Consider the following 55,498-nt stretch of genomic DNA (forward strand, 5'->3'; position numbering starts at 1 on the left):
ACCTACAGCCTGTTCGCCCAGGACCAGATCCGCTGGAACGACTGGACCTTCCTCCCCGGTGCCCGCTACGACTACACACGCATGGAGCCGAAATTCACCGACGCATTCCTGCGCGGTATTCAGGGCTCCAGCAGCACCGGTGCCGATTCGCTCGACGATTCGGCGAAGAAGTGGCACCGGGTGTCGCCGAAGTTCGGCATCACCTACGCTTTCAACGACAACTACACCTGGTACGGTCAGTACGCCGAAGGTTTCCGTACGCCAACCGCCAAGTCCATGTATGGCCGCTTCACCAACCAGACGTTGGGATATGTAGTCAAAGGCAACCCCGGGCTCGAACCGGAGAAGAGCAAAGGCTTCGAGACCGGTCTGCGCGGTAACTTCGATGCCGGCAACTTCGATTTGGCGGTGTTCTACAACAAGTACCGCGATTTCATCGATGAAGACGCAGTCCAGAGCGCCGACCTGGAAACCACCTTCCAGGCCAACAACATCAAGCACGCCACCATCAAGGGCGCCGAGGTCAAGGGCCGCTTGAACCTGGACAGCTTCGGCGCACCGCACGGCCTCTACACCCAGGGCTCGATCGCCTACAGCTACGGACGCAACGATGACACCGGCCAGCCACTGAACACCGTGAATCCGCTCAAGGGCGTGTTCGGCCTGGGCTACGACCAGGATAACTACGGAGGTCTGCTGAGCTGGACGCTGGTCAAGCGCAAGACACGAGTGGACGACACCACCTTCTACGCGCCTGATGGCACCAGCAGCAAATTCCGCACCCCCGGCTACGGCGTGCTGGACCTGACCGGCTTCTACAAGGTGACCGACGATATGACCGTCAATGCCGGCCTGTACAACCTCACCGACAAGAAGTACTGGCAGTGGGATTCGGTCCGCAGCTATGACGGGCAAGGCGAGGCAGGCGTGACCCAGCCGGCCAACCTCGATCGCCTGACCATGCCGGGGCGCAATTTCGCGGTCAATGTGGTGTGGGATATCTGATTTGGATTGCCTGGGGTTTAGCGGTGCGGCGCAGATCGAGCGCCGCACCGCAACACCCGCCACGAGAAGCCCACATTTTTTACTGTCCCCGCGCCCCTGATTCGTCTTGTCACCAGACGCCCGATTCTTTCAAGGACACCCCATGACCGATCGCCCCGCCCTCCGCTCGCAACGCCTGAACCAAGTCACCCACGCCCCGCACACTGAGCTCGACGCCTTGGTCAAATCCCATGCGCCGTTCGCCAGTCGCGAAAACTTCGCCCACTTCGTGGCCGCTCAATACCTGTTCCAGGCAGAGCTGAAAGCGCTGTACAACGACCCGCAACTGATCGCCATCGTCCCCGACCTGGCCCAGCGCTGCCGTGCCGGGCAGGCCCGTCTGGACCTTGCCGATCTCGGCCGCGACGTGCCCGCCGCTGTGCCCGGTGCTTTGAGCAATCCGAGCCTGGGTGAAGCGATGGGCTGGATCTTCGTCTCCGAAGGCTCCAAACTGGGCGCTGCGTTTCTGATCAAGCGTGCGCAGGCCTTGCAGTTGTCCGAAGATTTTGGCGCCAGGCACCTGGGCGAGCCGGCCGGTGGCCGGGCCGAGGGCTGGAAGCAGTTCACCCGGATCCTCGATGGCCTGGCGCTGTCGCCCGAAGAAGATGCCGCCGCCGAGCGTGGCGCGGTCGCCGCTTTCGAGCGTTTCACCGCATTGCTCAAGCATGCCTATGCCATGGATGCGACGCCGGCCTGATGCAACTCCCGGTCACCTCGCAGGTGGCCGGACCGTTTTTCGCAGTGAGACCATGACCCGACCTGCCCGCTCCAAAATGTCGCGCCTGCTTTATGGCATCCTGGCTTACGTGAGCCTGGGCATCGGCCTGGTGGCCATCGTCATCCCCGGCCTGCCAACCACCGAGTTCATCCTGCTCGCCGCCTGGGCCGCGACACGCAGCTCGCCGCGGCTTTCTGCCTGGCTGGAAAGCCACCGGCTGTTTGGCCCGATCTTGCACAACTGGCGCAACGGCAAGGTGATCCAACGCCGGGCGAAGGTCAGCGCTACGGTGAGCATGCTGGTGTGCGCAGGACTGATGCTGGTGTTTCTCGAACATCGCTGGCCGGTGTTTCTGGCCATTGGCGGCATGACCGTGGGCAACCTGTGGATCTGGTCGCGCCCGGAGCACGCCGCCGTACCGCGGTCACAGACTCAGCAGCCCTGAAAACAACGCGTACGCGGCGACCGCCGCACCGATCAGCACAGCGGCGAAGATGAGTTTCTCCCAGGTGGTGAACAGCGTCTGGCCCTGCTCACGTTTGGCTCGGGCGAACAGGATCACGCCAGGCGCATACAGCAGCGCCGATAGCAGCAGGTACTTCAAACCGCCGGCATACAACAGCCAGACCGCATAGAGCAAAGCCACCAGCCCCACCAGCAGGTCCTTGTTCCGCCGTCTTGCCTGGCCCGCGTAGGTCTCGCCGCGCACTGCAAGCAGCACCGCATAGGCCGCCGACCACAAGTACGGCACCAGGATCATCGACGAGGCCAGGTAGATCAGGCTGGTGTAGGTCCCCGCCGAAAACAGCGTGATCAACAGAAAACCCTGGATCATGCAGTTGGTCAGCCACAGCGCATTGGCCGGTACATGATTGGCGTTCTCCTTGGCCAGAAAACGCGGCATGGTCTTGTCCCGGGCGGTGGCGAAAAGGATTTCCGCACACAGCAGCGCCCACGACAGCAAGGCCCCCAGCAGCGAAACCGCCAACCCGACACTGATCAACAGCCCGCCCCAAGGCCCGACGATGTACTCCAGCACCGCTGCCAGGGACGGATTCTGCAGCCTGGCCAGCTCTGGCTGGGTCATCACGCCCAACGACAGCACGTTGACCAGCACCAGCAGGGCCAGTACGCCGAGAAAGCCGATCACCGTGGCCTTGCCCACGTCCGAGCGCCTCAGCGCCCGCCCCGAATAGACACTGGCGCCCTCGATGCCGATGAACACGAACACCGTCACCAGCATCATGTTGCGGACCTGCTCGAGCACATTGCCGAACTGAGGATTGCGCAGGCCCCAGATATCGCGGGTGAAGACATCGGCCTTGAAGGCGAATGCGGCGATCACCACGAAGATCAGCAGCGGCACGACCTTGGCCACGGTGGTGACCTGGTTGATGAACGCCGCTTCCTTGATGCCGCGCAGCACCACGAAATGTACCGTCCACAGCAGCAGCGAGGCGCAGGCGATGGCGATCGGCGTGTTGCCCTCGCCGAACACCGGGAAATAGAACCCCAGGGTGCTGAACAGCAGCACGAAGTAACCGACGTTGCCCAACCAGGCGCTGATCCAGTAGCCCCACGCCGAGGAGAAGCCCATGTACTCGCCAAAGCCCGCCTTGGCATAGGCGTAGACGCCGGAGTCCAACTCTGGCTTGCGATTGGCCAGGGTCTGGAACACGAAGGCCAACGCCAGCATGCCAATTGCGGTAATGGCCCAGCCGATCAGTACCGCACCGACGTCGGCACGGGCCGCCATGTTCTGCGGCAGCGAGAAGATCCCCCCGCCAATCATCGAACCGACCACCAGTGCGATCAGTGCGCCTAGGCGTAGCTTCTGTCCCGGTTCACTCATGGCATCCCTTTTTTCTGCACGCTGTCATTCGTTTGAAACAGCCCCACGGATCATATAAGCACCGACATTATCTATAGCACTAATAACTGCTTTGTCTATTGACTTGTTCCGTTACAACCGACGTAAAGAAACAAATTGTAAGCGAAACGTGTTTAAACGGCGTCCTTGTGAAAAATTTGCGAAAACCCCAAAAGCGGCTAGCTTGAGATTTCGCAGGCCACACAGAGCGTTTGCTCTGCAAGGACATGGAGGTGCCAGCATCCAAGGCCTGCAATTGAGCTGTCGGCACGCTCCAGGAGCCACGTGAAGGAAATTTCCTACTTCACGTGATCATGAGCTGACTTGTGTCAGTTCATGACTCAGGCGTCGGATTTAATCTGTCGTCAACTTTCTCCTGGCAGGAGTTGTTAAATGTCTGATTCTTCCGGAAAACTAAAACTCGGCGCTTTAGTTGCACTTGTTGTAGGTTCGATGATTGGCGGGGGGATCTTCTCACTGCCGCAAAACATGGCAGCCAGTGCGGAGGTGGGGGCCGTCTTGATCGGCTGGGCCATCACCGCAGTCGGCATGCTCACGCTGGCGTTCGTGTTCCAGACCCTGGCCAATCGCAAGCCTGACCTCGACGGCGGGGTGTACGCCTATGCCAAGGCCGGTTTCGGCGACTACATGGGTTTCTCTTCGGCCTGGGGCTATTGGATCAGTGCCTGGCTGGGCAACGTCGGTTACTTCGTGCTGCTGTTCAGCACCCTCGGCTACTTCTTCCCGATCTTCGGCGAAGGCAACACCCCAGCGGCCATCATCGGCGCATCGGTCCTGCTCTGGGCGGTGCACTTTCTGGTGCTGCGCGGCATCAAGGAAGCGGCATTCATCAACCTGGTCACCACCGTGGCCAAGGTCGTGCCGCTGGCGCTGTTCGTGCTGATCTGCCTGTTCGCCTTCAAACTCGACATCTTCACCGCCGACATCTGGGGCGTGAACGCGCCCGAGTTGGGTAGCGTGATGAACCAGGTCCGCAACATGATGCTGGTCACCGTGTGGGTGTTCATCGGTATCGAGGGTGCGAGCATCTTCTCGTCCCGGGCCGAAAAGCGCTCGGACGTGGGTAAGGCCACGGTCATCGGTTTCATCACCGTGCTGTTGTTCCTGGTACTGGTCAACGTGCTGTCGTTGGGGGTGATGACCCAGCCGGAGCTGGCAAAACTGCAGAACCCGTCGATGGCTGCCGTGCTCGAGCATGTGGTCGGTCATTGGGGCGCGGTGCTGATCAGCGTCGGCCTGGTCATCTCGCTGCTCGGTGCCTTGCTGTCGTGGGTGCTGCTGTGTGCCGAGATCATGTTCGCCGCCGCCAAGGACCACACCATGCCGGAGTTCCTGCGCCGCGAAAACAGCAAGCAGGTGCCGGCCAACGCGCTGTGGCTGACCAATGCCATGGTACAGATCTTCCTCGTCATCACCCTGTTCTCCAGCAGCACCTACCTGTCGCTGATCTACCTCGCCACCTCGATGATCCTGGTGCCTTACCTGTGGTCGGCGGCCTACGGCTTCCTGCTGGCCCTGCGCGGCGAGACCTATGAACAAGCCGCCTCCGAGCGCAGCAAGGACCTGCTGATCGGTGGCATCGCCCTGGTGTACGCCATCTGGCTGCTGTACGCCGGTGGCGTGAAGTACCTGCTGCTTTCCGCGTTGCTGTACGCCCCAGGCGCGATCCTGTTCGCCAAGGCCAAGCGCGAGGTAGGTCAACCCATCTTCACCAACATCGAAAAACTGGTCTTCGCCGCCGTGATCGTCGGTGCGATCGTGGCCGCCTATGGCCTCTACGACGGTTTCCTGACCCTTTGATCCTGGTCTTCGCACTAATTGGAGGATTCGAACCATGTCCACTGAAAAACAGAAGTACGGTGTCCACTCGGAGGCCGGCAAGCTGCACAAGGTGATGGTCTGCGCTCCGGGGCTGGCGCACAAACGCCTGACCCCCAGCAACTGCGATGAATTGCTGTTCGATGACGTGATCTGGGTCGACCAGGCCAAGCGTGACCACTTCGACTTCGTCACCAAGATGCGCGAACGCGGCGTCGAGGTGCTGGAAATGCACAACCTGCTGACCGACATCGTGCAGAACAAAGAGGCCCTCAAGTGGATCCTCGATCGCAAGATCACCCCGGACACCGTCGGCGTGGGGCTGACCAATGAGGTCCGCAGCTGGCTCGAAGGCCTGGAGGCTCGCCATCTGGCCGAGTTCCTGATTGGCGGCGTTGCCGGCCAGGACCTGCCACAGAGCGAAGGGGCCGACGTGGTCAAGATGTACAACGACTACCTGGGCCACTCCAGCTTCATCCTGCCGCCGCTGCCCAACACCCAGTTCACCCGCGACACCACCTGCTGGATCTACGGCGGCGTGACGCTCAACCCGATGTACTGGCCGGCTCGACGCCAGGAAACCCTGTTGACCACCGCCATCTACAAGTTCCATCCGGAGTTCACCAAGGCCGACTTCCAGGTCTGGTACGGCGACCCGGACAAGGACCACGGCAGCGCCACCCTCGAAGGCGGCGACGTAATGCCGATCGGCAAGGGCATCGTGCTGATCGGCATGGGCGAACGCACCTCGCGTCAGGCCATCGGCCAATTGGCACAGAACCTGTTCGCCAAGGGTGCGGCCAGCGAAGTCATCGTCGCCGGCCTGCCGAAATCTCGCGCCGCCATGCACCTGGATACCGTGTTCAGCTTCTGCGACCGCGACCTGGTGACGGTCTTCCCGGAAGTGGTGAGCGAGATCGTGCCGTTCATCATCCGGCCCGACGAGGGCAAGCCATACGGCATGGATGTGCGCCGGATCAACAAATCCTTCATCGAAGTGGTCGGCGAGCAGCTGGGCGTCAAGCTGCGGGTGGTGGAAACCGGTGGCAACAGCTTCGCCGCCGAGCGTGAGCAGTGGGACGACGGTAACAACGTGGTGGCCATCGAGCCAGGCGTGGTGGTCGGTTATGACCGCAACACCTACACCAACACCCTGCTGCGCAAGGCCGGTATCGAAGTCATCACCATCAGCGCCGGCGAACTGGGCCGCGGCCGTGGCGGCGGTCACTGCATGACCTGCCCGATCGTGCGCGATCCAGTCGATTACTAGCACGCCCGACCCCGGCAGCGCCCAGCGGGCGCACGCCGGGCCACCAACGTCCCGAATTCATTGAAAGCCTAAGGAGACTCCGTCATGGCGTTCAACATCCACAATCGCAACCTGCTCAGCCTCGAACATCACACCACTCGCGAGCTGAAGTACCTGCTGGACCTGTCCCGCGACCTCAAGCGCGCCAAGTACACCGGCACCGAGCAGCAGCACCTGAAGGGCAACAACATTGCCCTGATCTTCGAGAAGACCTCCACTCGCACCCGCTGCGCTTTCGAGGTCGCCGCCTATGACCAGGGCGCCAACGTCACCTACATCGATCCCAACTCCTCGCAGATCGGCCACAAGGAAAGCATGAAGGACACTGCCCGGGTGCTCGGGCGTATGTACGATGCCATCGAGTACCGCGGCTTCAAGCAGGAGATCGTCGAAGAACTGGCCAAGTTCGCCGGCGTGCCGGTATTCAACGGTCTCACCGACGAATACCACCCAACCCAGATGATCGCCGACGTGCTGACCATGCGCGAGCACAGCGACAAGCCGCTGCATGACATCAGCTACGTGTACCTGGGCGATGCCCGTAACAACATGGGCAACTCGCTGTTGCTGATTGGTGCCAAGCTCGGCATGGACGTGCGCATCGCCGCGCCCAAGGCGCTGTGGCCCCATGACGACCTGGTCGAGCGCTGCAAGCAATACGCCGAGGAAAGCGGCGCGCGCATCACCCTGACCGAAGATGCCAAGGCGGCGGTCAAGGGGGTCGACTTCATCCACACCGACGTCTGGGTGTCGATGGGCGAGCCGATCGAAGCCTGGGGCGAACGAATCAAGCTGCTCAAGCCTTATCAGGTGAACAAGGAGCTCATGAAGGCTTCCGGCAATCCACGAACCAAATTCATGCATTGCCTGCCGGCCTTCCACAACTCCGAGACCAAGGTCGGCAAACAGATCGCCGAACAGTATCCGGACCTGGCCAACGGCATCGAAGTGACCGATGACGTGTTCGAGTCGCCGGCTTGCATCGCCTTCGAGCAGGCGGAAAACCGCATGCATACGATCAAGGCGATCCTGGTCTCGACCCTGGCCGATCTGTAAGTAGCGACCGCGATAGCCGAGATCTGCACGGTCACTGTGGGAGCGGGCAAGCCCGCTCCCACAGGGGCCAGGCAGCCTTAGATACCGGCGGCTCCTTTCCATTCGTTAAAGGACATTCCCCATGCGTATCGTTGTAGCTTTGGGCGGTAACGCCCTGCTGCGTCGCGGCGAGCCGATGACCGCTGAAAACCAGCGCGCCAACATCCGCACCGCCACCGAACAGATCGCCAAGATTCACCCCGGCAACGAACTGGTCATCGCCCACGGCAACGGCCCACAGGTCGGCTTGCTGTCGCTTCAGGGCATGGCCTACAAGCCTGACGAGGCCTATCCGCTGGATGTGCTGGGCGCCGAGACGGAGGGCATGATCGGTTACATGATCGAGCAGGAGCTGGGCAACCTGCTGGCCTTCGAAGTGCCGTTCGCCACTCTGCTCACCCAGGTCGAGGTGGACGCCAACGACCCCGCCTTCAAGGACCCGACCAAATTCATCGGCCCGGTCTACAGCAAGGAAGAAGCCGAAAAACTGGCCAAGGAAAAAGGCTGGGTGGTCAAGCCCGACGGCGACAAGTACCGCCGCGTGGTGGCCAGCCCGAAACCCAAGCGCATCTTCGAGATCCGCCCGATCAAGTGGCTGCTGGAAAAGAGCAGCATCGTGATCTGCGCCGGCGGTGGCGGTATTCCCACCATGTACGATGAAAACCGCAAGCTGAAGGGCATCGAGGCGGTGATCGACAAGGACCTGGCCTCGGCACTGCTGGCCGAACAGCTCGAGGCCGACCTCCTGGTGATCGCCACCGACGTCGACGCTGCCTATGTCGACTGGGGCAAACCGACCCAGAAGGCCATCGCCGAGGCCCATCCCGATGAGCTCGAGCGTCTGGGCTTCGCCGCCGGTTCCATGGGGCCGAAGGTGCAGGCTGCCAGCAACTTCGCCCGCAACACCGGCAAGGTGGCCGTGATCAGCTCACTGGAGAACATCGAGGACATCGTCAAAGGCACTGCCGGTACTCGGGTTTCCACCGCCAAGCCCGGAATCAGCTACCGTTGATGCACCAGGCGGGCGCCGTTCGCCCGCCAACTTCAAGCTTCCGGAGGATTCGCCATGGCCACCTACGAGCCCGGTCATGTACACATCGAGCGCACCGCGCTGAACAAGAACGACCACAGTTACGATCTCAAGGTCGATTACCAGGCTGAGACCGACCCCAATGAAGGCAGAGGCATCCGTTTCCGCATGCACGGTTCCATCGAAGGCAAGCCGGTCGACGAGCACTTCTTCCTGTCCAAGGACCAGGTACTGCCCAGCTTTCTCATGGTCCTGTCGCGCAAGGCACAGTCCTATCTGACACCGCCGAAGAAATTCGAAAGCCTGGGTTCGCCGCACAAGATCTACGACCACATGTTCAATGACATCCGCGAAAAGCTCGATGTGAAGTCGGGCGACCCGGTCAAACCGGAACATCTGGGAAACCCCTGATTACCGCCAGGCCGGCTCCCTGGAGCCGGCTTGTCACGGACACCCGCAGCGCCAGCCTTGGGCATGCACCCCGACTAGGGGCATACTAGCGCCCTCCCCGGCCATCATCCCCGCCTTCCCATGCGTATCCACGTCAGCTTCATCGATCGCGTCGGCATCACCCAGGAAGTCCTGGCCCTGCTCGGCGCCCGCAACCTCAACCTGGATGCCGTGGAAATGGTGCCGCCGAACGTCTATATCGACGCCCCGACCCTAAGCCCCGCCGTGCTCGAAGAACTGCACGATGCCTTGTTCGAAGTGCAGGGCGTGCAATCGGTCGAGGTGGTGGACATCCTTCCCGGCCAACGCCGCCACCTGCAGCTCGACGCCTTGCTCGCCGCGATGAGCGACCCGGTTCTGGCGGTAGACAGCGCAGGCAAGGTGCTGCTGGCCAACCCGGCCCTGATCGCCCTGTGCGGGCGCGAATCGGCAGGACGCTCGATCGGCGAACTGTTCGCCGACCCTGGCCTGCTCCAGGCCCTGCTGGACAACAACTTCCACCTGCCGATGCGCGAAATGCAGCTCAACGGCCAGAGCCTGCTGCTCGATGCCACGCCCATCACCAACGCCGGTGGCCTGCTGACCCTGTACCCACCCACGCGCATGGGGGAGCGTCTGTCGGCCCTGCACCACGACCATGCCGAAGGCTTCGATGCCTTGCTCGGCGAATCGCCGGCAATCCGTACCCTCAAGGCTCGCGCGCTGCGGGTAGCGGCCCTCGACGCGCCGTTGCTGGTGCACGGCGAAACCGGCACCGGCAAGGAATTGGTCGCCCGCGCCTGCCATGCCGTGAGCAGCCGCCACACGGCACCTTTCCTCGCCCTGAACTGCGCGGCCCTGCCGGAAAGCCTGGCCGAAAGCGAGTTGTTCGGCTACGCCCCAGGCGCCTTCACCGGCGCCCAGCGCGGCGGCAAGCCAGGGCTGATGGAACTGGCCAACCAGGGCACGGTGTTTCTCGACGAGATCGGCGAAATGTCGCCCTACCTGCAGGCCAAGCTCCTGCGCTTTCTCAACGATGGCAGTTTCCGCCGAGTCGGCGGCGACCGCGAAGTGAAGGTCGATGTGCGCATCATCAGCGCCACCCACCGCGACCTGGAGCGCATGGTCGCCGACGGCAGCTTCCGCGAAGACCTGTTCTACCGCCTGAACGTCCTCAACCTGCAGGTGCCGCCGCTGCGCGACCGTGGCCAGGACATCCTGATGCTGGCGCACTTCTTCATGCAGCAAGCCTGCACGCAGATCCAGCGCCCAGCCTGCCGACTGGCCCCGGCTACCCACGCGGCGCTGCTGGCCAATCCCTGGCCGGGCAACGTACGCCAGTTGCAGAACGTGATTTTCCGCGCAGCGGCCATCTGCGAGGGCTCCGTGGTGGACATCGGCGATCTGGACATCGCCGGCACATCCGTGGCCCGCGGCCAGGATGGCGAAGTGGCGAGCCTGGAACAGGCGGTGGGCGATTTCGAGCGCGAACTGCTGCAACGGTTGTACGCGAGCTATCCCTCGACCCGGCAACTGGCCGGGCGTCTGCAGACCTCGCACACCGCCATTGCCCAGCGGTTGCGCAAGTACGGCATCCCAAAGGCGAACGGTTGAATTCGTGCAGAGCTTCGCGTGCCCAGGGCCTCAGCCCCGCAATTTGCAGCCTGATAGATAACGGTGCCCGTCTGATGTGTATCGATATCAGTACATCGTATCGATATCAATACAAAAGGCGACGGACCTTTATAGCCAAGTGTTTGATGGATTAAATCTTTTCAACAGCAATTGCACTGTATCGATTTCATTCCAAATAAAACCCGAGTCACGTTACGGGTTATCGTTAAGCTACTGATAAATATACATTTTTTATCAATGGCAGCATTCTTGCTTAGGAACCGCTACTAAAAGCGCGTGGCCCACCGCGCCTCCTAGCCCTGCTTCCTGAGGAATTCCCATGAGCGAGTTGCGTTTTACCGAAGATCACGAATGGCTGCGTGCCGAAGCCGACGGCAGTGTCACCGTGGGCATCACCGCCTACGCCCAGAACGCCCTGGGTGATGTGGTCTACGTGCAACTGCCGGAGCTGCAGCACTACGACAAAGGCGCCGAAGCCTCGACCGTCGAATCGGTCAAGGCCGCTAGCGGCGTGTACATGCCACTGGCCGGTGAAGTGATCGCAGTCAACGATGGCCTCAACGACAGCCCCGAACTGGTCAACGAAGACCCATTGGGCGAAGGCTGGTTCTTCCGCTTCAAGCCAACCGATGCCCAGGCCGTGTCCGCCCTGCTCGACCAGGACGCCTACGATCGCCTGATCAAAGCCAACGACGACGCCTGAGGAGCCGCCACCATGACCATCAACCTCGGCACCGCCAACGAATTCATCGCCCGCCACATCGGCCCCCGTAGCGCCGACGAGCAAGCCATGCTCGCCAGCCTCGGTTTCGATTCGCTGGAGGCCATGACCGCCGCAGTCATTCCCGACAGCATCAAGGGCACCAGCGTGCTCGGCAGCGAGGACGGCCAAAGCGAAGCCGATGCCCTCGCCGCGCTCAAGGCCATCGCCGGCAAGAACCAGCTGTTCAAGAACTACATCGGCCAGGGCTACTACAACACCCACACCCCTGCACCGATCCTGCGCAACCTGCTGGAGAACCCAGCCTGGTACACCGCCTACACCCCCTATCAGCCAGAAATCTCCCAAGGCCGCCTGGAAGCGCTGCTGAACTTCCAGACCCTGGTCAGCGACCTGACCGGTCTGCCGATCGCCAACGCCTCCCTGCTCGACGAAGCCACTGCCGCTGCCGAGGCCATGACCTTCTGCAAGCGTTTGTCGAAGAACAAGGCCAGCCACGCCTTCTTCGTTTCGCAGCACTGTCACCCGCAGACCCTCGATGTGCTGCGCACCCGCGCCGAGCCGCTGGGCATCGACATCGTGGTCGGCGACGAAACCGAGCTGAGCGATGTATCCGCGTTCTTCGGCGCACTGCTGCAATACCCAGCCAGCAACGGTGAGGTGTACGACTACCGCGAACTGGTGCAGCGCTTCCACGCCGCCAACGCCCTGGTTGCGGTCGCCGCCGACCTGCTGGCCCTGACCCTGCTCACCGCACCGGGTGAGTTCGGCGCCGACGTGGCTATCGGCAGCGCCCAGCGCTTTGGTGTACCGCTGGGCTTCGGTGGCCCGCACGCGGCCTACTTCGCCACCCGCGACGCGTTCAAGCGCGACATGCCGGGTCGCCTGGTCGGCGTGTCGATCGACCGCTTCGGCAAGACCGCCCTGCGCTTGGCCATGCAGACCCGCGAGCAACACATCCGCCGCGAGAAAGCCACCAGCAACATCTGCACCGCCCAGGTCCTGCTGGCCAACATCGCCAGCATGTTCGCCGTGTACCACGGCCCCGAGGGCCTCAAGCGCATCGCCCTGCGCACCCACAACCTGACCTCGATCCTGGCCGCCGGCCTCGAGCGACTGGGCCTGAAGGTACTCGGCGAGACCGCGTTCGACACCCTGACCCTGGCCACCGGCACGGCTACCGCCGAGCTGCACGACAAGGCGCGCGCCCAGCGCATCAACCTGCGCCAGATCGATGCCGAGCACTTGGGCCTGTCGCTCGACGAAACCAGCACTCAGGCCGACGTCGAAGGTCTGTGGCAGCTGTTCGGCGCCGGCCAGGTGCAGCCTGACTTCGCCGCCCTCGCCGCCAGCACCGCCTCACGCCTGCCAGCGGCCCTGCTGCGCCAGTCGGCCATCCTCGAACATCCGGTGTTCAACCGCTATCACAGCGAAACCGAATTGATGCGCTACCTGCGCCGCCTGGCCGACAAGGACCTGGCGCTGGACCGCAGCATGATTCCGCTGGGCTCGTGCACCATGAAGCTCAATGCCGCCAGTGAGATGATCCCGGTGACCTGGGCCGAGTTCGGCAACCTGCACCCCTTCGCCCCAGCCGAGCAAAGCCAGGGCTACCTGCAGATGACCACCGAGCTGGAAGCCATGCTCTGTGCCGCCACCGGCTACGATGCCGTGTCGCTGCAACCCAACGCCGGTTCCCAGGGCGAATATGCCGGCCTGCTGGCTATCCGCGCCTACCACCGCAGCCGCGGCGAAGCCCATCGCGACATCTGCCTGATCCCGTCCTCGGCCCACGGTACCAACCCGGCGACCGCGCACATGGCCGGCATGCGTGTTGTGGTCACAGCCTGCGACGCCCGCGGCAACGTCGACGTCGAAGACCTGCGGGCCAAGGCGATCGAGCACCGCGAGCGCCTTGCGGCGATCATGATCACCTACCCGTCGACCCACGGCGTGTTCGAGGAGGCGATCGGCGAAATCTGCGCGATCATCCACGACAATGGCGGCCAGGTGTACATCGACGGCGCCAACATGAACGCCATGGTCGGCCTGTGCGCCCCCGGCAAGTTCGGCGGCGACGTGTCCCACCTGAACTTGCACAAGACCTTCTGCATTCCGCACGGCGGTGGCGGCCCTGGCGTCGGCCCGATCGGCGTTAAATCGCACCTGGCGCCGTTCCTGCCCGGCCACGCTCAGCTCGAAAACACGGGCGGCGCGGTCTGCGCAGCGCCGTTCGGCAGCGCCAGCATCCTGCCGATCACCTGGATGTACATCCGCATGATGGGTGGCGCCGGGCTCAAGCGTGCCTCGCAGATGGCCATCCTCAACGCCAACTACATCGCCCGTCGCCTGGAAGAGCACTATCCTGTTCTGTATAGCGGCGGTAACGGCCTGGTAGCGCATGAATGCATCCTCGACCTGCGCCCGCTCAAGGACACCAGTGGCATCAGTGTCGATGACGTGGCCAAACGCCTGATCGACTTCGGCTTCCACGCCCCGACCATGTCGTTCCCGGTAGCGGGTACGCTGATGATCGAACCGACCGAAAGCGAATCCAAGGAAGAGCTGGACCGCTTCTGCGACGCGATGATCCGCATCCGCGAAGAAATCCGCGCGGTCGAGACCGGCAGTCTGGACAAGGACGACAACCCGCTGAAGAACGCCCCACACACGGCGGCCGAACTGGTTGGCGAGTGGTCCCATGGCTACAGCCGCGAGCAGGCGGTGTACCCATTGCCGAGCCTGGTGGAGGGCAAGTACTGGCCACCGGTCGGCCGCGTCGACAACGTGTTCGGCGACCGTAACCTGGTCTGCGCCTGCCCGTCGATCGAGAGCTATCAGGACGCCTGATGGCCCTTGGGCTCGCTACTGCCCTGTAGAAGCGGGTTCACCCGCGAATGCGATGCAGGCTTCACCGTCGCTTTCGCGGGTAAACCCGCTGCTACAAGTCACCGTCTACCTCAAGAGCCGGTTAGGAGGTCATCATGTCTTTGAGTGTCTTCGACCTGTTCAAGATCGGTATCGGCCCTTCCAGCTCCCACACGGTCGGCCCGATGCGGGCTGCCGCGCGCTTCGCCGAAGGCCTGCGCCGGGACGGCCTATTGGCCAGCACCGCCAGCGTCAAAGCCGAGTTGTATGGCTCGCTCGGCGCCACCGGCAAGGGTCACGGCAGTGACAAGGCGGTGCTGCTCGGCCTGGAGGGCGAGCACCCCGATAGCGTCGATACCGAAACCATCCCCACCCGCCTCCAGACCATCCGCGACAGCGGCAGCCTGCGCCTGCTGGGCGAACACCCCATCGCCTTTGTCGAGAAGCAGCACCTGGCGATGATTCGCAAGCCGCTGGCCTACCACCCCAATGGCATGATCTTCCGTGCCTTCGACGCAGCCGGCCTGCAGATTCGCAGCCGCGAGTACTACTCGGTAGGTGGTGGATTCGTGGTCGACGAAGATGCCGCCGGCCACGACCGCATCGTCGAAGACCGTACCGTGCTGACCTACCCGTTCACCACCGCCAAGCAACTGCTCGGCCATTGCGTCGCCCAGCAGCTGTCGATCAGCCAGGTCATGCTCGCCAACGAGTCGGCCTGGCGCCCAGAAGCCGAAACCCGCGCCGGCTTGCTGCGCATCTGGCAAGTGATGCAGGACTGCGTCGCCGCCGGCTGTCGCCATGAAGGCATCCTGCCTGGCGGGCTCAAGGTCAAGCGCCGCGCGCCGGCCCTGTACCGCCAGCTCAGCCAGCACCCGGAAGCCGGTCTGCGCGATGCTTTGTCGGTGCTCGACTGGGTCAACCTCTATGCCCTGGCGGTCAACGAGGAGAATGCCTACGGCGGCCGCGTGGTCACCGCACCGACCAACGGCGCGGCAGGCATCGTCCCTGCTGTGCTGCATTACTACATGCGCTTCGCGCCCGCAGCCAACGAGGATGGCGTGGTGCGCTTCCTGCTCACCGCTGCCGCCATTGGCATTCTTTACAAGGAAAACGCCTCGATCTCTGGCGCCGAGGTCGGTTGCCAGGGCGAAGTGGGCGTGGCCTGCTCGATGGCGGCCGGTGCACTGTGCGAAGTGATGGGCGGAACGCCACAGCAGGTGGAGAACGCCGCCGAGATCGGCATGGAACACAACCTGGGCCTGACGTGCGACCCCATCGGCGGGCTGGTCCAGGTGCCCTGCATCGAGCGCAACGCCATGGGCTCGGTCAAGGCGATCAACGCGGTGCGCATGGCCTTGCGGGGCGACGGGCAGCATTTCGTCTCGCTCGACAAGGTCATCCGCACCATGCGCCAGACCGGCGCGGACATGAAAAGCAAATACAAGGAGACCGCCCGCGGCGGTCTGGCCGTCAACATCATCGAATGTTGATCCGAACAGCAAACCAAGGAGTCATCGATGTCCGAAACACTGCTCAAGACCCCACTGCATACCCTGCACCTGGAACTGGGCGCACGCATGGTGCCGTTCGCCGGCTACGACATGCCGGTGCAGTACCCGCTGGGCGTGCTCAAGGAGCACCTGCACACCCGCGACCAGGCTGGGTTGTTCGACGTTTCGCACATGGGCCAGATTCGCCTGCGCGGCAGCGATGCCGCACAGGCGCTGGAAACCCTGGTGCCGGTGGATATCGTCGACCTGCCGGTGGGCATGCAGCGCTACGCCATGTTCACCAACGAGCAAGGTGGCATCCTCGATGACCTGATGGTCGCCAACCTGGGCGATGGCGAGCTGTTCCTGGTAGTCAACGCCGCGTGCAAGGACCAGGACCTGGCCCACCTGCAACGGCATATCGGCGACCGTTGCGAGATTCAGCCACTGTTCGAGGAACGGGCCCTGCTCGCACTGCAAGGTCCGGCCGCCGTCAAGGTGCTCGAGCGACTGGCACCGGAAGTGGCAGGCATGACCTTCATGCAGTTCCGCCCCGTCACGCTGCTGGGCGAAGACTGCTATGTGAGCCGTTCGGGTTACACCGGTGAAGACGGCTACGAGATCTCCGTGCCGGCACCCGCCGCCGAAGCCCTGGCCCGTCGGCTGCTGGCCGAACCCGAGGTACAGCCGATCGGCCTCGGTGCTCGTGATTCGCTGCGTCTGGAAGCCGGATTGTGCCTGTATGGCCACGACATGGACACCAGCACCACGCCGATCGAAGCCAGCCTGCTATGGGCCATTTCCAAGGTGCGCCGCGCCGATGGCGCACGCGCCGGCGGCTTCCCAGGTGCCGAAACGGTATTCGCCCAACAGCAACAGGGCGTTGCACGCAAGCGCGTAGGGCTCTTGCCGCAGGAACGTACGCCGGTCCGTGAGGGTGCTGACATCGTCGATGCCGATGGCAAGACCGTTGGCCGGGTATGCAGCGGCGGCTTTGGTCCGACGCTCGGTGCCCCACTGGCCATGGGTTATGTCGAAGTCGAACATGCGGCGCTCGATACCGCTTTGTTTGCCGTAGTAAGGGGCAAGCAAGTTGCCCTTAAAGTCAGCAAAATGCCTTTCGTTGCGCAGCGTTACTATCGAGGCTGAATGCGTAATCTGAGGTTCGTCGATATTCGATTACGAACCTTTTCCATAACCTCGGAACATGGCGCCAGGCCAGGCGCCATGCCGTTTCCGACAAATTTGTCGGTTATCGGCAAAAGCGCGATTTCCTGCAGCTCGAAGGGCTTGTTTTTTTCTCAGGAGTTGGCGTAGAGTCACTGCACTGTGTTTGCATGGGTCGCAACAGTTCGTGACCTGGGCCAGTAGCCGCAATCTGCTACAACCCGTTCGACGTCTCTTACTTTCCTGCAACCCAGCCCAGTACTCTTTCACTTCAAAAAATGTGAAAGAAACTGTCATCAAAATTTAAGCTTCATAGGAAATAAGACAATGGCTGAGCGTCAGAACGGTACCGTCAAGTGGTTCAATGACGAAAAAGGTTACGGCTTCATCACTCCAGAAAGCGGTCCGGATCTGTTCGTGCACTTCCGTGCCATCGAAGGTAACGGCTTCAAGAGCCTGAAAGAAGGCCAGAAGGTGTCCTTCGAAGCAGTCCAAGGCCAGAAAGGCATGCAGGCTGACAAGGTTCAAGTCACCGGCTAAGCCGCACCGACTTCGAAGAAAAGCCCCTGCCATGTGCAGGGGCTTTTTTTTGCCCGTAGAATACTGGCTTCGCCATTCGGAGCCGTCCTGCATGTCCAAGCCTCTGCTCTCCCCCCAGGGTGATTTCCCCCCAGCCGGTCTGGGCCGACGCCTGGCGGCGATGTTCTATGACTTCCTGCTCTGTACGGCCCTGCTGATCGTCACCGCGGGTGCCTACAAGATGATCCAGATGGCGATCATTGGCGAAACCCGCATGCGTGAACTCACCGAAGCCGGCGCCCTGGATGGCGATCCTCTGCTGTCGACGATCCTGCTGTTCGCGCTGTTCGGTTTCTTCGCCAAGTTCTGGACCCATGGCGGCCAGACCCTGGGCATGCAGGTATGGGGGGTGCGGGTGCAGAACGCCGATGGCAGTGCCATCAGCCTGTGGCAGGCGCTGTTGCGCTTCGTGGTTTCGATCGCTTCGTGGCTGTGCCTGGGGCTGGGGTTTTTCTGGGCCTTGGTCGACAAGCGCAAGCGCGGCTGGCATGACATCTATTCGGACACCCAACTGGTCCGGCTGCCGAAGCGGAAAAAATGATCAGTTGAGGTCTCTTCAAGCTTTAATGGGGCTGCTTTGCAGCCCCAAAACGCTTGACTGTCAGGGATTTCCCCAACGTTGGCTTTTGCTCGCTACCCTGCCCGACGCAACAACCAAAGCCCTGCGATCGCACAGATCCCGGCGGGTATCACCACCGCCAGCAACGGCGGGAAGCCGAACACCTGGCTCGAAGGCCCCAACAGGTCGCCGGCAATGCGGAACACGAAGCCCACCAGCACACCGGTGAATACGCGCTGGCCAAGGGTCACCGAACGCAGCGGGCCAAAGATGAACGAGATCGCCATCAGTACCAGCGCCGCCGTGACCGCAGGCTGCAGGACCTTGGTCCAGAATGCCAGCCAATAACGCGCATTGTTCAGGCCTTGGTCGGCCAGATAGTGGATGTACTGCCACAGGCCGGTGATCGACAACGACTCCGGCGCGACCACCACGGTATTGAGCAGCTCCGGAGTCACCGTGACGTCCCACTGCTCCTGCGGGCTCTTGATGACCTCGGTATGGTCGCCACGGAAATGCGTGGTGCTGACGTCGCTGAGCACCCAGTGGTCGTCCTGGTACTGGGCACGGCGGGCGAAGCTGGAGGTGACGATCTTGCGCTCGTCATCGAAACGGTAGCGGGTCACGCCCAGCAACAGGCCGTTGGGTTGCACCGAGTTGATGTGCACGAACTCTTCGCCCTGGCGATGCCACATGCCCCGTTTGGAGCTCTGCGCCTCACCGCCGCCCTGGGCCAGGGAACGGTCGGCCTGGGCCTTGTTCTCGGTGATCGGGGCGACGTACTCGCCGATCAACACACCTGCCAGCATCAGCACCAGCATGGGCTTCATCACCGCCCAGACGATACGGCCGATGGACACGCCGGCAGCGCGCATGATGGTCAGTTCGCTGCTGCTGGCCAAGCTGCCGAGGCCGATCAGGCAACCGATCAGGGCCGCCATCGGCAGCATGTCATACAGCCGGCGGGGCGCGGTCAGCAGCGTGTAGACGCCTGCATCGACCACGGTATAGGTATCGGAGAGGTCGCTCATTTCGTCGATGAAGGCGAACAGCGAGGCGAGGCCGAGGATGATCCCCAGTACCGCCAGAATGGCCAGCAGCACGCTCTGGCCGATGTAGCGGTCGAGCTTAGCCATGGGCCACCTCCGCACGGCGCGCGGCACGCTTGAGTTGCAGCGGCTCCCAATACATCAGGCCAAGGCCGATGAGCAGGAACAGGCCGTGGACCCACCACATGCCCAGGCCAATGGGCAACTTGCCCTTCTCCAGGGCCCCACGTACGGAAATCAGCATCGTCAGGTAGGCCATGTACAGAAGAATCGCCGGCAGCAGTTTGAGGAAACGGCCCTGGCGCGGGTTGACCCGCGACAACGGTACGGCCAGCAGAGTCACGATGAAGACCAGGATCGGCAACGACAACCGCCATTGCAGCTCGGCACGCTCGCGCAGGCCCTTCTGGCCGAACAGCTCGGAGGTCGGGATGGCTTCGCGCTCGGTGACCTCTTCACTGACCTCTGGCTTGGGCAGCAGTACACCGTAGGTGTCGTACTTGATGGCGCGGTAGTCGGCCTGACCTGGGTTGCCGTCGTAGCGGTAGCCGTTTTCCAGGACCAGGTAGCGGTTGCCATCGGCCTGGATTTCCTGGTGACCCTTTTCGGCGACCAGTACCGAAGGCGCACGGTCCTTGGTCTTGTCGGAGTTGAAGCGTTTTTCCGAGATGAACACGCCGCCCAGGTTGATGCGGTCGTCCGACAGTTGCTCGGTATAGGTCACCCGGGAACCATCGCGCAGAGTCTGGAATCGACCCGGCGACAGGGTGTCGAACTCGGTCAGGGCGTCCTGCTGGTTGATGATCTTCTGCACCTGGGCAACGCCCTGGGGTGCCAGGCTCAGGCTCAGCCAGGCGACCAGCAGGGCGACCAGCGCGGCCGGCGCCAGGGTCAGCGCCAGCAGCCGTTGTTGGCTCATGCCGGTGGCGGAGAGCACGGTCATCTCGCTCTCCAGGTACAGCCGGCCATAGGCCAGCAGGATACCGAGGAACAGCCCCAGCGGCAGGATCAGTTGCAGGAAGCCCGGCAGACGGAAGCCCATGATCAGGAACAACACGCCTGGGTCGAGCACGCCCTGGGCGGCCTGGGCCAGATACTTGATGAAGCGCCCGCTCATGATGATCACCAGCAGCACGGCGCTGACGGCGCTCAAGGTCACCAGGACCTCGCGGGACAGATAACGAAAGACGATCAAACCAGACACTCCTGGGTTGTCAGGGTGGACTGCCAGACACTGGCGCCAGACGATGACTTAGTACAACCGAAACCAATGCCGGTTCGCCAAAGGCGAACCTCCATGTAAAGTGCGCGCATTATCCTGTGATTGACCTCGCCTGTCACTTGGCCAGGCATGTCGACCGTACATCGGGGTTGTCAGCACGCTTGCCACGGGCTCAAACTGGCAGTTTTCCACCCGGCACGCGAGCAAGTGGCCGGGTCCGCCCAGAGCGCCACGACACCCATCAGAGCACGTGGCGCCCACTGTAGAGATCATTCGGGGACCCTGACATGGAACTGGTTGTAAAAAGCGTAGCTGCTGCATCGGTAAAAACCGCCACATTGGTCGTGCCGGTCGGCGAAGGGCGCAAACTCGGCAGCATCGCCAAGGCCATCGACGAAGCGGCCGGCGGCGCCATCAGCGCCGTGCTCAAGCGGGGCGACCTGGCCGGCAAGCCGGGCCAGACCCTGCTGCTACAGAGCCTGCCGGGCCTCAAGGCCGAGCGCGTGCTGCTGGTCGGCAGCGGCAAGGACGAGGCACTGGGCGACCGCGCCTGGCGCAAGCTGGTGACCAGCGTAGCCGGCGTGCTCAAGGGCCTGGGCGGCAGCGATGCAGTGCTGGCCCTGGACGATATCGCCGTGACCAACCGCGATGCCTACTACGGTAAGTACCGCCTGCTGGCCGAGACGCTGCTCGACGGCACCTACGTGTTCGACCGGTTCAAGAGCCAGAAAGCCGAACCGCGCACCCTCAAGAAGATCACCCTGCTGGCCGCCAAGACCGGCCAGGGCGAGGCCGAGCGTGCGGTCAAGCATGCCAGCGCCATCGCCACCGGCATGGCGTTCACCCGCGACCTGGGCAACCTGCCGCCTAACCTTTGCCACCCAAGCTTCATGGCCGAGCAGGCCAAGGAAATGGGCAAGGCGCACAAGGGCCTGAAGGTCGAGGTGCTCGACGAGAAGAAGATCAAGGACCTGGGCATGGGGGCGTTCTATGCCGTGGGCCAGGGCAGTGATCAACCGCCACGCCTGATCGTCCTCAACTACCAAGGCGGCAAGAAAGCCGAAAAGCCTTTCGTGCTGGTAGGCAAGGGCATCACCTTCGACACCGGTGGCATCAGCCTCAAGCCGGGCGCCGGCATGGATGAAATGAAGTACGACATGTGCGGTGCTGCCAGCGTGTTCGGCACCTTGCGTGCCGTGCTGGAGCTGCAGCTGCCGATCAACCTGGTATGCCTGCTGGCCTGCGCCGAGAACATGCCCAGCGGCGGCGCCACCCGCCCCGGCGACATCGTCACCACCATGAGCGGGCAAACCGTCGAGATCCTCAACACCGACGCCGAAGGCCGCCTGGTACTGTGCGATACCCTGACCTACGCCGAGCGTTTCAAACCGCAGGCGGTGATCGACATCGCCACCCTCACCGGCGCCTGCATCGTCGCCCTGGGCAGCCACACCTCGGGCCTGATGGGCAATGACGAGACCCTGGTCGGGCAACTGCTCGATGCCGGCAAGCGTGCCGACGACCGCGCCTGGCAACTGCCGCTGTTCGACGAATACCAGGAGCAACTCGACAGCCCGTTCGCCGACATGGGCAACATCGGTGGGCCGAAGGCCGGCACCATCACCGCAGGTTGCTTCCTGTCGCGCTTCGCCAAGGCGTACCAGTGGGCCCACCTGGACATCGCCGGTACCGCCTGGATCAGCGGTGGCAAGGACAAAGGCGCCACCGGTCGCCCGGTACCCCTGCTGACCCAGTACCTGCTGGATCGCGCTGGCGCCTGATGCCGTGAGACCGGTGGCGCCCCGTGCGCCATCGGTCGGCAGACCGAACCATGAGCAAAGTCGATTTCTATATCCTGCCCACCGACTCGCTGTCGGCGCGGCTCGATTTCGCCTGCAAGCTGTGCGAAAAGGCCTGGCGCCTCGGCCACCGGGTGTACCTGCATTGCCAGGACGCGGCACAGCGCGAGGAACTGGATACGCGCCTATGGCGCTTCAAGGGCGAGGCATTCGTGCCCCACGACCTGGCCGAGTCCCATGCCGACGCCGCGGTAGCCCTGGGGCTGGGCGATGATCCCGGCGATCACAAGGATTTGCTGATCAACCTCGGGGCCAGCGTGCCCGGGTTCGTCGGCCAGTTCGAACGGGTGGCCGAAATCGTCGTCGAGGAACCCGAGGTTCGCCAATCGGCCCGCGAGCGATTCCGTTTCTACCGCGAACAGGGCTATGCTCTGCAAGACCACCGCTTACAGCGACTCTGACGATGATGGACAAGCCTTCCACCCTGCCTGACTCCACCCACCTGCTCGACGATCTGGAGTCGATTCGCCAGTTGTTGGGCGATGCCGACCTGCAGCCCCCCCTGTTGACCGATACGGTCGAACAGATCCCGCTGTTGCTCGACGAGCCTGCCGGCAACCCGGCACCGGCTGTCGAACCTGCCCCCCCTGCCGCCGAGGACGATGCTCAGACTCGCCGCCAGGACACCCTGCTGCACCTGGAAGCCGAGCTGCGTGCCGCCGCGCAGGCGATCATGCAGGATGTGATCAACGACTTCACCCCGCATATCGAAACCGAGATCAAGCGCCGCCTGGATGCGCGCATGGAGCGTTTGATCAAACGTTCCGAGTAGCGGCAAACGTCGGCGGCGTCTCCTGCGCGGGCAAGCCCGCTCCCACAGCGCCCGCGAAGAGGCCATTGCTGCCGTGCCAGATAGCAGCAGCTTGTCGCTTGCCGGCCCTAGCTTGGTTATACTTCTCGGCTTTCCCGAATAAATGCACAGGGTCCCGCCGCGCATGGATAAGACCTACCAGCCGCACGCTATCGAAACTTCCTGGTACAACACCTGGGAGTCAGAGAACTATTTCGCTCCGCAAGGTGCAGGCGAGTCCTACACCATCATGATTCCACCGCCGAACGTGACCGGCAGCCTGCACATGGGCCACGGCTTCAACAACGCGATCATGGACGCCCTGATCCGTTTCCGCCGCATGCAAGGCCGCAACACCCTGTGGCAGCCAGGTACCGACCACGCCGGTATCGCCACCCAGATGCTGGTCGAACGCCAGCTCGAGGCCAAGGGCCAGAACCGTCACGACCTGGGGCGTGAACAGTTCCTCGACAAGGTCTGGGAATGGAAAGAACAATCCGGTGGCAACATCAGCCGTCAGATCCGTCGCCTGGGTTCGTCCGTCGATTGGAGTCGCGAGCGCTTCACCATGGATGACGGCCTGTCCGAAGCGGTCAAGGAAGCCTTCGTCCGCCTGCACGAAGACGGCCTGATCTACCGCGGCAAGCGCCTGGTCAACTGGGACACCAAGCTGCACACCGCCATTTCCGATCTCGAAGTGGAAAACCATGACGAGAAGGGCCACCTGTGGAACCTGCGCTATCCGCTGGCCGATGGCGCCAAGACCGCAGAAGGCAAGGATTACCTGGTGGTCGCCACCACCCGTCCGGAAACCCTGCTGGGTGACGCTGCAGTCGCGGTCAATCCGACCGACGAGCGCTACCAGGCCCTGATCGGCAAGTTCGTCGAGTTGCCCCTGGTGGGCCGACGCATTCCGATCATCGCCGACGACTACTGCGACCCTGAGTTCGGCACCGGCTGCGTGAAGATCACCCCGGCCCACGACTTCAACGACTACGAGGTCGGCAAGCGCCACAACCTGCCGCTGCTCAACATCTTCGACAAGAACGCCCTGGTGCTCGCCAGCGCCCAGGCCTTCAACCTCGACGGCAGCGTCAACGACGAGGTCGATACCAGCCTGCCTGCGCAATACGCCGGCCTCGATCGTTTCGTCGCGCGCAAGCAGATCGTTGCCGACCTGGACGCCCAGGGCCTGCTGGTCAGCATCGATGACCACGCCCTCAAGGTACCGAAGGGCGACCGCTCCGGCACCGTCATCGAGCCATGGCTGACCGACCAGTGGTACGTGTCCACCAAGCCGCTGGCCGAGCCTGCCATCGCTGCCGTGGAAGACGGTCGTATCCAGTTCGTGCCCAAACAGTACGAGAACATGTACTTCTCCTGGATGCGCGACATCCAGGACTGGTGCATCAGCCGCCAGTTGTGGTGGGGCCACCGGATTCCGGCGTGGTACGACGAAGCCGGCCAGGTGTATGTCGGGCGCAATGAAGAGGAAGTGCGCGCCAAGCACAACCTCGCCGCCGACGTGAAGCTGCGCCAGGACGACGACGTGCTCGACACCTGGTTCAGCTCGGGGCTGTGGACCTTCTCCACGCTGGGCTGGCCGGAGCAGACCGAGTTCCTCAAGACCTTCCACTCCACCGACGTGCTGGTCACCGGCTTCGACATCATCTTCTTCTGGGTCGCCCGGATGATCATGCTGACGATGCACCTGATCAAGAACGAGGACGGCACCCCGCAGGTACCGTTCAAGACCGTGTACGTGCACGGCCTGGTGCGCGATGGCCAGGGTCAGAAGATGTCCAAGTCCAAGGGCAACGTCCTCGACCCGCTGGACATCGTCGACGGCATCACCCTCGACGCCCTGCTGGAAAAACGCACCAGCGGCATGATGCAGCCCAAGCTCGCCGAGAAGATCGCCAAGCAGACCAAGGCCGAGTTCCCGGAAGGTATCGCCAGCTACGGCACCGATGCCCTGCGCTTCACCTTCTGCTCGCTGGCGTCCACCGGTCGCGACATCAAGTTCGACATGGGCCGCGTCGAAGGCTACCGCAACTTCTGCAACAAGATCTGGAACGCCGCCCGTTATGTACTGGACAAGGGCGAAGACTGCGGCCAGAACGGCGAGGCCTATGAGCTGTCGCTGGCTGATCGCTGGATCATCTCCCAGTTGCAACGCACCGAAGCCGAGGTGACCCGCCAGCTCGAGCAGTTCCGCTTCGACCTGGCCAGCCAGGCGCTTTACGAGTTCATCTGGAACCAGTACTGCGACTGGTACCTGGAACTGTCCAAGCCGGTGCTGTGGGACGAGAATGCCCCGGTCGAGCGTGCCCGTGGTACCCGCCGGACCCTGGTGCGGGTGCTGGAAGTGGCGCTGCGCCTGGCCCATCCGTTCATGCCATTCATCACCGAAGAAATCTGGCAGCGCATCGCGCCGCTGGCCGGCGTCGAAGGCAAGACCATCATGCTGCAACCGTGGCCGGTGGCCGTTGAAGCGCGCATTGATGCCGCCGCCGAAGGCGACATCGAATGGCTCAAGGAGCTGATGGTCGGCCTGCGCAACATCCGCGCCGAGATGAACATCGGCCCAGGCAAACCGTTGCCGCTGTTCCTCAAGAATGCCAACGCCGAAGACCAGCGTCGCCTGCAGGAAAACGAAGCCCTGCTCAAGAAGCTGGCCAAGGTCGAATCGTTCACCGTGCTTGGCGATGCCGAGGAGGCGCCGCTTTCGGCCACCGCGCTGGTGGGCGACCTGCAGGTATTGGTACCGATGGCCGGGCTGATCGACAAGGATGCCGAGCTTGCGCGTCTGAACAAGGAAATCCAGCGCCTGCAAGGCGAAGTGGCACGGGTCGGCGGCAAGCTGTCCAATGCCGCCTTCGTCGACAAGGCTCCGCCTGCGGTGATCGAGAAGGAACGCGCCAAGCTGGCCGAGTCTGAGCAGGCTCTGGCCAACTTCACCGAGCAGCATGCGCGGATTGCAGCGCTGTAACCTGACATTGCAGACCTGACCGACGAGGGCCTCGCCCTCGTTCGCGGCACAAGGCCGCTCCCATGGCAATGACGCTACCTTCGAGAAGCGCCGCTATCCTGTGGGAGCGGCCTTGTGCCGCGAAAGGGCTGCTCCACCGGACCCGACCATGACCGTGAAACCTACCCTGCATCCGCGCAATCGCCACCAGGGTCGCTATGACTTCCCCAGCCTGATCAAGGCCCACCCTGACCTGGCGCGCTTCACCATCACCAACCCCCACGGCAAACCCAGCATCGACTTCGCCAATCCCGAGGCCGTGCGGGTGTTCAACCGCGCCCTGCTCAAGGCGCAATACGGTATCCAGCACTGGGATATTCCGGCCGATTACCTGTGCCCGCCCATTCCCGGGCGCGCCGACTACATCCACGTCGCCGCCGACCTGCTGGCCGCGGACAATACCGGCGAAGTCCCCAGAGGCGCCCGGGTGCGAGTCCTGGACGTCGGTGTGGGTGCCAACTGCATCTATCCCCTGCTCGGCCACAGCGACTACCGCTGGCGCTTCCTGGGCTCGGACATCGATGCGCTGGCACTGGCCTCGGCCAAGGCCATCATCCAGGCCAACGGCCTGAGCAAGGCGATTGGCCTGCGCCAGCAGCACGACCGCAAGCACATCCTCAGCGGCCTGCTGCAGGCTGACGAGCGCTTCGAACTGACCCTGTGCAATCCGCCGTTCCATGCCTCACGCGAGGAAGCCACGCGCGGCAGCCAGCGCAAATGGAAGAACCTCGGCAAGCAGGACCCCAAGCGCAAGCTACCGGTCCTGAACTTTGGCGGGCAGAACAACGAACTCTGGTGCGAAGGCGGAGAAATCCGCTTCGTCACCCAACTGGTCGAAGAAAGCCAGCAGTACGCCGCCCAGGTGCTGTGGTTCACCAGCCTGGTATCCAAGGCCAGCAACTTGCCCGGCATCGAGGCAGCGTTGCAGCGGGCCGGCGCCAGGGCATCGCGCGTGGTCGAAATGGGTCAGGGGCAGAAGCAAAGCCGCATGATCGCCTGGAGCTTCCACGACGATCAGGCACGTCGTGCCTGGCTCGCCCAAGGCAAAACGCAGGCATGAAAAAACCGCGCCCGGACATGCCGGGCGCGGTTGGGTCAACGCCTCAACAGATTACTTGTTGATGGAGTCGCTCAGGGCTTTGGCCGGCACGAACTTGACGACTTTCTTGGCAGCGATTTCGATGGCAGCGCCAGTCGAAGGGTTACGGCCGGTGCGGGCAGGACGCTCGGAGACTTTCAGCTTGCCGATGCCTGGCAGGGTGATTTCAGCGCCGTTTTCCAGCTGGTCGGCAACGATCTGGCCCAGTTGCTCCAGTGCGTTACGTGCGGTGGTTTTCGGGGCGTCGATGGCTTCGGCGATGTCGGCAATCAGTTGGTCTTTGGTCAATGCCATGGTGGTGTTCCTTCCCTATCAAAATTCAGTGGTTATGCAGCGTGCTACGACGTTATCGGGCCAGCCCCTGAAAGTTGGAGGGCCGTGCCAACCGCGCATGTAGATGCGTAATTTGGCGTTTGGTTCGACACGGCGTGAGCGCACTGCCAGCAATGCGCCACCCAAGGTGCGCAAGACCGCGCAAAGCTACCACAGGAATACGGAAATATCCGCTGCCAACCCAGATTTAATGCAGGTTTTTCGGGGGTTTGACCTGGAAACGCAAAAAATCGAACAAAAACTGAACAACCGACATTTCTGCCAACATCCGGCCACTGCAGCGCCTGCCAGCTGGGGTAAACTGACCCACTTTTGCAGCGCGGCCTAGCACCGCCCCAGATCACCCGAGAACTACCATGCCAATCCGTCATTGCATCGTTCACCTGATCGACAAGAAGCCCGATGGCAGCCCCGCCGTGCTCCACGCCCGCGACACCGAACTGGGGCCGTCGGACGCCATCGAAAACCTCCTGGCCGACCTCAACGACAGCTACAACGCCAAGCAGGGCAAGGCCTGGGGGTTTTTCCACGGCGAGTCCGGCGCCTACCCGTTGAGCGGCTGGCTGAAACAGTACCTGGATGAGGAAAAAGACTTCACCGGGTTCAGCCGCGAAGCGGTCGAGCACCTGCAGAAACTGATGGAAGAGTCCAACCTATCTACCGGCGGGCACATCCTCTTCGCCCATTACCAGCAAGGCATGACCGAGTACCTGGCGATCGCCCTGTTGCACCACAGCGAAGGGGTTGCCGTGAACGCCGAGCTGGACGTCACCCCGTCGCGCCATCTGGACCTTGGCCAGTTGCACCTGGCCGCGCGCATCAACCTGTCGGAGTGGAAGAACAACCAGGCCTCCAAGCAGTACATCTCGTTCATCAAGGGCAAGAACGGCAAGAAAGTATCCGACTACTTCCGCGACTTCATCGGGTGCCAGGAAGGCGTCGACGGCCCGGGCGAGACACGCACCCTGCTCAAGGCCTTCAGCGATTTCGTCGAAAGTGAGGATTTGCCGGAAGAATCTGCTCGGGAAAAAACCCAGACCCTGGTCGAGTACGCCACCACCCAGACCAAGCTGGGCGAGCCGGTGACCCTCGAAGAGCTGTCGAGCCTGATCGACGAAGACCGCCCCAAGGCGTTCTACGACCATATCCGCAACAAGGACTATGGCCTTTCGCCGGAAATCCCCGCCGATAAACGCACGCTCAACCAGTTCCGCCGCTTCACCGGGCGTGCCGAAGGCCTGTCGATCAGCTTCGAGGCCCACCTGCTGGGCGACAAGGTGGAATACGACGAGGCAGCCGGCACCCTGATCATCAAGGGCCTGCCGACGCAACTGGTGGACCAGCTCAAACGCCGCAAGGACTAGACGGCAGCGACATAGGAGGCCACCAAGGCCTCCTTGGCCGACTTGCGCAGCTTCTTCACCAGGCGCTCCTGGCGCAGCGCCTCGCCCTTGTCCGGCCACTGCTCGACATAGACCAACGCCTGGGCCGGACTGGTCTTGAAATAGCGGGCGCCCTGCCCTTTCTGATGAGCGACGAAACGCCGCTGCGGATCATCGCTGATGCCGCAGTACAACGAGCCGTTGGCAGCTCTTACCAGATACACGTACCAGGGTTTGCCCGCCTGGATTTCGGATGCGTCGCTCACGATATTTCTTGCCGATGGGCCGATAGAAAGCCGCCAGCTTAACCCGCCTGCTGGAACGCTCGCAGCCCTTTGAATGCCTGCTGGCGGATCTTGTTCTGCAGCAAGGGCGACCAACCGAGCAACAGGCCGGGCATGCCCAGCGCCTGCCGTGACCAACGCCACAGGTCGAAGCTGTCGTCGTGCTGGCAGATCAAGCCGTCGCGGATGACGAACCGCGCCTGGATGTCATTGACCACGGTGCGTCCGGTCTGGCTGAACAGGTAGGTCGCTACCCAATGCGCGCAACCGCTTTGGGCATCGGCTCGGACCTGATCGAAGGTCAGCGAGAAGTCCTTGGCACGCCGGGTGAGCAGGCGCCACATGTCGCCGGCGTCCTGACCACGCAACGTACCGAACACCGGATCGCTGAAGACGATATCGTCGCTGTAGCAAGCCACCATCGCTTCGGCATCCAGACGCTGGAAGGCCTCGTAGAAGCGGGTAATCAAATCGCGGTTGGCGTCGTTCATGGGACGGGTCCATCCTGGGGCGGAAAAAGCTGAAAGATAGTCCGCGCCGTGGGGGTCTGTACATCCCATGCAGTCGTCAAAGCTTCTCGCTGGTCACCTGCACATGCAACGCCCGCCCCGCGCCCAGCCCGGACACGATCGCGGCCACGCCCAGCACGGCGAAGATCCAGCCCACTGCCGTCCATCCACCGGTCAGGTCATGCACCAGGCCCACTGCGAACGGCCCCATCGAAGCCAGGGTGTAGCCAACGCCCTGGGCCATGCTCGACAGGTTGGCAGCGACATGGGCATCGCTGGAACGCAACACGATCAAGGTCAGGGCCAAGGCGAAGGTCCCGCCCTGCCCTATGCCAAGCACCACGGCCCAGCCCCACAGACCAGACAGCGGGGCGTACAGGCACCCGAACAGCCCGGCGAGGGTGGTCAGCATCACCACCACGATCGCCAACCGCTGATCCTTGCCCCGGGTGGCCAACCAGGGTGCAGCCAGCGAGCTGGCCAACTGCACGATCACCGACCCGGACAGCACCAACCCCGCCTGGGTCGGGCTCAGGCCCCTGCCGATGAGAATCGAAGGCAACCAACCGAAGACGATATACGCCAGCGAAGACTGCAAACCCATGTACAGGGTGACCTGCCAAGCCAGCCGGTCGCGCCACAGCCCCCGCACACGGTAGGCCGCCTTGTGCGCACCATGCCCCTGGCGGACCTGGGGCAACCAGGCCAGCATCGCCAGGATCGCCGGCACCACCCAGAACCCCAGGCCCAGGGCCCAGCTGTCGCCAAAGTGCTGGGTCAGCGGCACCGTGCTTCCTGCGGCCATGGCGGCACCGAGACACAAGGCCATGGTGTAGACGCCGGTCAGGGCCCCGGCGTGGCGTGGAAAGTCACGTTTGACGATGCCCGGCAACAACACGCCGATGATGCCGATGCTGGCACCTGCCAGCAGGCTGCCGAGAAACACCCCAAGGGCGCCCAGATTACTGCGCAGGGCAATACCCAACGCCAGGGTGGCGAGGATCCCGAAGATCACCCGCTCACTGCCAAAGCGCCTGGCCAGGAGCGGTGCCAACGGCGCGGCGAGCCCCAGGCACAATACTGGCAAGGTGGTCAGCAGGCCAGCCAGCGAGGCACTCAGGCCCAATGCCTCGGACACCTGGCCGAGCACCGGGGCCATGCTCGACAGCGCCGGGCGCAGGTTCAGCGCCACCAGGACCAGGCCCAACAGCAGCAACCATGGCCGCCGAGGTGCCAACGGCTGCTGCACCTGTGCATCGTCGGCTTCGGCGTCGATGAGCAGTTCTTCGATCGGTCGTTCGTGTGCAGCCGCACGCTGGGCGCGGCCCATTGATTCAGTCATGGCCTTCTCGTTGTCAGGATTCGATGAGTGCCCGGCTCAGGCGCTTGGCCCGTTCGGGGTCGCGTTGCTCGATGGCATCGAGGATCTGTCCGTGCAGGTCGAAGGTCGCCTGACAGCGCGGCACGGCGCTCAGGTTGTCCTGGACCGCTGCGGCGACGACACCCGAAAAGTACCGGTAGAGCTCACTTAACGCAGGGTTGTGGGCGGCATCGATCAACTGTTGGTGAAAGACCATGTCGCAGGCGATATAGGTATCCAGATCGCCATGGAAATGCTCGGCGCTGCCTGCCAGCGAAGCACGCAGCGCTTCGAGGTCTTGCTCGGTGCGACGCAGCGCGGCCAGGCCGATCGCCTCGGCTTCGAGGATATGGCGGGTTTCACGGGCCTGCTCAGCTGTACAGCGGGACATGGCCTGCACCGCCTGCAAAGGGTCCTGGGCAGTGCGCAGATAACTGCCGTCGCCCTGGCGGATCTCGACCAGGCCACTGAAGGCCAGCACGCGCATGGCCTCGCGCACCGTATTGCGGCTGATCCCCAGTTCCACCGCCAGCTCGGGTTCGGTGGGCAGACGCTGACCTACGTGCCAATCGCCCTGAAGGATGCGCTGGCGCATGCGGTCCACGGCCAGCTCGACCAAGGAGCGCTTGGGTAATTCCATACTCATCACATTCAACCAATCATCCGATGTTTAACTGCGCGTCAGTGAACCACGAGATGGACCAGGACACAACTCCCAGACCTGCGAATAGGCCGCTGAAACCGCCCCAGGCAGTCTGGCGTCGAGTGTAGCGAGCGGCCAGACCATCCCCCGCAACGGGCAGGCTGGCCACACCCTGAGGGTTCAACATGAGCAGGACACCAACATGATTCCTAAAACCTTGTACATCGGTATCGATGGCGTCGATCACAGCCGTTTCGAGAAATTCTTCGGTACGCCGAGTCATTGGCACTATCACAAGGCCTACACCGGGGGCATCGTCGGCGAAGAAACGCAAGTCGGCACCTGGAGCGGCCCCGGCTGGGCCACGGCACTGACAGGCGTCTGGGCCAACAAGCACCTCATCACCGGTAATAGCGACTCACAACGCGCCAACCCGCTCTACCCTTGCATATTGCGCCACATGAAGGACTACAACCGGGAGCTGAACATCACCAGCACGGTGACCTGGTTACCGATCCACGATTTCTTTGCCAATCAGCTCAGCGACATCGACGTTGCAAGCTTCGAGAAAGATGACGCAGGCGCAGTCAGGCATGTGAAATCGCACATTGAAAGCGGCGCAGATATCAATTTCCTGCAACTGAGCGATCCAGACTACGCCGGCCATAGCTATGGCTACGGCGCCCGCTACGAAGAATCTCTGGTCACCGCATTCGCCCAGATCGAGGAGCTACGCAACGCCGTCGAGGAACGTCAGCGCGTACATCCGGAGGAACAATGGTTGATCGTGCTGACGACCGACCATGGGCGCGCCGGCAATGGTCATGGCCACGGCGGCCACAGCATCGCCGAGAAGACCGTCTTCACTGCCACCAATCTTGCACCCAACGCCGAGTTGACAGACCCTGTGACGATTCCAGGACTGAATGCGCTCTACAGTCATGCAGCTCATACTTCCATCGTGCCGACCATCCTCCGTCATATGGGAGCGCTGCAGCAGATTGAAACATGGCGTCTGGACTCCATCCCGTTCATCGGTGACCTTGGCGTTCGCAAGCCCCGGCTGGATAAGCGAAACAAAACGCTGACATGGCATTCGGATAACACCGGCAACGTCGGTATCTATAAGAACCAAACGTTCAAAGCCTATCAGCGTAGCGATGCCCAGCAGTGGGAAGATGATGCAGTGGCCGCACCGGGCAACGCTTTCTCGATCTTGCAGAATGCCACCCAGTCTCCAGTCGGCGCCCCCTACATTCGGTCAGTACTGGACTGGGGAAGTGACAAGCTCATGTTCTTCTTCGATCACGGCAACTACAGCTGTTACGACTTGACCAAGGACAGGATGGAGCCTGGCTATCCAAGGGCAATCACACCGAGCAACTGGCCAGGGCTCGCCGCCTACCAATCCAGCATCGTCGCTTCGTTCAAATGGGATGCGGAGAATGTCATGTTCTTCCTGAACGATGGCAGTTACATCAAGTACAACCGGCCCACCGGCGACATGTCCGGTTATCCACGCCCCATTCGCAACAGTAACTGGCCAGGCCTGGAGCCCTATGCAAAGCGAATAAAAACCGCTGTGCGCTGGAAGCGGGACAAGGTTTTCATCTTCCTGAACGACAACCGCTACCTGCGCTATGACGTGAAGGCAGACAGAATGGATGCGGGTTATCCATTGCAAGTCAGTAACAATCTATGGCCAGGCGTTGCACCGCACAAGGACAAGATCGTCGCGGCCGTGAGGAACGGCGAGACGAACTCCGCATTCTTCTTTCTTGATGACATGACCTATCTGAAATACGACATGGATAAAGACGGGGTTTCCGACCTCTATCCGGTCAAGCTGCCACGTTACTGGCCCGGTCTGTACTGGTGACCGAGGTGGCGGCTGGATGACCATGCTCATCGGCGCCTGCGCCGATGAGCATGAGGTCATGTCAGCGCATGATCAGTTCAATGCATCGAGCAGTGCCTGGTTCATATCAGGCGTTCCGATGGTGATGCGCAGGAACTGAGCGATCCGCGCTTGTTTGAAATGCCGCACGATCACGCCCTGCTCACGCAGGCGGGCCGCCAGCTGAGCGGCGTCCTGCTGGGGATGCCGAGCGAAGATGAAGTTGGCGGCCGATGGCAGCACCTCGAAGCCCTTGGCCACCAGCTGCTCGACCAGGGTTTCGCGGCTGTCGATGACCTTGCGGCAAGTCGCTTCGAAATAGGCGCGATCCTCGAAGGCTGCCGCAGCGCCGACAATTGCCATGCGATCGAGTGGGTAGGAGTTGAAGCTGTTCTTGATCCTTTCCAGCGCCTCGATCAGCTCCGGGTGGCCGACTGCCAAGCCCACCCGCAGGCCCGCCAGCGAACGGGACTTGGACAGGGTCTGGACCACCAGCAGATTGTCATAGCGCGACACCAGACCGATCGCCGTTTCGCCACCGAAATCGATGTAGGCCTCATCCACCACCACCACCGAATCGCGGTTGGCTTGCAGCAACTGCTCGATGGCCTGCAATGGCAGCAGGCAGCCGGTCGGCGCGTTGGGGTTGGGGAAGATGATGCCGGCGTTGGGCTTGGCGTAGTCTTCGACACGGATCTGGAACTGCTCGTCCAACGCCACCTGCTCGAACGGGATGCCATACAGGCCGCAATACACCGGGTAGAAGCTGTAGCTGATGTCTGGGAACAGCAGCGGCCCCCCGTGTTGAAACAGGCCATGGAAGATGTGCGCGAGCACCTCGTCCGAGCCATTGCCGACGAACACCTGTTGCGGCGTCACGCCGTAGTAGTCGGCCACCGCCTGCTTGAGGCGCTCGCCGTTCGGGTCCGGATACAGCCGCAGGTTATCGTCGAGCTCGCCGCGCATGGCTTCCAGCGCCTTGGGCGACGGGCCATAGGGGTTCTCGTTGGTGTTGAGCTTGACCAGACGGGCCAGCTTGGGTTGCTCGCCCGGTACGTAAGGCACCAGGTCCTTGACGAAGGGGCTCCAGAAACGGCTCATGTTCAGTTCCCCTTGTCTTGGGTCAGGATGCGGTATTCGGCGCTGCGGGCGTGGGCGGTCAACGATTCGCCCCGGGCCAGGACCGAAGCGGTGTGGCCCAGTTCGGATGCGCCCTGCTCGGAGCAGAAGATGATCGACGAACGCTTCTGGAAGTCATACACCCCCAGCGGCGAGGAGAAACGCGCGGTACCGGAGGTCGGCAGCACGTGATTGGGGCCGGCGCAGTAATCGCCCAGCGCCTCGCTGGTGTGGCGGCCCATGAAGATCGCGCCGGCATGGCGAATCTGCGGCAGCCAGGCCTGCGGATCGGCCACCGACAGCTCCAGATGCTCGGGAGCGATGCGGTTGGCCACTTCGATGGCCTGCTGCATATCCCGCACCTGGATCAGCGCGCCACGGCCATTGATCGATTTTTCGATGATCTCGGCGCGCTCCATGGTCGGCAGCAACTTGTCGATGCTGGCGGCAACGCGATCGAGGAAAGCGGCGTCAGGGCTGACCAGGATGGCCTGGGCGTCCTCATCGTGTTCGGCCTGGGAGAACAGGTCCATGGCGATCCAGTCCGGGTCGGTCTGGCCATCACACACCACGAGAATTTCCGACGGGCCGGCGATCATGTCGATGCCGACCTGGCCGAACACATGGCGCTTGGCAGTGGCCACGTAGATATTGCCGGGGCCGACGATCTTGTCCACCTGCGGCACGCTCTCGGTGCCATAGGCCAGCGCTGCGACGGCCTGCGCCCCGCCGATGGTGAACACCCGGTCGACACCGGCGATGCAGGCGGCAGCCAGCACCAGCTCATTGACCTCGCCACGCGGGGTGGGGACCACCATCACGACCTCACCGACACCGGCAACCTTGGCCGGGATGGCGTTCATCAGCACCGACGATGGATAGGAAGCCTTGCCACCTGGCACATACAAGCCGGCACGGTCCAACGGCGTGACCTTCTGGCCGAGCACGGTGCCGTCGGCCTCGGTGTATTGCCAGGAGTCCTGCTTCTGCCGCTCGTGATACACCCGCACGCGCTCTGCGGCCTTTTCCAGGGCCTCGCGCTGAACCGGCGTGATGCGCGTCAGTGCCAGTTCGAGGCGTTCGCGACCTAGGATCAGGTCATCGATCGAAGCGGCTTCGAGGCCATCGAAACGCTGGGTGAACTCGACCAGAGCCGCATCGCCGCGCTCGCGGACGGCCTTGATGATGTCCAGCACACGCTGATTGACCGCATCATCGGACACACTTTCCCAGCTCAGCAGATGATCCAGATGTCGGGCGAAATCCGGATCAGCGGCGTTGAGACGGGCAATTGCAGTGGACACGGTCATGGCGAGGGCCTCGATGATTAGCGAATGCTCAGGCGCCCTAGGCTACCAGTCCATCCGCGCGGGCACCCGAGAAAAATGGCTATGACGCGGATAGACGGGCGCGACGACAGAGGTCGCGCACAGAAGGTAGAGCGTCAGCCGCGGTGTCGCGATTCGACCGCTTCGCGCAAGGTGTCGATCAGGCTCTGGATGCGGGCGTGCTGCATCTTCATCGAAGCCTTGTTGACCACCAGACGCGAGCTGATCGTGGCGATCAGTTCCTGGGGCTCCAAGCCGTTGGCACGCAGGGTGTTGCCGGTATCGACGACGTCGATGATCTTGTCGGCGAGGTTGATCAGCGGTGCCAGCTCCATGGAGCCGTACAGCTTGATGATGTCGACCTGACGGCCCTGCTCGGCGTAATAGCGTTTGGCGACGTTGACGAACTTGGTGGCCACCCGCAGGCGCCCCTTGGGCTCCGGCGCGCCGACTACCCCGGCGGTCATCAGCTTGCAACGGGCGATCTGCAGGTCCAGAGGCTCGTACAAGCCCTGGCCGCCGTACTCCATCAGCACGTCCTTGCCGGCAACGCCAAGGTCGGCGGCACCATGCTCGACATAGGTCGGCACGTCGGTGGCACGCACGATCAGCAGGCGCACGTCATCCTGCGTGGTGGGGATGATCAGCTTGCGGCTCTTGTCCGGATTCTCGGTCGGCACGATGCCGGCTTCGGCCAGCAATGGCAGGGTATCGTCGAGGATGCGGCCTTTGGAAAGCGCGATGGTCAACATTGGAACGTCGGTCCTTAAGCGGCTACAGCCGGCCGGGTACAGGCCCGACCGTATTCAATTCGTGTGTGGGAGCGGGCCAGCCCGCTCGCACACTTTGCGCCAGCGGGCGACTAGCCCGGTACGCGGCGGATCTTCGCGCCGAGCATCTGCAGTTTCTCTTCGATGCATTCGTAGCCACGGTCGATGTGGTAGATGCGATCGATCAGGGTATCGCCATCTGCAACCAGGGCCGACAGCACCAGGCTGGCCGAGGCCCGCAGGTCGGTAGCCATGACGGGTGCACCCTTGAGCGCCGGGACACCAGTGACGATGGCGGTATTGCCCTCGACCTGGATCTGCGCGCCCATGCGGTGCATCTCGTAGACGTGCATGAAGCGGTTCTCGAAGATAGTCTCGATCACCGCGCCAGTACCTTCAGCGATGGCGTTGAGCGAGATGAACTGCGCCTGCATGTCGGTCGGGAATGCCGGGTACGGAGCGGTACGCAGGTTGACGGCCTTGGGACGCTTGCCGTGCATGTCCAGCTCGATCCAGTCTTCGCCGGTAGTGATGTCGGCGCCGGCTTCCTTGAGCTTTTCCAGTACCGCTTCGAGGATGGTCGGATCAGTGTCCTTGACCTTGACGCGACCGCCGGTGACGGCAGCGGCGACCAGGTAAGTACCGGTCTCGATACGGTCCGGCATGACGCGGTAGTTGGCCGAATCCAGACGCTCGACGCCATCGATGACGATGGTGTCGGTGCCGGCGCCCTGTACCTTGCCGCCCATGGCATTGATGAAGTTGGCCAGATCGACCACTTCAGGCTCGCGGGCGGCGTTCTGCAGCACGCTGCGACCTTTGGCCAGAGCCGCTGCCATCATGATGTTCTCGGTACCGGTCACACTGACGGTATCGAAGAAGAAGTGCGCGCCACGCAGGCCACCTTCAGGCGACTTGGCCTTGATGTAGCCACCTTCGACCTCGATCTTCGCACCCATGGCCTCGAGGCCGCGGATGTGCAGGTCGACGGGGCGCGAGCCGATGGCGCAACCGCCTGGCAGGGCCACTTCGGCCTCGCCGAAACGGGCGACCATCGGGCCCAGCACGAGGATCGAGGCGCGCATGGTCTTGACCAGCTCGTAGGGTGCGACCAGGGTCTTGATGGTGCGTGGGTCGATTTCCACCGCGAGCTTTTCGTCGATCACAGGCTCGATGCCCATGCGACCGAACAACTCGATCATGGTGGTGATGTCATGCAGGTGTGGCAGGTTGCCCACGGTGACCGGGCCATCGGCCAACAAGGTCGCCGCCAGGATCGGCAGGGCCGCGTTTTTCGCGCCCGAAATGCGGATCTCGCCGTCGAGACGCGCGCCGCCAGTGATAATCAGTTTGTCCATTGGAGTCTCGCCGCCAAGTTGGCTCAGGTGCGCTCAGCCCAGGCTGCGCTGCTGAAAAATTTCATGGTTACCGCATGGATGCTGCCATCGGCGATCCAGGGATTCAGGTGAGCATAGATCGCCTGTTGGCGCTTGACCGGGCTCAGGCCGGCCAGCTCGTCGCTGATCACGTTCAATTGGAAGTTGCAGCCTTCGCCTTCAACTTCAACCCGGGATCCCGGCAATTTTTCTTCAAGGAAGCTTTTAACTTCTACGGCCTGCATGCTCAACCTCAATCGGCGCCCGATGCGCACGGGTCGGCCATCATACAAAAAAGCCCCTCGCCTGCGAAGCCCAACAGAGGAGTACGCTGACCGAGGGGCCTTTCACTCGGGCAAGCGGTCAGCTTGCCAATACCTCATCGAGGTCGTAGACCTCGGCGATTTCCCGCATGTCGTCGGGCATGCCGCGCACCTCACAGGCCTTGCCGGCGCCCTGGGCATCACGGATGAACGCCAGCAGCAGCGACAAGCCGACACTGCTGGTCTTGACCACGCCAGAGCAATCGAGCACCAGGCGTGATTCGCGACAGGAGGCGATCAGCCCCTTGCCCTGCTTGCGCAGGGCCGGGCCGCTGCGGTAATCGAGCACCCCGGCCAGGCGCAATACACCTGGCTCGGCCATGCTTACAGCGGCCTCGCTCATTGCACTTCCTTTTCAGGCGAGTTCTCGGCGGTCTGCTTGGCCTTGGCCACCTCGCCAGCCCAACCGTCGATGGTCTTGTCCAAGTCGTTGCCGTTGCGCTGCATGGCATCGGCGAACTGGTCGCGGAACAGCTTGCCGATGTTGATGCCGTTGACGATCACGTTACGGACCTTCCACTCGCCACCGATGTTTTCCAGGGTGTATTGCACAGGGTACACGGCGCCGTTGTTGCCGGTGACTTTCATGCCGACGCTGGCGCGCTTGCCGTCATCGGACTTGGCCGGATCGACGGTGATGCCCTGATTGTTGTACTCGAGCAAGGCGTTGCCGTAGAACTGCATCAGGCTGCGCTTGAAGTTTTCCTGGAAGCGCTGCATCTGTGCGGGCGTAGCTTTGCGCGAGTATTTGACGGTCATGATGCTGCGCGAAATACCCTCGGCGTCCACTACCGGGCCAAGGATGCGGTTGAGCGCATCGTAGAAGGCGCTGGGGTTGGACTTGTACTGCTCCTTGTTGGCCTTGAGGTCGCCGAGCAGTTCGTTGGTCGTGCTCTGAACCACGTCGTGCGGCGACTGCGCGGCTGCAAAGGTCAGCAGAGGGAAGGCCGCCAGCAGGACCAGCAGGCCACGTCGCAGGATCGAAATCATGGAAACTCCTTAATTAGCCGGTTGCGCTTCTTTCGGTTCCTTGCCCACGGTATTGAGCAGGAACTTGCCAATCAGATCTTCCAGCACCAGCGCAGACTGGGTGTCATGGATGGTCGAGCCATCCTTGAGCACGTCTTCTTCACCGCCCACGCTGATGCCGATGTACTTCTCGCCAAGCAATCCGGCGGTCAGGATCGAGGCAGTGGAGTCGGTCGGCAGGTTGTCGACCGACTTGTCCAACTGCAGGGTCACCCGACCCGTGTAGGAATCGCGATCCAGATCGATGGCGGTGACCTTGCCGATGGTCACACCGGCCATGGTCACTTTAGCTCTGACCGTCAAACCGGCGATATTGTCGAAGTACGCATAAACTTTGTAGGTATCGCTGCTCGGGCTGGCGGAAAGCCCGCTGACACGCAGGGCCAGCAGCAGCAGCGCCAGGATCCCGGCCAGGAGGAACAGGCCGACACCGATTTCCAGGGTGCGGTTTTGCATCAGAAATCTCCAAACATCAAGGCGGTCAGAATAAAGTCCAGACCCAGTACCGCCAACGAGGCGTAGACCACGGTCTTGGTGGTGGCACGGCTGATCCCCTCGGAGGTGGGCTCACAGTCATACCCCTGGAACACGGCGATCCAGGTGGTGACGAAGGCGAACACCAGGCTCTTGATCAGCCCGTTGAGCACGTCGTCGGTAAAGGACACACTGTTCTGCATGTTGGCCCAGAACGAGCCTTCGTAGACGCCCAGCCAGTCGACCGCGACCCACGAACCACCCCAGATGCCGACCACGCTGAAGATCAGCGCCAGCAGCGGCAGCGAGATGAAACCGGCCCACAGGCGTGGTGCGACGATGTACTTGAGCGGGTCGACGCCGATCATCTCGAGGCTCGACAGCTGCTCGGTGGACTTCATGTTGCCGATCTCGGCGGTCAGCGCCGAGCCTGCACGGCCAGCGAACAGCAGCGCGGTGACCACCGGTCCGAGCTCGCGCAGCAGGGTCAGTGCAACCATTTGCCCCACCGCCTGCTCCGACCCGTACTTGGTCAGAATGTTATAGCCCTGCAGCGCCAGCACCATGCCGATGAACACGCCGGAAACGACGATGATCGCCAGCGACAGCACGCCCACTGAATACAGCTGTTTGGTCAGTAGCTGGAAGCCACCGCCGATTCCACCCCGGCCAAACAGCGCATGGAACAGGAACAGGCCGGAGCGCCCCAGGACCGCCAGCACGTCGATCGCCGAGCGACCGAACAGGCGGATACGTTCGAGTAAGGATTTCTTGCGCATCACCGCGCTCCCAGCAGGTCGGCGCGGTAATCAGGCGCAGGGAAGTGGAATGGCACCGGACCGTCCGGGTCGCCCTTCATGAACTGGCGGATACGCGGATTGTCCGAGCCCATCAGCTCGTCGGGCGTGCCTTGACCGAGCACCTGACCATCACCGACCACGTAGATGTAGTCGGCGATGCTGGCGGTTTCGGCCAGGTCGTGCGACACCACGATGCTGGTGATGCCCAGGGCATCGTTGAGCAGGCGGATCAGACGCACCAGCACGCCCATGGCGATTGGGTCCTGGCCGACGAACGGCTCGTCGTACATGAGGATCTGTGGGTCCAGGGCGATCGCCCGGGCCAACGCCACACGACGCTTCATACCGCCGGAGAGTTCGTCGGGCATCAGGTCGATGGCACCGCGCAGGCCCACCGCCTGGAGCTTCATCAGGACGATGTCGCGGATCATTTCGTCCGACAGCTGTGTATGCACCCGCAGCGGAAACGCCACGTTCTCGAACACGTCGAGGTCGGTGAACAGGGCGCCGCTCTGGAATAGCACGCCCATCTGCTTGCGCGCATCGAACAGGTCGCTGCGCGACAGCGCCGGCAGATTCTGCCCGGCCACCCACACCTCGCCGCTCGAGGGGCGCAGCTGCGCGCCCATCAGGCGCAGCAGCGTGGTCTTGCCGCAACCCGACGGCCCCATGATCCCAGTGACCTTGCCACGCGGGATGCGGATGTCGACGTTGCTGAAAATGCTGCGCGAACCGCGCTTGAAGGTGACACCCTTCAACTCGACCGCGTAGGCGCTATCCACACTCATCTAGACTCCTTGCTGATGCAACCTCGTCCTTATGGACGCTGGCCCCCTTCATGAAGGCACACGCATCCCTGACGGGCCGAATAGCGGCGAACTATAGCACCGCTGACCGCCCGTCCCCAAGGCCATCACCGCGCTCGTTCAGCCCGGCGACAGGCAACCCTGTCGCCATGTGACAATCGAATGATGAGGCTTTTGCACATTGCCGCTATAATCGGCGCCTTTTCATCAGGCATTGCTTTTTCGACATGAGCCAATCCAGCGAGCTGATCCAATCCGCCCAGCGTACCCTGCGCCTTGAACTCGAAGCCGTGGAGGGCCTGCTGGCACGTATCGACGCCAGTTTCGTCAAGGCCTGCGAGCTGATCCTGGCGAGCAAGGGCCGGGTCGTCGTGGTCGGGATGGGCAAGTCCGGACACATCGGCAACAAGATCGCCGCCACGCTGGCCAGCACCGGAACCCCGGCATTCTTCGTGCACCCTGCCGAAGCCAGCCACGGCGACATGGGCATGATCACCCGCGACGATGTCATCCTGGCCCTGTCCAACTCCGGCAGCACCGCCGAGATCGTCACCCTGCTGCCGCTGATCAAGCGCCTGGGCATCCAGATGATCAGCCTTACCGGCAACCCCGACTCGCCCCTGGCCCAGGCCGCCGAGGTCAATCTCGATGCCCGCGTCCCGCAGGAGGCCTGCCCGCTGAACCTGGCGCCCACCTCCTCGACCACGGCGGCATTGGTGCTTGGCGACGCCCTCGCCATCGCGCTGCTCGAGGCCCGCGGCTTCACTGCCGAGGATTTCGCCTTCTCGCATCCCGGCGGCGCCCTCGGACGACGCCTGCTGCTCAAGGTCGAGAACGTCATGCACAGCGGCGACGAGCTGCCATCGGTGAAACGTGGCACCCTGCTCAAGGACGCACTCCTTGAAATGTCTCGCAAAGGTTTGGGCATGACCGTGGTCCTCGAAGCAGACGGCAAACTGGCCGGCGTGTTCACCGACGGTGATCTGCGTCGCAGCCTGGACCGCAACATCGACGTGCACACCACCTTGATCGACCAGGTGATGACCGTGCACGGCAAGACCGCCCGCGCCGAAATGCTCGCCGCCGAGGCCCTGAAGATCATGGAAGACCACAAGATTGGCGCGCTGGTGGTGGTCGACCAGGACGACCGCCCGTCCGGCGCCCTGAACATGCACGACCTGCTGCGCGCCGGAGTGATGTAAATGAACCAAGACCTGATGCAACGCGGCAAGGCCATCAAGCTGGCCGTATTCGACGTCGACGGCGTGCTCACCGATGGGCGCCTGTACTTCCTCGAAGATGGCAGCGAATTCAAGACCTTCAACACCCTCGACGGCCAGGGCATCAAGATGCTGATGGCTTCCGGGGTGACCACGGCGATCATCAGCGGACGCAAGACGCCGGTAGTCGAGCGCCGGGCGAAGAACCTCGGCATACCGCACCTGTACCAGGGCCGCGAAGACAAACTGGTGGTGTTGGACGGCCTGCTCGCCGAACTGGGCCTAAGCTATGAGCAGGTCGCCTATCTGGGTGACGACCTGCCTGATCTGCCGGTGATTCGCCGCGTCGGCCTGGGCATGGCGGTAGCCAGCGCCGCACCGTTCGTTCGCCAGCACGCCGACGGCGTGACCCAGGCACGTGGCGGCGAAGGGGCCGCCCGCGAGTTCTGCGAACTGATCATGCAGGCCCAGGGTACCCTGGACGCTGCCAACGCCAACTACCTCTAAGGCTGCCCATGTTCAGCAAGAAAGCCCGAAACATCGCGCTGCTCGGGGTCATCGCCGCCCTGCTGGTGGCCGTCGGCTACTGGAACGTCAGCCCCGAGAGCTTCCTCGACAAGCCGGTGGCACAGGTCGACGAAAGCGCCATCGACTACTATGCGGTCAATGCCCATACCTTGCAGTTCCTGCCCGACGGCAAGCTGCAGTACGAGATGACCGCCGACAAGGTCGAGCACCTCAAGGCCAGCGAGGTCACCCTGGTGACCACACCCGACCTGCACCTGTACCGGGGCACCGCGTACCCTTGGCACGTACAGAGCGTTCGCGCCGAAGTCAATCCGGACGGCACCGAGGTGGAGCTGATCGACAAGGTTCGCGTGGCCCGCACCGACGAAAAGCAGCGCGAAACCATCATTACCAGTTCACGCATGACCGTCTTCCCGCAGAAGCAATATGCGCAGACCGATCAAGCCGTTAGAATCGACGGCGCCGGTGGCACAACTACGGGCAAAGGAATGAAAGCGTATTTGAAAGAAAGCAAGATGGACTTGCTCTCTAACGTAAGAGGACAGTATGAGGCTCGTTAAAACCCTCCCCCTTCTGCTCAGCCTGAGCGCAGCACTGGGAAGCGCGAGCGCCTTCGCCCTGCCTAACGACCGTGACCAGCCGATCCGTATCCAGGCCGACAACGCTCACCTGGACGACAAGCAAGGCGTAGCCACCTACACCGGCGATGTCATCATCACCCAGGGCTCGATGATGATCAAAGGCAACACCGTGACCATCACCCGCGCCCAATCGGGCGACATCGACGTGGTGACCTCGGTGGGCAACCTGGCCTACTTCGAGCAGCAGCAGAGCGCAGCCAAGCCCGACAAGATGAAAGGCTGGGCGGTGACCATCCAGTACCAGGCCCAGAAAGACATCGTGATCCTCACCGACCGCGCCAAGGTCGAGAACGAGGGCAACACCACCGAAGGCGAGAAAATCGTCTACAACACCAAGACCCAGGTGGCGACCGCAGGTCGCGGTGGCAACGTGACCTCTCCGCGCCAACGCATCGACATGGTCATCCAGCCGAAGAAGAAGGCCGAGTAAATGGCAACCCTCAAAGCCCAGCACCTGGCCAAGAGCTACAAGGGCCGACAGGTCGTACGCGACGTCAGCCTGTCCATCGACAGCGGCCAGATCGTCGGCCTGCTAGGCCCCAACGGCGCCGGCAAGACCACCTGCTTCTACATGATCGTCGGCCTGGTCCAGGCCGAACAGGGCCGTGTACTGATCGACAACCTCGACGTCAGCCACCAGCCCATGCACGGTCGAGCTCGCGCCGGCATCGGCTACCTGCCACAGGAGGCCTCGATCTTCCGCAAGCTGTCGGTGGCCGACAACATCATGGCCATTCTCGAGACCCGCAAGGACCTCGACCGTGACGGGCGACGCAAAGAGCTCGAAAGCCTGCTGCAGGAATTCCACATCAGCCACATCCGCGACAACCTCGGCATGAGCCTCTCAGGTGGCGAACGCCGCCGTGTCGAGATCGCCCGCGCCCTGGCCACCGCACCGAAATTCATCCTGCTCGACGAACCGTTCGCAGGGGTCGACCCGATTTCCGTCGGCGACATCAAGCAGATCATCCATCACCTCAAAGCCAAGGGTATCGGTGTACTGATCACCGACCACAACGTCCGTGAGACGCTGGATATCTGCGAGACCGCCTACATCGTCAATGATGGCCAGTTGATCGCCGAAGGCGACGCCGAAACCATCCTGGCCAATGAATTGGTGAAAGAGGTATACCTGGGCCACGAGTTCCGACTCTGACCCGGGCTTGCCTGGGCACTGGTAAACGGGGCTCAAGCTGGCCTAAGTTGTTACAGTGCTCTAGGCAAACGCTACAAATTAAGGCATAAAACTTGCTTGAATTCAGCGCCTCGGCGCCCTGTAGTGGATGGCGCATGCGCGCCGGCGAACAAGGTATTTAGCCCCAGCCATGAAACCATCGCTCGTCCTAAAAATGGGCCAGCAACTGACGATGACCCCGCAGTTGCAACAGGCCATCCGTCTGCTCCAGCTTTCGACCCTGGATCTTCAGCAGGAAATCCAGGAAGCGCTGGAGTCGAACCCGATGCTCGAACGTCAGGAAGACGGCGAAGACTTCGACAACAGCGACCCGATGGCGGACAACGCCGAGAACAAGCCGGTTGCCGAAGCCCAGGACAACAGCTTCCAGGAAACCACGGCCAGTGCCGAGAACCTGGAAGAAGGTGAGTGGAACGAGCGCATCCCCAACGAACTTCCGGTCGACACGGCCTGGGAAGACATCTACCAGACCAGCGCCAGCAGCCTGCCCAGCAACGATGACGACGAGTGGGACTTCACCACTCGCACCTCCGCTGGCGAGAGCCTGCAGAGCCACCTGCTGTGGCAGTTGAACCTGGCGCCGATGTCCGACACCGATCGCCTGATCGCCGTCACCCTCATCGACAGCATCAACGGCCAGGGCTACCTGGAAGACACCCTCGAGGAAATCTGCCAGGGCTTCGACCCCGAACTGGACATCGAACTCGACGAAGTCGAGGCCGTGCTCCACCGCATCCAGCAATTCGAGCCGGCCGGCGTCGGAGCCCGCAACCTGGGCGAATGCCTGCTGCTGCAACTGCGTCAATTACCGAAGAACACGCCATGGATGGCCGAGGCCCAGCGCCTGGTCAGCGACTTCATCGACCTGCTCGGCAGCCGCGACTACAGCCAGTTGATGCGCCGCATGAAGCTCAAGGAAGATGAACTGCGCCAGGTGATCGAGCTGGTGCAGAGCCTCAATCCCCGCCCGGGCTCGCAGATCGAGTCCAGCGAGCCGGAGTACGTGGTGCCGGACGTGATCGTGCGCAAGGACAGCGACCGCTGGCTGGTCGAACTGAACCAGGAAGCCATCCCCCGCCTGCGGGTCAACCCGCAGTATGCAGGCTTCGTACGGCGCGCCGACACCAGCGCCGACAACACCTTCATGCGCAATCAGCTGCAAGAGGCGCGCTGGTTCATCAAGAGCCTGCAGAGCCGCAACGAAACGCTGATGAAGGTCGCGACGCAGATCGTCGAGCACCAGCGCGGCTTCCTCGACCACGGCGACGAGGCGATGAAGCCCCTGGTGCTGCACGACATCGCCGAGGCAGTGGGCATGCATGAATCGACCATTTCCCGGGTGACCACGCAGAAATACATGCACACGCCCCGTGGCATCTACGAACTGAAATACTTTTTCTCCAGCCACGTCAGCACCGCCGAAGGCGGCGAATGCTCGTCCACGGCGATTCGCGCAATCATCAAGAAACTGGTGGCTGCGGAAAATCAGAAAAAGCCATTGAGTGACAGCAAGATCGCTGGTTTACTGGAGGCACAAGGCATCCAGGTAGCCCGTCGCACCGTCGCCAAGTACCGCGAGTCCCTCGGCATCGCACCGTCGAGTGAGCGCAAGCGACTGATGTAGCCCCTGGGTATGCCAACGCGTTTTCGGGGCAGGTGCAATACCTGCCTCCTTATGCACGGGCAATAAAGGAGAAGCTGTATGCAAGTCAATATCAGTGGACAGCATGTAGAAGTCACCCAGCCGCTGCGCGATTACGTGCTTGAAAAGCTCGCCCGCGTGGAGAGTCACTTCGACAAGATCACCAACGTGCAGGTCATCATGAAGGTCGAGAAGCTGCAGCAGAAGGTCGAAGCGACCTTGCAGATTCCCGGCGGCGAAGTGGTTGCCAACGCAGAACACGAAGACATGTATGCAGCGATCGACGCCTTGGCCGACAAGCTCGACCGCCAACTGAAAAAACACAAGGAAAAACAGCAAAGCCTGCTGCAAGGTGCAGCAGCTCGCTGATACCCCTCATCCATGATCCGACTTGAAACCATCCTGACCCCCGGCCGTTCCCTCGTGAACGTGCCGGGTGGCAGTAAGAAGCGCGCCCTGGAAAAGGTCGCCAACCTGATTGCCGAACAAGTACCCGAGCTGGAGATGCAAGACGTCTTCGAAAAGCTCATCGCTCGTGAAAAGCTCGGCTCCACCGGGTTCGGCAATGGCATCGCCATTCCCCATTGCCGGATCGAAGGATGCACTGCCCCCGTCAGCGCTCTGCTGCACCTGGACGCCCCGATCGACTATGACGCCATCGATGGCGCACCGGTCGACCTGTTGTTCGTGCTGTTGGTGCCGGAAGCTGCAACCGATGCCCACCTCGAATTGCTGCGCCAGATCGCCAGCATGCTCGATCGCAAGGAGGTTCGCGATCGCCTGCGTGGCGCCAACAGCAGCGAAGCCTTGTACCAGGTTGTCCTGGACGTACAGAACGAGTCCTGAACATGCGCCTGATCATCGTCAGCGGACGGTCTGGCTCTGGCAAGAGCACCGCCCTCGATGTCCTGGAAGACAACGGTTACTACTGCATCGACAATTTGCCCGCCGGCCTGCTCCCGCAGTTGGCGGAAAATGCCCTGATCAACACCGAGCTTCTGCAACCCAAGGTGGCGGTGTCAATCGATGCACGGAACCTGCCCAGTCATCTGTCGCGCTTCCCAGAGCTGCTCGAAGAAGCCCGTGCCCGTCATATTCAATGCGACGTGCTGTTTCTCGACGCTGACGAAGACACGCTGCTCAAACGCTTTTCCGAGACTCGCCGGCGCCATCCGCTGACCAACGCCAACCGCTCGCTGGCCGAGGCCATCCGCGTCGAAAGCGAGTTGCTGGGACCGATTTCCGACCTGGCCGATCTGAAGATCGACACCACCAGCCTCAACCTGTACCAGTTGCGCGACTCGATCAAGCTGCGCCTGCTCAATCAACCCGAACCCGGTACCGCGTTCCTGGTTGAGTCGTTCGGTTTCAAGCGCGGCATGCCGGTCGATGCCGATCTGGTGTTCGACGTACGCTGCCTGCCTAACCCCTATTGGAAACCGGAACTGCGCGAGCATTCCGGGCTCGAGCAGCCGGTGATCGACTATCTGGCAGCCCAGCCGGATGTCGAAGAGATGTTCAACGATATCGCCGCCTATCTGCTGAAATGGCTGCCACGCTTCGCCGCCAGCAACCGCGCCTATGTCACCATCGCCATAGGCTGCACGGGGGGGCATCACCGCTCGGTATACATCACCGAACGCCTCGGCCAATTGCTGCAGCAATCCCTGAAAAACGTTCAGGTCCGCCACCGCGACCTCTAGCCCACAGGACCCACCGTACAATGCCCGCCCGCGAAATCACCATCATCAACAAACTTGGCCTGCACGCCCGCGCGGCCGCCAAGTTCGTCGGCGTGGCCGGGCGCTACCCCTGCCAGGTCCGGGTCGGTCGCGCACCGGACAAACTGGTGGACGGCAAGAGCATCATGGCCGTGATGATGCTGGCCGCTGGCAAAGGCACCCAGGTGCACCTGCATACCGAAGGCGAGCAGGACGGCGAAGCCATGGACGCGCTCGTGGCATTGATCGAGAACTTCTTCGACGAAGGCGAGTAACTGGCTTGGCGTGGGTGTCCCGGAGTTGCCGAGGTTGCGCGCAGCATGCGCGGCTCCAGATCCAGCCAGGCAATGCCACGAGCCACCAGCAACGCAGTCCCCACTAGCAACAGCAAAGTACCCACCGCCATCCGGAACAGGCGCACGCTGCTGACAGACATCACCTTTGAGCGCATGCCAGTCGGCTCACTTCAAGGCTTCGAGATAGCGGCGTTCCACCTCCGCCCAGTCGATGACGTTGTAGAACGCACCGATGTATTCCGGGCGACGGTTCTGGTACTTGAGGTAATACGCGTGCTCCCAGACATCCAGGCCAAGGATCGGTGTATTGCCGTGCATCAATGGGCTGTCCTGGTTGCCGCTGCTCTCTACCACCAGCGCACGCTGCGGGGTGACGGTCAGCCATGCCCAGCCACTGCCAAAGCGCGACAGCGCGGCCTTGGTGAACGCCTCCTTGAACGCCTCGAAACCGCCCAACTCGGAGTCGATGGCCTGGGCGACCTGGCCTTGCGGCAGCCCACCACCGCGGGGCGACATGACGGTCCAGAACAAACTGTGGTTGGCGTGACCGCCGCCTTGGTTGGTCACTGCGCCTTGCAGATTCGCTGGCAGTTGCTTGACCGCGGCCACCAACTTGTCCACCGGCCAGTCGGCCCACTCGCTGCCTTCGATGGCGGCGTTCAGGTTATTGATATAGGCCTGATGGTGCTTGCTGTGATGAATTTCCATGGTCTGAGCATCGATGTGCGGTTCGAGTGAGTCATAGGCGTAAGGCAGTGCAGGCAAGGTATGAGGCATGTCAGTGAATTCCGTAGGCAGGGTACGAAGCGGTGCATCGGATGACGTTTCTCTTCAGGCCGCTGTGGCGCTTCAGATACCGCCAGCAGTGAGTTTTTCCGGGTCCAGCAGCGCCTGCAGCTGGTCGCGCGACAGATCGGTGTGTTCCAGCGCCACGTCGATGATCGGGCGCCCCTGCTGGTAGGCGGTCTTGGCGATCTCCGCTGCCTTGAGGTAACCGATGATCGGGTTCAGGGCCGTGACCAGAATCGGGTTGCGCGCCAGGGCCTCCTTGAGCTTGCCTTCGTTGACCTTGAAGCTGGCGATGGCCTTGTCGGCCAGCAGACGGCTGGCATTGGCCATCAGCTCGATGCTTTCCAGCAGATTGCGTGCGATCACCGGCAGCATCACGTTCAACTCGAAGTTGCCTGACTGCCCGGCCACGGCGATGGTGGCGTCGTTGCCGATCACCTGAGCGGCGACCATGGCGGTGGCCTCGGGAATCACCGGATTGACCTTGCCCGGCATGATCGACGAACCTGGCTGCAGGCCCTGCAACTCGATCTCGCCCAACCCGGCCAGGGGGCCGGAGTTCATCCAGCGCAGGTCATTGGCGATCTTCATGAGCGCCACTGCGGTGGTCTTGAGCTGGCCCGACAACGCCACGGCGGTATCTTGGGAGCCGATCAGGGCAAACAGATTTTGCCCTGGGGTGAACTCGATCTGAGTGAGGCTACTGAGCTGGCGGGAGAAGCCCGCAGCGAACTGCGGGTAGGCGTTGATCCCGGTGCCTACGGCAGTGCCGCCCTGAGCCAGGGACTGAAGGCTCGGCAGGGTCGCTTCGATGTGCGCCTTGGCGGCGCCGAGCTGCGCAGCCCAGCCGTCTAGCACCTGGCTCATGCGCACCGGCATGGCATCCATCAGGTGGGTACGGCCAGTCTTGACGTAATGATGCACTTGTGCGGACTTGACCTGGATCACCTGCACCAGGTGTTCCAGCGCAGGGAGCAGCTGTTCGTGCAACGCCAGTGCAGCGCTGGCGTGAATGGTGGTGGGGATGATGTCATTGCTGCTTTGGCCACAGTTGACGTGGTCGTTGGCATTGACCGGTTCACCGAGCACACGGCTGGCCAGGGTAGCGATCACCTCGTTGGCATTCATGTTGGAACTGGTGCCGGAGCCTGTCTGGAAAACATCCACCGGGAAATGCTGGATGAAATCCCCTGCCAGCAACTGCTCGACGGCACTGACGATGGCCTGGCCCTGAGCAGGCGTCAGTTGCTCCAGCTCGACGTTGGTCTTGGCCGCAGCCGCCTTGGCCAGCAACAGCGCGCGAATGAACTGGGCCGGCATGCGCTGGCCACTGATCGGGAAGTTATTCACCGCACGCTGGGTCTGCGCACCGTACAGGGCCTGGGCCGGCACCTGCAGCTCGCCCATGCTGTCACGTTCGATTCGGGTGTCAGTCATCATCAAGTCCTTGCATCAGATCATCGGGGGAAATCGAAGGCAGCAGCACGCAGTTGGCCAGTTGCAAGGCGTAAGGCTGCCAACGCTGGTTCTGTTCCTGGCGATCGAGGTTGCGCAACTGCAGCAATGGGCGCCAGGCCTGATCCAGGCACAGGCAGCGCCAATGCCAGGGCAGCATGCGGTCACAGGCGGTATCGAGGAGCAGGCGGAAAGAGGTCAATGCCACCGTCCATGGCGAAGTCTGGGTGCAGCACACCAGATAACGACCTTCGGCCAGGTAGTGCTCGATCAGGCGTGGCTCGTCGGGCTCGAGGGCGCAGCGGATGCGTCGGCTGAGCCAGCGCCAGTTTTCCAGGTAGGGCAGTTCGTGGAGGACGGTTTTCATGAAGATCATCGCCGAAAGCAGGTAATGATATTCATTATTAATTGATAAATAGAATCACTTCAACAAGAAACTGATGAAAGAAAAACCCGGCGCGGTGGCCGGGTCTCTGGAGTATTGAAGATATCTGGAAAATGCCTGGTGCCTGCACAGGCCGTGGATCAACTACCCGCGACAGTCATCCGCTCGATCAGCACAGAACCCGTATGGATGTTGCTGCGTGTCTCAAGATCGCTGCCAATTGCCACGATTTGCTGGAACATGTCCTTCATATTGCCGGCGATGGTCACTTCCTGCACGGCATGCTGAATCTCGCCGTTCTCGATCCAGAAGCCCGCCGCACCTCGGGAGTAGTCCCCCGTCACCATGTTCAAACCGTGCCCCATCAGCTCGGTCACCAGCAGGCCGCGTCCCATCCGCCGAATCAAAGCTGCCTGATCCTCGACGCCATGGCTGACATAAAGATTATGCACACCACCGGAGTTGGCCGTGCTCGGCAGCCCCAACTTACGCCCGGAGTAGGTGCCGAGCAGGTACGACACCAGCTCGCCCTTGTCGACGAACGGTTTGGCATAGGTCGCCAGGCCGTCGCCATCGAATGCGGCGCTCCCCAGGGCCCGGGGAATATGCGGGCGCTCGTCGAGCGACAACCAGGATGGGAACAGGCGTTGCCCGATCGCCCCTTCGAGGAAGGATGACTTGCGGTACAGGTTGCCGCCGGAGATCGCCGACAGGAAACTGCCGAACAAGCCACCGGCAAGCTCTGCGGAGAACAGCACCGGTACCTCGCAGGTCGGCACCGGACGCGCACCCAGGCGGCTGGCCGCGCGGTGCGCGGCGCGCCGGCCAATGCTGCGTGGGTCTGCCAACAGGTTGCCCTGGCGGTTGACGTCGTACCAGTAGTCGCGCTGCATCTGCCCCTCGCCTTCGGCGATCATCACGCAGCTGAGGCTATGTCGGGTCGAGGCGTAGCTGCCGATGAAGCCGTGGCTGTTGCCATATACCCGGCAACCTTGGTGAGTGTTGAGTGTGGTGCCGTCGGCGTTGAGGATGCGCGGGTCTGCATCGAACGCTGCAGCCTCGCACTCCAGGGCCATCTCGATGGCCTTCTCAGGCTCCAGTGCCCAGTCATGATAAAGATCGAGGTCCGGAATTTCCCGGGCCATCAACGCCGCATCGGCCAGGCCGGCGCATTCATCCTCGGAGGTGTGCTTGGCAATGGCCAGAGCAGCGGCAACGGTTTCGCGGATCGCCTCCGGACCACTTGCCGAGGTACTCGCCGAGCCTTTGCGCTGGCCGACGTACAAGGTGATGCCAAAACCCTGGTCACGGTTGAACTCGACCGTCTCCACCTCGCGCTGACGCACGCTGGTGGACAGGCCCTGCTCCAACGATACCGCCACCTCACAAGCGCTGGCGCCCTGGCGGCGCGCCTCGGCGACGATTGCCTCGACCTGCTCCTGCAATGCTGGCAGGTCCTTGGGGCCTACGCTCTGGACTGCACTCATGGTTTTCTCCACTCAAATTCTTCGTTCGGCAAAGGTCATTCTACGACCGGGCCGGACAAGCGGCCCCCGGCTGGTTATCATGGCGGCAATTTCTATGCTTTGTACGAAAAGTGCCTGCGCGACGACCATGCTGCGTTGAAAACAGGCTCGGAATGCTCATTTACAACCTGTAAACTCCGCTTCCTCGCCTGTTTTCGCCTTGCCTGCTCGCCGCTCGGCGACTTTTCATAAAAACCCAAGCGGACTGCCACCATGGTTGATTCATACGACGACGCCTTCGACGGCGAAAAAAGCAAAACCCAGATCAAGCGCGAGCTGCATGCCCTGGTCGAACTCGGCGAGCGCCTCACCACGCTCAAGGCCGATACACTGGCGCGACTGCCGCTGACCGACGAACTGCGCAAGGCCCTTGACGAAGCCTCCAAGCACACCGCCCACGGCGCACGCAAGCGGCACATGTCGTTCGTCGGCAAGCTGATGCGTGTCCAGGACCTGGACGCCATCCATGCCGTGCTGGAGCAGATCGACAGCTCCACACGCCAGTACAACGAGCGCTTCCACGGCCTCGAGCGCTGGCGCGACCGACTGATCGACGGTAACGACGAAGACCTCGAACGTTTCGTCAACGAGTACCCCGACACCGATCGCCAGCAGCTACGCTCGTTGATCCGCCATGCCCAGCACGAAAAGGCGCGCAACAAACCGCCTGCCGCTGCGCGCAAGGTGTTCAAGTACATCCGCGAACTCGACGAACTGCAGCGCGGTCTGCGCTGATCGCCGGGGTGCCCGTGGAGGCAGCCACACCTGCTTCCACATAGGCGCGCCGGGTCATCAAGCCCCCGTCCCACCCACGGTGATCGCATCCAGTTTCAAGGTTGGCTGCCCGACGCCCACCGGCACCGACTGCCCATCCTTGCCGCACGTCCCCACGCCGCTGTCCAGGGCCAGATCGTTACCGACCATCGATACCCGACTCATGGCCTCGGGGCCGTTGCCGATCAGCGTCGCGCCCTTGACCGGCGCAGTGATCTTGCCGTCCTCGATCAGGTACGCCTCGCTGGTGGAGAACACGAATTTGCCACTGGTGATGTCGACCTGCCCGCCGCCGAGGTTGGCGCAGTAGATGCCCTTCTTCACCGAGGCGATGATCTCCTGCGGGTCGCTTTCGCCGGCACGCATGTAGGTGTTGGTCATGCGTGGCATCGGCAGATGCGCATAGGACTCCCGGCGGCCGTTGCCGGTAACCGCCATGCCCATCAGGCGGGCATTGAGCTTGTCCTGCATGTAGCCCTTGAGGATGCCGTTCTCGATCAGCGTGGTGCATTCGGTCGGGGTGCCTTCGTCATCGACGCTGAGCGATCCACGGCGGCCTTCGAGGGTGCCGTCATCGACGATGGTGCATAGGCTCGAAGCGACTTTCTCGCCGATCCGACCACTGAACGCCGAGCTCCCCTTGCGGTTGAAATCACCTTCCAGGCCATGGCCCACTGCTTCGTGCAACAGCACACCGGACCAGCCAGAGCCCAATACCACTGGCAGGGTGCCAGCGGGAGCGGGAATCGCTTCGAGATTGACCAGGGCCTGACGCAGGGCCTCGCGGGCATAGCCCATGACCCGTTCCTCGGTGAAGAAGCGGTAGTCGGTACGCCCGCCGCCGCCCTGCCCACCACGCTCACGCCGGCCGTTCTGCTCGACGATGACGCTCACGTTGAAACGCACCAGAGGCCGCACATCGGCGGCCAGGCTGCCATCGGCGGCAGCGATCAGAATCCGCTCCCAGACCCCGGCCATGCTCACGCTGACTTGCTGGATGCGTGGATCCAGGGCTCGGGTCGCTGCGTCGACGCGCTTGAGCAGCTCGACCTTTTCGGCGCGGCTGAGCACCTCCAGCGGATTGTCCGCCCCATACAGGGCCGGTACGTCCTGGGTGCGAAACGCCTGGACCTTGCCGTTCTGACCGGCACGCGAAATCGATCGGGCGGCACGGGCCGCGGACGTCAGCGCTTCGAGATTGATGGCGTTGCTGTAGGCAAAGCCAGTCTTCTCGCCAGACTGGGCCCTTACACCCACGCCCTGGTCGAGGTTGAAGCTACCTTCCTTGACGATGCCGTCTTCCAGCGCCCAGGTCTCGGAGACCTGGCCTTGGAAATACAGATCGGCAGCGTCGATACCGGGGCCGGCCAGCTCGCCCAGCACAGCCTGCAGGCTGTCCAGGGTCAGCCCGCCGGGGGCCAGGAGCTGCTCGCTGACGGTGGATAACATCTGGCTCATATTCACTCCGCGGTGTGCGCAGGCCGCAA

Annotated in this window: 58 protein-coding genes and 1 pseudogene (2 of these 59 cut by a window edge); 34 read left to right on the forward strand and 25 right to left on the reverse strand. The window is 62.4% G+C overall.

The genetic code is table 11. From position 1 onward, the window contains the following. From E2H86_RS07560 to E2H86_RS07570, 3 genes are all read left to right on the forward strand, one after another. A protein-coding gene (locus E2H86_RS07560) for a TonB-dependent receptor (RefSeq protein WP_133326291.1) crosses the window boundary here: on the forward strand, nt 1-1,005 show its 3' end. Its footprint begins 1,602 nt before the window's first position; 1,005 of the gene's 2,607 nt are visible here — the last part of the coding sequence; its start codon lies off the left edge, out of view; the stop codon is at nt 1,003-1,005. A gap of 142 nt (nt 1,006-1,147) precedes the next feature. Then, a complete protein-coding gene (locus E2H86_RS07565) occupies nt 1,148-1,741 on the forward strand; it encodes a biliverdin-producing heme oxygenase (RefSeq protein ID WP_133326293.1) in 594 nt (197 codons plus the stop codon). A 52-nt stretch (nt 1,742-1,793) separates the two neighbouring features. Then, entirely contained in the window at nt 1,794-2,207 is a 414-nt protein-coding gene (locus tag E2H86_RS07570) for a YbaN family protein (protein ID WP_133326295.1), read from the forward strand. On the opposite strand, the gene arcD (E2H86_RS07575) is transcribed toward E2H86_RS07570, so the two are convergent. Continuing rightward, nucleotides 2,187-3,614, reverse strand: a complete 1,428-nt coding sequence (gene arcD / locus E2H86_RS07575) for an arginine-ornithine antiporter (RefSeq protein ID WP_133326297.1) — start codon at nt 3,612-3,614, stop codon at nt 2,187-2,189. The two genes, E2H86_RS07570 and arcD (E2H86_RS07575), sit on opposite strands and share 21 nt — an antisense overlap. Nucleotides 3,615-4,025: 411 nt before the next feature. Between arcD (E2H86_RS07575) and arcD (E2H86_RS07580) the strand changes: the two genes are divergently transcribed. The 12 genes from arcD (E2H86_RS07580) to E2H86_RS07635 all read left to right on the forward strand — a co-directional run bounded on the left by arcD (E2H86_RS07580) (nt 4,026) and on the right by E2H86_RS07635 (nt 18,338). Then, on the forward strand, nt 4,026-5,453 hold the full coding sequence (gene arcD, locus E2H86_RS07580; protein WP_133326299.1) for an arginine-ornithine antiporter: 1,428 nt from the start codon (nt 4,026-4,028) through the stop codon (nt 5,451-5,453). Nucleotides 5,454-5,487: 34 nt separating this feature from the next. After that, nucleotides 5,488-6,741 carry an arginine deiminase gene (arcA, locus tag E2H86_RS07585; protein ID WP_133326301.1) on the forward strand — a complete coding sequence of 418 codons (1,254 nt, stop codon included), beginning with the start codon at nt 5,488-5,490 and terminating at the stop codon, nt 6,739-6,741. A gap of 84 nt (nt 6,742-6,825) precedes the next feature. Then, on the forward strand, nt 6,826-7,836 hold the full coding sequence (locus E2H86_RS07590) for an ornithine carbamoyltransferase (protein WP_133326303.1): 1,011 nt from the start codon (nt 6,826-6,828) through the stop codon (nt 7,834-7,836). 121 nt (nt 7,837-7,957) lie between these two features. Beyond that, nucleotides 7,958-8,887, forward strand: coding sequence for a carbamate kinase (arcC, locus tag E2H86_RS07595; RefSeq protein WP_133326305.1), 930 nt, complete (start codon nt 7,958-7,960; stop codon nt 8,885-8,887). Nucleotides 8,888-8,941: 54 nt separating this feature from the next. Then, complete coding sequence (locus tag E2H86_RS07600) at nt 8,942-9,316, forward strand: DUF5064 family protein (protein ID WP_133326307.1); 375 nt, start codon at nt 8,942-8,944, stop codon at nt 9,314-9,316. 120 nt (nt 9,317-9,436) lie between these two features. Continuing rightward, nucleotides 9,437-10,948 (forward strand): sigma-54-dependent transcriptional regulator, encoded by a 1,512-nt coding sequence (locus E2H86_RS07605; RefSeq protein WP_133326309.1) that lies wholly within the window; start codon nt 9,437-9,439, stop codon nt 10,946-10,948. A 340-nt stretch (nt 10,949-11,288) separates the two neighbouring features. Beyond that, entirely contained in the window at nt 11,289-11,672 is a 384-nt protein-coding gene (gene gcvH / locus E2H86_RS07610; RefSeq protein WP_133326311.1) for a glycine cleavage system protein GcvH, read from the forward strand. 12 nt (nt 11,673-11,684) lie between these two features. Further along, the gene (gene gcvP, locus E2H86_RS07615; protein ID WP_133326313.1) at nt 11,685-14,540 is read left to right on the forward strand and encodes an aminomethyl-transferring glycine dehydrogenase; all 2,856 of its coding nucleotides are present in this window, start codon (nt 11,685-11,687) and stop codon (nt 14,538-14,540) included. A gap of 134 nt (nt 14,541-14,674) precedes the next feature. Continuing rightward, a complete protein-coding gene (locus tag E2H86_RS07620) occupies nt 14,675-16,051 on the forward strand; it encodes an L-serine ammonia-lyase (protein ID WP_133326315.1) in 1,377 nt (458 codons plus the stop codon). A 27-nt stretch (nt 16,052-16,078) separates the two neighbouring features. Next, complete coding sequence (gene gcvT, locus E2H86_RS07625; protein WP_133326317.1) at nt 16,079-17,200, forward strand: glycine cleavage system aminomethyltransferase GcvT; 1,122 nt, start codon at nt 16,079-16,081, stop codon at nt 17,198-17,200. A gap of 345 nt (nt 17,201-17,545) precedes the next feature. Continuing rightward, on the forward strand, nt 17,546-17,758 hold the full coding sequence (locus tag E2H86_RS07630) for a cold-shock protein (RefSeq protein WP_133326319.1): 213 nt from the start codon (nt 17,546-17,548) through the stop codon (nt 17,756-17,758). A 91-nt stretch (nt 17,759-17,849) separates the two neighbouring features. Beyond that, nucleotides 17,850-18,338, forward strand: a complete 489-nt coding sequence (locus E2H86_RS07635) for an RDD family protein (protein ID WP_133326321.1) — start codon at nt 17,850-17,852, stop codon at nt 18,336-18,338. Nucleotides 18,339-18,430: 92 nt separating this feature from the next. Here the strand turns inward: E2H86_RS07635 and lptG are convergent, their stop codons facing one another. Next, the gene (lptG, locus tag E2H86_RS07640) at nt 18,431-19,492 is read right to left on the reverse strand and encodes an LPS export ABC transporter permease LptG (protein ID WP_133326323.1); all 1,062 of its coding nucleotides are present in this window, start codon (nt 19,490-19,492) and stop codon (nt 18,431-18,433) included. Beyond that, complete coding sequence (lptF, locus tag E2H86_RS07645) at nt 19,485-20,600, reverse strand: LPS export ABC transporter permease LptF (protein WP_133326325.1); 1,116 nt, start codon at nt 20,598-20,600, stop codon at nt 19,485-19,487. Before lptF ends, lptG begins: the two co-directional genes overlap by 8 nt. A gap of 314 nt (nt 20,601-20,914) precedes the next feature. Between lptF and E2H86_RS07655 the strand changes: the two genes are divergently transcribed. From E2H86_RS07655 to rlmF, 5 genes are all read left to right on the forward strand, one after another. Next, nucleotides 20,915-22,408: a leucyl aminopeptidase gene (locus tag E2H86_RS07655; protein ID WP_133326327.1), complete on the forward strand. Its 1,494-nt coding sequence runs from the start codon at nt 20,915-20,917 to the stop codon at nt 22,406-22,408. 50 nt (nt 22,409-22,458) lie between these two features. Next, nucleotides 22,459-22,887 (forward strand): DNA polymerase III subunit chi, encoded by a 429-nt coding sequence (locus tag E2H86_RS07660; RefSeq protein ID WP_133326329.1) that lies wholly within the window; start codon nt 22,459-22,461, stop codon nt 22,885-22,887. Between the two features lie 5 nt (nt 22,888-22,892). After that, the gene (locus tag E2H86_RS07665; protein WP_133326331.1) at nt 22,893-23,258 is read left to right on the forward strand and encodes a DNA polymerase III subunit chi; all 366 of its coding nucleotides are present in this window, start codon (nt 22,893-22,895) and stop codon (nt 23,256-23,258) included. Between the two features lie 163 nt (nt 23,259-23,421). Continuing rightward, nucleotides 23,422-26,268, forward strand: coding sequence for a valine--tRNA ligase (locus E2H86_RS07670; protein ID WP_133326333.1), 2,847 nt, complete (start codon nt 23,422-23,424; stop codon nt 26,266-26,268). Between the two features lie 148 nt (nt 26,269-26,416). Continuing rightward, the gene (gene rlmF / locus E2H86_RS07675) at nt 26,417-27,367 is read left to right on the forward strand and encodes a 23S rRNA (adenine(1618)-N(6))-methyltransferase RlmF (protein WP_133326335.1); all 951 of its coding nucleotides are present in this window, start codon (nt 26,417-26,419) and stop codon (nt 27,365-27,367) included. Nucleotides 27,368-27,418: 51 nt separating this feature from the next. On the opposite strand, the gene E2H86_RS07680 is transcribed toward rlmF, so the two are convergent. Beyond that, nucleotides 27,419-27,700 (reverse strand): HU family DNA-binding protein, encoded by a 282-nt coding sequence (locus E2H86_RS07680; protein WP_008098055.1) that lies wholly within the window; start codon nt 27,698-27,700, stop codon nt 27,419-27,421. 103 nt (nt 27,701-27,803) lie between these two features. Between E2H86_RS07680 and E2H86_RS07685 the strand changes: the two genes are divergently transcribed. Next, nucleotides 27,804-28,067: a hypothetical protein gene (locus E2H86_RS07685; RefSeq protein WP_133326337.1), complete on the forward strand. Its 264-nt coding sequence runs from the start codon at nt 27,804-27,806 to the stop codon at nt 28,065-28,067. Nucleotides 28,068-28,095: 28 nt separating this feature from the next. Next, the gene (gene yejK / locus E2H86_RS07690; RefSeq protein ID WP_133326339.1) at nt 28,096-29,103 is read left to right on the forward strand and encodes a nucleoid-associated protein YejK; all 1,008 of its coding nucleotides are present in this window, start codon (nt 28,096-28,098) and stop codon (nt 29,101-29,103) included. Here the strand turns inward: yejK and E2H86_RS07695 are convergent. From E2H86_RS07695 to E2H86_RS07710, 4 genes are all read right to left on the reverse strand, one after another. After that, nucleotides 29,100-29,387, reverse strand: coding sequence for a GIY-YIG nuclease family protein (locus E2H86_RS07695; RefSeq protein ID WP_133326341.1), 288 nt, complete (start codon nt 29,385-29,387; stop codon nt 29,100-29,102). The genes yejK and E2H86_RS07695 overlap by 4 nt on opposite strands. A gap of 38 nt (nt 29,388-29,425) precedes the next feature. Continuing rightward, nucleotides 29,426-29,896, reverse strand: a complete 471-nt coding sequence (locus tag E2H86_RS07700; RefSeq protein ID WP_133326343.1) for a nuclear transport factor 2 family protein — start codon at nt 29,894-29,896, stop codon at nt 29,426-29,428. A 76-nt stretch (nt 29,897-29,972) separates the two neighbouring features. After that, a complete protein-coding gene (locus tag E2H86_RS07705) occupies nt 29,973-31,256 on the reverse strand; it encodes a CynX/NimT family MFS transporter (protein ID WP_133326345.1) in 1,284 nt (427 codons plus the stop codon). A gap of 13 nt (nt 31,257-31,269) precedes the next feature. Further along, nucleotides 31,270-31,920: a FadR/GntR family transcriptional regulator gene (locus tag E2H86_RS07710; protein ID WP_133326347.1), complete on the reverse strand. Its 651-nt coding sequence runs from the start codon at nt 31,918-31,920 to the stop codon at nt 31,270-31,272. Between the two features lie 199 nt (nt 31,921-32,119). Between E2H86_RS07710 and E2H86_RS07715 the strand changes: the two genes are divergently transcribed. Then, the gene (locus E2H86_RS07715) at nt 32,120-33,796 is read left to right on the forward strand and encodes a hemopexin repeat-containing protein (protein ID WP_133326349.1); all 1,677 of its coding nucleotides are present in this window, start codon (nt 32,120-32,122) and stop codon (nt 33,794-33,796) included. A gap of 72 nt (nt 33,797-33,868) precedes the next feature. Here E2H86_RS07715 and hisC read toward each other — a convergent pair whose 3' ends face one another. The 10 genes from hisC to E2H86_RS07765 form a co-directional block, all read right to left on the reverse strand. After that, entirely contained in the window at nt 33,869-34,915 is a 1,047-nt protein-coding gene (hisC, locus tag E2H86_RS07720) for a histidinol-phosphate transaminase (RefSeq protein WP_133326351.1), read from the reverse strand. Nucleotides 34,916-34,917: 2 nt separating this feature from the next. Next, on the reverse strand, nt 34,918-36,243 hold the full coding sequence (hisD, locus tag E2H86_RS07725; RefSeq protein ID WP_133326353.1) for a histidinol dehydrogenase: 1,326 nt from the start codon (nt 36,241-36,243) through the stop codon (nt 34,918-34,920). Between the two features lie 134 nt (nt 36,244-36,377). Further along, nucleotides 36,378-37,013: an ATP phosphoribosyltransferase gene (gene hisG / locus E2H86_RS07730; protein WP_046615762.1), complete on the reverse strand. Its 636-nt coding sequence runs from the start codon at nt 37,011-37,013 to the stop codon at nt 36,378-36,380. 110 nt (nt 37,014-37,123) lie between these two features. Continuing rightward, complete coding sequence (gene murA / locus E2H86_RS07735; protein ID WP_133326355.1) at nt 37,124-38,389, reverse strand: UDP-N-acetylglucosamine 1-carboxyvinyltransferase; 1,266 nt, start codon at nt 38,387-38,389, stop codon at nt 37,124-37,126. Between the two features lie 23 nt (nt 38,390-38,412). Further along, nucleotides 38,413-38,652 (reverse strand): BolA family protein, encoded by a 240-nt coding sequence (locus E2H86_RS07740; RefSeq protein ID WP_133326357.1) that lies wholly within the window; start codon nt 38,650-38,652, stop codon nt 38,413-38,415. 118 nt (nt 38,653-38,770) lie between these two features. Beyond that, the gene (locus E2H86_RS07745) at nt 38,771-39,073 is read right to left on the reverse strand and encodes an STAS domain-containing protein (RefSeq protein WP_133326359.1); all 303 of its coding nucleotides are present in this window, start codon (nt 39,071-39,073) and stop codon (nt 38,771-38,773) included. Beyond that, the gene (locus E2H86_RS07750; RefSeq protein ID WP_133326361.1) at nt 39,070-39,720 is read right to left on the reverse strand and encodes an MlaC/ttg2D family ABC transporter substrate-binding protein; all 651 of its coding nucleotides are present in this window, start codon (nt 39,718-39,720) and stop codon (nt 39,070-39,072) included. The genes E2H86_RS07745 and E2H86_RS07750 overlap by 4 nt, the downstream gene beginning before the upstream one ends. Nucleotides 39,721-39,729: 9 nt before the next feature. Then, entirely contained in the window at nt 39,730-40,215 is a 486-nt protein-coding gene (mlaD, locus tag E2H86_RS07755; RefSeq protein ID WP_133326363.1) for an outer membrane lipid asymmetry maintenance protein MlaD, read from the reverse strand. Further along, complete coding sequence (mlaE, locus tag E2H86_RS07760; RefSeq protein WP_133326365.1) at nt 40,215-41,012, reverse strand: lipid asymmetry maintenance ABC transporter permease subunit MlaE; 798 nt, start codon at nt 41,010-41,012, stop codon at nt 40,215-40,217. Before mlaE ends, mlaD begins: the two co-directional genes overlap by 1 nt. Further along, nucleotides 41,012-41,821 carry an ATP-binding cassette domain-containing protein gene (locus tag E2H86_RS07765; RefSeq protein ID WP_133326367.1) on the reverse strand — a complete coding sequence of 270 codons (810 nt, stop codon included), beginning with the start codon at nt 41,819-41,821 and terminating at the stop codon, nt 41,012-41,014. The genes mlaE and E2H86_RS07765 overlap by 1 nt, the downstream gene beginning before the upstream one ends. 245 nt (nt 41,822-42,066) lie before the next feature. Between E2H86_RS07765 and E2H86_RS07770 the strand changes: the two genes are divergently transcribed. The 10 genes from E2H86_RS07770 (at nt 42,067) to E2H86_RS07815 (ending at nt 49,061) form a co-directional block, all read left to right on the forward strand. Then, nucleotides 42,067-43,041: a KpsF/GutQ family sugar-phosphate isomerase gene (locus tag E2H86_RS07770; protein ID WP_133326369.1), complete on the forward strand. Its 975-nt coding sequence runs from the start codon at nt 42,067-42,069 to the stop codon at nt 43,039-43,041. Next, entirely contained in the window at nt 43,042-43,566 is a 525-nt protein-coding gene (locus tag E2H86_RS07775) for a KdsC family phosphatase (protein ID WP_133326371.1), read from the forward strand. A gap of 8 nt (nt 43,567-43,574) precedes the next feature. Next, nucleotides 43,575-44,147 carry an LPS export ABC transporter periplasmic protein LptC gene (gene lptC / locus E2H86_RS07780; RefSeq protein WP_133326372.1) on the forward strand — a complete coding sequence of 191 codons (573 nt, stop codon included), beginning with the start codon at nt 43,575-43,577 and terminating at the stop codon, nt 44,145-44,147. Next, nucleotides 44,134-44,658: a lipopolysaccharide transport periplasmic protein LptA gene (lptA, locus tag E2H86_RS07785; protein ID WP_133326374.1), complete on the forward strand. Its 525-nt coding sequence runs from the start codon at nt 44,134-44,136 to the stop codon at nt 44,656-44,658. The genes lptC and lptA overlap by 14 nt, the downstream gene beginning before the upstream one ends. Beyond that, a complete protein-coding gene (lptB, locus tag E2H86_RS07790) occupies nt 44,659-45,384 on the forward strand; it encodes an LPS export ABC transporter ATP-binding protein (RefSeq protein ID WP_133326376.1) in 726 nt (241 codons plus the stop codon). Nucleotides 45,385-45,553: 169 nt separating this feature from the next. Continuing rightward, entirely contained in the window at nt 45,554-47,047 is a 1,494-nt protein-coding gene (locus E2H86_RS07795; RefSeq protein ID WP_133326378.1) for an RNA polymerase factor sigma-54, read from the forward strand. A 78-nt stretch (nt 47,048-47,125) separates the two neighbouring features. Continuing rightward, nucleotides 47,126-47,434: a ribosome hibernation-promoting factor, HPF/YfiA family gene (hpf, locus tag E2H86_RS07800; protein ID WP_003255135.1), complete on the forward strand. Its 309-nt coding sequence runs from the start codon at nt 47,126-47,128 to the stop codon at nt 47,432-47,434. A gap of 12 nt (nt 47,435-47,446) precedes the next feature. After that, the gene (gene ptsN / locus E2H86_RS07805) at nt 47,447-47,911 is read left to right on the forward strand and encodes a PTS IIA-like nitrogen regulatory protein PtsN (RefSeq protein WP_133326380.1); all 465 of its coding nucleotides are present in this window, start codon (nt 47,447-47,449) and stop codon (nt 47,909-47,911) included. Nucleotides 47,912-47,913: 2 nt separating this feature from the next. Then, entirely contained in the window at nt 47,914-48,768 is an 855-nt protein-coding gene (gene rapZ / locus E2H86_RS07810; protein WP_133326382.1) for an RNase adapter RapZ, read from the forward strand. A 20-nt stretch (nt 48,769-48,788) separates the two neighbouring features. Continuing rightward, nucleotides 48,789-49,061 (forward strand): HPr family phosphocarrier protein, encoded by a 273-nt coding sequence (locus E2H86_RS07815; protein ID WP_133326384.1) that lies wholly within the window; start codon nt 48,789-48,791, stop codon nt 49,059-49,061. Nucleotides 49,062-49,096: 35 nt separating this feature from the next. Here the strand turns inward: E2H86_RS07815 and E2H86_RS07820 are convergent. The 5 genes and pseudogenes from E2H86_RS07820 to pmbA form a co-directional block, all read right to left on the reverse strand. Then, a pseudogene (locus E2H86_RS07820) lies at nt 49,097-49,237 on the reverse strand (ZIP family metal transporter); the annotation flags it as partial. 10 nt (nt 49,238-49,247) lie between these two features. After that, on the reverse strand, nt 49,248-49,859 hold the full coding sequence (locus E2H86_RS07825; RefSeq protein ID WP_133326386.1) for a superoxide dismutase: 612 nt from the start codon (nt 49,857-49,859) through the stop codon (nt 49,248-49,250). 72 nt (nt 49,860-49,931) lie between these two features. Beyond that, nucleotides 49,932-51,308 (reverse strand): class II fumarate hydratase, encoded by a 1,377-nt coding sequence (locus E2H86_RS07830; RefSeq protein ID WP_133326388.1) that lies wholly within the window; start codon nt 51,306-51,308, stop codon nt 49,932-49,934. Then, entirely contained in the window at nt 51,301-51,702 is a 402-nt protein-coding gene (locus E2H86_RS07835) for a FagA protein (protein ID WP_133326390.1), read from the reverse strand. The genes E2H86_RS07830 and E2H86_RS07835 overlap by 8 nt, the downstream gene beginning before the upstream one ends. Nucleotides 51,703-51,851: 149 nt before the next feature. Next, complete coding sequence (gene pmbA / locus E2H86_RS07840) at nt 51,852-53,198, reverse strand: metalloprotease PmbA (RefSeq protein ID WP_133326392.1); 1,347 nt, start codon at nt 53,196-53,198, stop codon at nt 51,852-51,854. A gap of 252 nt (nt 53,199-53,450) precedes the next feature. Here pmbA and yjgA point away from each other — a divergent pair, with 252 nt between their 5' ends. Further along, a complete protein-coding gene (yjgA, locus tag E2H86_RS07845) occupies nt 53,451-53,972 on the forward strand; it encodes a ribosome biogenesis factor YjgA (protein WP_133326394.1) in 522 nt (173 codons plus the stop codon). Between the two features lie 57 nt (nt 53,973-54,029). Here yjgA and tldD read toward each other — a convergent pair whose 3' ends face one another. Together tldD and E2H86_RS07855 are read right to left on the reverse strand one after the other, a co-directional pair. Then, on the reverse strand, nt 54,030-55,469 hold the full coding sequence (tldD, locus tag E2H86_RS07850; RefSeq protein WP_133326396.1) for a metalloprotease TldD: 1,440 nt from the start codon (nt 55,467-55,469) through the stop codon (nt 54,030-54,032). Nucleotides 55,470-55,471: 2 nt separating this feature from the next. After that, nucleotides 55,472-55,498, reverse strand: the 3' end of a protein-coding gene (locus E2H86_RS07855) for a carbon-nitrogen hydrolase family protein (RefSeq protein WP_133326398.1). 825 nt of this gene lie beyond the right edge of the window; 27 of the gene's 852 nt are visible here — the last part of the coding sequence; its start codon lies beyond the right edge, outside the window; its stop codon occupies nt 55,472-55,474.

The organism is Pseudomonas putida (assembly GCF_004357765.1).
GTDB classification, from domain to species: domain Bacteria; phylum Pseudomonadota; class Gammaproteobacteria; order Pseudomonadales; family Pseudomonadaceae; genus Aquipseudomonas; species Aquipseudomonas putida_U.

What these genes read in the sequence shown, in the direction of transcription:
- E2H86_RS07565 (WP_133326293.1), top strand. Translation starts at nt 1,148, where the DNA reads ATGACCGATCGCCCCGCCCTCCGCTCGCAACGCCTGAACCAAGTCACC.
- E2H86_RS07570 (WP_133326295.1), top strand. Translation starts at nt 1,794, where the DNA reads ATGACCCGACCTGCCCGCTCCAAAATGTCGCGCCTGCTTTATGGCATC.
- arcD (WP_133326297.1), bottom strand. Translation starts at nt 3,614, where the DNA reads ATGAGTGAACCGGGACAGAAGCTACGCCTAGGCGCACTGATCGCACTG.
- arcD (WP_133326299.1), top strand. Translation starts at nt 4,026, where the DNA reads ATGTCTGATTCTTCCGGAAAACTAAAACTCGGCGCTTTAGTTGCACTT.
- arcA (WP_133326301.1), top strand. Translation starts at nt 5,488, where the DNA reads ATGTCCACTGAAAAACAGAAGTACGGTGTCCACTCGGAGGCCGGCAAG.
- E2H86_RS07590 (WP_133326303.1), top strand. Translation starts at nt 6,826, where the DNA reads ATGGCGTTCAACATCCACAATCGCAACCTGCTCAGCCTCGAACATCAC.
- arcC (WP_133326305.1), top strand. Translation starts at nt 7,958, where the DNA reads ATGCGTATCGTTGTAGCTTTGGGCGGTAACGCCCTGCTGCGTCGCGGC.
- E2H86_RS07600 (WP_133326307.1), top strand. Translation starts at nt 8,942, where the DNA reads ATGGCCACCTACGAGCCCGGTCATGTACACATCGAGCGCACCGCGCTG.
- E2H86_RS07605 (WP_133326309.1), top strand. Translation starts at nt 9,437, where the DNA reads ATGCGTATCCACGTCAGCTTCATCGATCGCGTCGGCATCACCCAGGAA.
- gcvH (WP_133326311.1), top strand. Translation starts at nt 11,289, where the DNA reads ATGAGCGAGTTGCGTTTTACCGAAGATCACGAATGGCTGCGTGCCGAA.
- gcvP (WP_133326313.1), top strand. Translation starts at nt 11,685, where the DNA reads ATGACCATCAACCTCGGCACCGCCAACGAATTCATCGCCCGCCACATC.
- E2H86_RS07620 (WP_133326315.1), top strand. Translation starts at nt 14,675, where the DNA reads ATGTCTTTGAGTGTCTTCGACCTGTTCAAGATCGGTATCGGCCCTTCC.
- gcvT (WP_133326317.1), top strand. Translation starts at nt 16,079, where the DNA reads ATGTCCGAAACACTGCTCAAGACCCCACTGCATACCCTGCACCTGGAA.
- E2H86_RS07630 (WP_133326319.1), top strand. Translation starts at nt 17,546, where the DNA reads ATGGCTGAGCGTCAGAACGGTACCGTCAAGTGGTTCAATGACGAAAAA.
- E2H86_RS07635 (WP_133326321.1), top strand. Translation starts at nt 17,850, where the DNA reads ATGTCCAAGCCTCTGCTCTCCCCCCAGGGTGATTTCCCCCCAGCCGGT.
- lptG (WP_133326323.1), bottom strand. Translation starts at nt 19,492, where the DNA reads ATGGCTAAGCTCGACCGCTACATCGGCCAGAGCGTGCTGCTGGCCATT.
- E2H86_RS07655 (WP_133326327.1), top strand. Translation starts at nt 20,915, where the DNA reads ATGGAACTGGTTGTAAAAAGCGTAGCTGCTGCATCGGTAAAAACCGCC.
- E2H86_RS07660 (WP_133326329.1), top strand. Translation starts at nt 22,459, where the DNA reads ATGAGCAAAGTCGATTTCTATATCCTGCCCACCGACTCGCTGTCGGCG.
- E2H86_RS07665 (WP_133326331.1), top strand. Translation starts at nt 22,893, where the DNA reads ATGGACAAGCCTTCCACCCTGCCTGACTCCACCCACCTGCTCGACGAT.
- E2H86_RS07670 (WP_133326333.1), top strand. Translation starts at nt 23,422, where the DNA reads ATGGATAAGACCTACCAGCCGCACGCTATCGAAACTTCCTGGTACAAC.
- rlmF (WP_133326335.1), top strand. Translation starts at nt 26,417, where the DNA reads ATGACCGTGAAACCTACCCTGCATCCGCGCAATCGCCACCAGGGTCGC.
- E2H86_RS07680 (WP_008098055.1), bottom strand. Translation starts at nt 27,700, where the DNA reads ATGGCATTGACCAAAGACCAACTGATTGCCGACATCGCCGAAGCCATC.
- E2H86_RS07685 (WP_133326337.1), top strand. Translation starts at nt 27,804, where the DNA reads ATGCGTAATTTGGCGTTTGGTTCGACACGGCGTGAGCGCACTGCCAGC.
- yejK (WP_133326339.1), top strand. Translation starts at nt 28,096, where the DNA reads ATGCCAATCCGTCATTGCATCGTTCACCTGATCGACAAGAAGCCCGAT.
- E2H86_RS07700 (WP_133326343.1), bottom strand. Translation starts at nt 29,896, where the DNA reads ATGAACGACGCCAACCGCGATTTGATTACCCGCTTCTACGAGGCCTTC.
- E2H86_RS07705 (WP_133326345.1), bottom strand. Translation starts at nt 31,256, where the DNA reads ATGACTGAATCAATGGGCCGCGCCCAGCGTGCGGCTGCACACGAACGA.
- E2H86_RS07710 (WP_133326347.1), bottom strand. Translation starts at nt 31,920, where the DNA reads ATGAGTATGGAATTACCCAAGCGCTCCTTGGTCGAGCTGGCCGTGGAC.
- E2H86_RS07715 (WP_133326349.1), top strand. Translation starts at nt 32,120, where the DNA reads ATGATTCCTAAAACCTTGTACATCGGTATCGATGGCGTCGATCACAGC.
- hisC (WP_133326351.1), bottom strand. Translation starts at nt 34,915, where the DNA reads ATGAGCCGTTTCTGGAGCCCCTTCGTCAAGGACCTGGTGCCTTACGTA.
- hisD (WP_133326353.1), bottom strand. Translation starts at nt 36,243, where the DNA reads ATGACCGTGTCCACTGCAATTGCCCGTCTCAACGCCGCTGATCCGGAT.
- hisG (WP_046615762.1), bottom strand. Translation starts at nt 37,013, where the DNA reads ATGTTGACCATCGCGCTTTCCAAAGGCCGCATCCTCGACGATACCCTG.
- murA (WP_133326355.1), bottom strand. Translation starts at nt 38,389, where the DNA reads ATGGACAAACTGATTATCACTGGCGGCGCGCGTCTCGACGGCGAGATC.
- E2H86_RS07740 (WP_133326357.1), bottom strand. Translation starts at nt 38,652, where the DNA reads ATGCAGGCCGTAGAAGTTAAAAGCTTCCTTGAAGAAAAATTGCCGGGA.
- E2H86_RS07745 (WP_133326359.1), bottom strand. Translation starts at nt 39,073, where the DNA reads ATGAGCGAGGCCGCTGTAAGCATGGCCGAGCCAGGTGTATTGCGCCTG.
- E2H86_RS07750 (WP_133326361.1), bottom strand. Translation starts at nt 39,720, where the DNA reads ATGATTTCGATCCTGCGACGTGGCCTGCTGGTCCTGCTGGCGGCCTTC.
- mlaD (WP_133326363.1), bottom strand. Translation starts at nt 40,215, where the DNA reads ATGCAAAACCGCACCCTGGAAATCGGTGTCGGCCTGTTCCTCCTGGCC.
- mlaE (WP_133326365.1), bottom strand. Translation starts at nt 41,012, where the DNA reads ATGCGCAAGAAATCCTTACTCGAACGTATCCGCCTGTTCGGTCGCTCG.
- E2H86_RS07765 (WP_133326367.1), bottom strand. Translation starts at nt 41,821, where the DNA reads ATGAGTGTGGATAGCGCCTACGCGGTCGAGTTGAAGGGTGTCACCTTC.
- E2H86_RS07770 (WP_133326369.1), top strand. Translation starts at nt 42,067, where the DNA reads ATGAGCCAATCCAGCGAGCTGATCCAATCCGCCCAGCGTACCCTGCGC.
- E2H86_RS07775 (WP_133326371.1), top strand. Translation starts at nt 43,042, where the DNA reads ATGAACCAAGACCTGATGCAACGCGGCAAGGCCATCAAGCTGGCCGTA.
- lptC (WP_133326372.1), top strand. Translation starts at nt 43,575, where the DNA reads ATGTTCAGCAAGAAAGCCCGAAACATCGCGCTGCTCGGGGTCATCGCC.
- lptA (WP_133326374.1), top strand. Translation starts at nt 44,134, where the DNA reads ATGAGGCTCGTTAAAACCCTCCCCCTTCTGCTCAGCCTGAGCGCAGCA.
- lptB (WP_133326376.1), top strand. Translation starts at nt 44,659, where the DNA reads ATGGCAACCCTCAAAGCCCAGCACCTGGCCAAGAGCTACAAGGGCCGA.
- E2H86_RS07795 (WP_133326378.1), top strand. Translation starts at nt 45,554, where the DNA reads ATGAAACCATCGCTCGTCCTAAAAATGGGCCAGCAACTGACGATGACC.
- hpf (WP_003255135.1), top strand. Translation starts at nt 47,126, where the DNA reads ATGCAAGTCAATATCAGTGGACAGCATGTAGAAGTCACCCAGCCGCTG.
- ptsN (WP_133326380.1), top strand. Translation starts at nt 47,447, where the DNA reads ATGATCCGACTTGAAACCATCCTGACCCCCGGCCGTTCCCTCGTGAAC.
- rapZ (WP_133326382.1), top strand. Translation starts at nt 47,914, where the DNA reads ATGCGCCTGATCATCGTCAGCGGACGGTCTGGCTCTGGCAAGAGCACC.
- E2H86_RS07815 (WP_133326384.1), top strand. Translation starts at nt 48,789, where the DNA reads ATGCCCGCCCGCGAAATCACCATCATCAACAAACTTGGCCTGCACGCC.
- E2H86_RS07825 (WP_133326386.1), bottom strand. Translation starts at nt 49,859, where the DNA reads ATGCCTCATACCTTGCCTGCACTGCCTTACGCCTATGACTCACTCGAA.
- E2H86_RS07830 (WP_133326388.1), bottom strand. Translation starts at nt 51,308, where the DNA reads ATGACTGACACCCGAATCGAACGTGACAGCATGGGCGAGCTGCAGGTG.
- E2H86_RS07835 (WP_133326390.1), bottom strand. Translation starts at nt 51,702, where the DNA reads ATGATCTTCATGAAAACCGTCCTCCACGAACTGCCCTACCTGGAAAAC.
- pmbA (WP_133326392.1), bottom strand. Translation starts at nt 53,198, where the DNA reads ATGAGTGCAGTCCAGAGCGTAGGCCCCAAGGACCTGCCAGCATTGCAG.
- yjgA (WP_133326394.1), top strand. Translation starts at nt 53,451, where the DNA reads ATGGTTGATTCATACGACGACGCCTTCGACGGCGAAAAAAGCAAAACC.
- tldD (WP_133326396.1), bottom strand. Translation starts at nt 55,469, where the DNA reads ATGAGCCAGATGTTATCCACCGTCAGCGAGCAGCTCCTGGCCCCCGGC.